At 57.9% G+C, this 45,864-nt stretch carries 40 protein-coding genes, 1 pseudogene and 1 riboswitch; of the genes and pseudogenes, 15 read left to right on the top strand and 26 right to left on the bottom strand.

Going from position 1 to position 45,864, the window contains the following annotated elements; all coding sequences use genetic code 11:
• Both GSP01_RS14920 and GSP01_RS10335 read left to right on the top strand, forming a co-directional pair.
• On the top strand, positions 1–207 hold a 207-nt coding region (locus tag GSP01_RS14920; RefSeq protein ID WP_218023659.1), incomplete at its 5' end, for a hypothetical protein.
• Positions 204–1,892 (top strand): M28 family metallopeptidase, encoded by a 1,689-nt coding sequence (locus GSP01_RS10335; protein WP_141353285.1) that lies wholly within the window; start codon positions 204–206, stop codon positions 1,890–1,892. The genes GSP01_RS14920 and GSP01_RS10335, both read left to right, overlap by 4 nt.
• 21 nt (positions 1,893–1,913) lie before the next feature.
• Here GSP01_RS10335 and GSP01_RS10330 read toward each other — a convergent pair whose 3' ends face one another.
• The gene (locus GSP01_RS10330) at positions 1,914–2,825 is read right to left on the bottom strand and encodes a LysR family transcriptional regulator (RefSeq protein ID WP_141353283.1); all 912 of its coding nucleotides are present in this window, start codon (positions 2,823–2,825) and stop codon (positions 1,914–1,916) included.
• A 105-nt stretch (positions 2,826–2,930) separates the two neighbouring features.
• Between GSP01_RS10330 and GSP01_RS10325 the strand changes: the two genes are divergently transcribed.
• On the top strand, positions 2,931–3,746 hold the full coding sequence (locus tag GSP01_RS10325) for a DODA-type extradiol aromatic ring-opening family dioxygenase (protein ID WP_141353281.1): 816 nt from the start codon (positions 2,931–2,933) through the stop codon (positions 3,744–3,746).
• Positions 3,747–3,784: 38 nt separating this feature from the next.
• Entirely contained in the window at positions 3,785–4,396 is a 612-nt protein-coding gene (locus GSP01_RS10320) for a YceI family protein (RefSeq protein ID WP_141353279.1), read from the top strand.
• Positions 4,397–4,454: 58 nt separating this feature from the next.
• Here the strand turns inward: GSP01_RS10320 and GSP01_RS10315 are convergent, their stop codons facing one another.
• The 4 genes from GSP01_RS10315 to GSP01_RS10300 form a co-directional block, all read right to left on the bottom strand.
• Entirely contained in the window at positions 4,455–5,747 is a 1,293-nt protein-coding gene (locus GSP01_RS10315) for an MFS transporter (protein WP_141353278.1), read from the bottom strand.
• 129 nt (positions 5,748–5,876) lie between these two features.
• Positions 5,877–7,766 (bottom strand): hypothetical protein, encoded by a 1,890-nt coding sequence (locus GSP01_RS10310; protein ID WP_228123917.1) that lies wholly within the window; start codon positions 7,764–7,766, stop codon positions 5,877–5,879.
• A 333-nt stretch (positions 7,767–8,099) separates the two neighbouring features.
• The gene (locus GSP01_RS10305) at positions 8,100–9,740 is read right to left on the bottom strand and encodes an ABC-F family ATP-binding cassette domain-containing protein (RefSeq protein WP_141353274.1); all 1,641 of its coding nucleotides are present in this window, start codon (positions 9,738–9,740) and stop codon (positions 8,100–8,102) included.
• Positions 9,741–9,844: 104 nt separating this feature from the next.
• Positions 9,845–12,481 (bottom strand): M1 family metallopeptidase, encoded by a 2,637-nt coding sequence (locus GSP01_RS10300; protein ID WP_141353272.1) that lies wholly within the window; start codon positions 12,479–12,481, stop codon positions 9,845–9,847.
• Positions 12,482–12,638: 157 nt separating this feature from the next.
• Positions 12,639–12,717: riboswitch (Fluoride riboswitch) on the top strand.
• A 35-nt stretch (positions 12,718–12,752) separates the two neighbouring features.
• Here GSP01_RS10300 and GSP01_RS10295 point away from each other — a divergent pair.
• On the top strand, positions 12,753–14,093 hold the full coding sequence (locus GSP01_RS10295; protein WP_141353270.1) for a voltage-gated chloride channel family protein: 1,341 nt from the start codon (positions 12,753–12,755) through the stop codon (positions 14,091–14,093).
• 6 nt (positions 14,094–14,099) lie between these two features.
• Here GSP01_RS10295 and GSP01_RS10290 read toward each other — a convergent pair whose 3' ends face one another.
• Positions 14,100–15,473, bottom strand: coding sequence for a superinfection immunity protein (locus GSP01_RS10290; RefSeq protein WP_141353268.1), 1,374 nt, complete (start codon positions 15,471–15,473; stop codon positions 14,100–14,102).
• A 264-nt stretch (positions 15,474–15,737) separates the two neighbouring features.
• On the opposite strand from GSP01_RS10290, the gene GSP01_RS10285 reads away from it, so the two are divergent.
• On the top strand, positions 15,738–16,562 hold the full coding sequence (locus GSP01_RS10285; protein WP_255320895.1) for a DNA/RNA non-specific endonuclease: 825 nt from the start codon (positions 15,738–15,740) through the stop codon (positions 16,560–16,562).
• A 156-nt stretch (positions 16,563–16,718) separates the two neighbouring features.
• Positions 16,719–18,071, top strand: coding sequence for an inorganic phosphate transporter (locus GSP01_RS10280; RefSeq protein WP_141353264.1), 1,353 nt, complete (start codon positions 16,719–16,721; stop codon positions 18,069–18,071).
• Positions 18,072–18,158: 87 nt separating this feature from the next.
• Here GSP01_RS10280 and GSP01_RS10275 read toward each other — a convergent pair whose 3' ends face one another.
• The 3 genes from GSP01_RS10275 to GSP01_RS10265 all read right to left on the bottom strand — a co-directional run bounded on the left by GSP01_RS10275 (position 18,159) and on the right by GSP01_RS10265 (position 20,040).
• On the bottom strand, positions 18,159–19,169 hold the full coding sequence (locus GSP01_RS10275) for an MYG1 family protein (protein WP_141353263.1): 1,011 nt from the start codon (positions 19,167–19,169) through the stop codon (positions 18,159–18,161).
• Positions 19,170–19,273: 104 nt separating this feature from the next.
• A complete protein-coding gene (locus GSP01_RS10270; RefSeq protein ID WP_141353261.1) occupies positions 19,274–19,654 on the bottom strand; it encodes a VOC family protein in 381 nt (126 codons plus the stop codon).
• A gap of 53 nt (positions 19,655–19,707) precedes the next feature.
• Entirely contained in the window at positions 19,708–20,040 is a 333-nt protein-coding gene (locus tag GSP01_RS10265; protein ID WP_141353259.1) for a hypothetical protein, read from the bottom strand.
• A 173-nt stretch (positions 20,041–20,213) separates the two neighbouring features.
• On the opposite strand from GSP01_RS10265, the gene hpxZ reads away from it, so the two are divergent.
• Positions 20,214–20,615: an oxalurate catabolism protein HpxZ gene (hpxZ, locus tag GSP01_RS10260; protein WP_141353257.1), complete on the top strand. Its 402-nt coding sequence runs from the start codon at positions 20,214–20,216 to the stop codon at positions 20,613–20,615.
• A 10-nt stretch (positions 20,616–20,625) separates the two neighbouring features.
• On the opposite strand, the gene GSP01_RS10255 is transcribed toward hpxZ, so the two are convergent.
• The 4 genes from GSP01_RS10255 to GSP01_RS10240 all read right to left on the bottom strand — a co-directional run bounded on the left by GSP01_RS10255 (position 20,626) and on the right by GSP01_RS10240 (position 23,788).
• Positions 20,626–21,450, bottom strand: a complete 825-nt coding sequence (locus tag GSP01_RS10255; RefSeq protein ID WP_141353255.1) for an ABC transporter permease — start codon at positions 21,448–21,450, stop codon at positions 20,626–20,628.
• Position 21,451: 1 nt separating this feature from the next.
• Positions 21,452–22,276 carry an ABC transporter permease gene (locus GSP01_RS10250; protein WP_141353253.1) on the bottom strand — a complete coding sequence of 275 codons (825 nt, stop codon included), beginning with the start codon at positions 22,274–22,276 and terminating at the stop codon, positions 21,452–21,454.
• Complete coding sequence (locus GSP01_RS10245; RefSeq protein WP_141353251.1) at positions 22,273–23,253, bottom strand: ABC transporter ATP-binding protein; 981 nt, start codon at positions 23,251–23,253, stop codon at positions 22,273–22,275. The genes GSP01_RS10250 and GSP01_RS10245 overlap by 4 nt, the downstream gene beginning before the upstream one ends.
• Before the next feature lie 106 nt (positions 23,254–23,359).
• Positions 23,360–23,788: an Lrp/AsnC family transcriptional regulator gene (locus tag GSP01_RS10240; protein WP_141353249.1), complete on the bottom strand. Its 429-nt coding sequence runs from the start codon at positions 23,786–23,788 to the stop codon at positions 23,360–23,362.
• A 121-nt stretch (positions 23,789–23,909) separates the two neighbouring features.
• Here GSP01_RS10240 and GSP01_RS10235 point away from each other — a divergent pair, with 121 nt between their 5' ends.
• Positions 23,910–24,986 carry a saccharopine dehydrogenase family protein gene (locus GSP01_RS10235; protein ID WP_141353247.1) on the top strand — a complete coding sequence of 359 codons (1,077 nt, stop codon included), beginning with the start codon at positions 23,910–23,912 and terminating at the stop codon, positions 24,984–24,986.
• A gap of 6 nt (positions 24,987–24,992) precedes the next feature.
• On the opposite strand, the gene GSP01_RS10230 is transcribed toward GSP01_RS10235, so the two are convergent.
• Entirely contained in the window at positions 24,993–26,015 is a 1,023-nt protein-coding gene (locus tag GSP01_RS10230) for a YeiH family protein (protein ID WP_255320894.1), read from the bottom strand.
• A gap of 141 nt (positions 26,016–26,156) precedes the next feature.
• Here GSP01_RS10230 and GSP01_RS10225 point away from each other — a divergent pair, with 141 nt between their 5' ends.
• Positions 26,157–27,071 (top strand): LysR substrate-binding domain-containing protein, encoded by a 915-nt coding sequence (locus GSP01_RS10225; protein WP_141353245.1) that lies wholly within the window; start codon positions 26,157–26,159, stop codon positions 27,069–27,071.
• Positions 27,072–27,125: 54 nt separating this feature from the next.
• On the opposite strand, the gene GSP01_RS10220 is transcribed toward GSP01_RS10225, so the two are convergent.
• Positions 27,126–27,332, bottom strand: a complete 207-nt coding sequence (locus GSP01_RS10220) for a cold-shock protein (protein WP_062027513.1) — start codon at positions 27,330–27,332, stop codon at positions 27,126–27,128.
• Between the two features lie 363 nt (positions 27,333–27,695).
• Positions 27,696–27,974, bottom strand: coding sequence for an inorganic phosphate transporter (locus GSP01_RS10215; protein ID WP_141353243.1), 279 nt, complete (start codon positions 27,972–27,974; stop codon positions 27,696–27,698).
• Positions 27,975–28,050: 76 nt separating this feature from the next.
• On the opposite strand from GSP01_RS10215, the pseudogene GSP01_RS10210 reads away from it, so the two are divergent.
• From GSP01_RS10210 to GSP01_RS10205, 3 genes and pseudogenes are all read left to right on the top strand, one after another.
• Positions 28,051–28,398: pseudogene (locus GSP01_RS10210) on the top strand (IS481 family transposase); the annotation flags it as partial.
• Between the two features lie 191 nt (positions 28,399–28,589).
• Entirely contained in the window at positions 28,590–28,757 is a 168-nt protein-coding gene (locus GSP01_RS14745; protein WP_167495528.1) for a hypothetical protein, read from the top strand.
• A 223-nt stretch (positions 28,758–28,980) separates the two neighbouring features.
• A complete protein-coding gene (locus tag GSP01_RS10205; RefSeq protein WP_141353241.1) occupies positions 28,981–31,458 on the top strand; it encodes a phosphocholine-specific phospholipase C in 2,478 nt (825 codons plus the stop codon).
• A gap of 12 nt (positions 31,459–31,470) precedes the next feature.
• On the opposite strand, the gene GSP01_RS10200 is transcribed toward GSP01_RS10205, so the two are convergent.
• The 10 genes from GSP01_RS10200 to GSP01_RS10155 form a co-directional block, all read right to left on the bottom strand.
• Entirely contained in the window at positions 31,471–31,752 is a 282-nt protein-coding gene (locus GSP01_RS10200; protein WP_141353239.1) for a hypothetical protein, read from the bottom strand.
• The gene (locus GSP01_RS10195; protein WP_141353237.1) at positions 31,749–33,212 is read right to left on the bottom strand and encodes a PepSY-associated TM helix domain-containing protein; all 1,464 of its coding nucleotides are present in this window, start codon (positions 33,210–33,212) and stop codon (positions 31,749–31,751) included. The genes GSP01_RS10200 and GSP01_RS10195 overlap by 4 nt, the downstream gene beginning before the upstream one ends.
• On the bottom strand, positions 33,209–33,511 hold the full coding sequence (locus GSP01_RS10190; protein ID WP_228123918.1) for a hypothetical protein: 303 nt from the start codon (positions 33,509–33,511) through the stop codon (positions 33,209–33,211). Before GSP01_RS10190 ends, GSP01_RS10195 begins: the two co-directional genes overlap by 4 nt.
• A complete protein-coding gene (locus GSP01_RS10185) occupies positions 33,495–35,681 on the bottom strand; it encodes a TonB-dependent siderophore receptor (protein WP_141353233.1) in 2,187 nt (728 codons plus the stop codon). The genes GSP01_RS10190 and GSP01_RS10185 overlap by 17 nt, the downstream gene beginning before the upstream one ends.
• 185 nt (positions 35,682–35,866) lie before the next feature.
• Positions 35,867–36,640, bottom strand: coding sequence for an SDR family NAD(P)-dependent oxidoreductase (locus GSP01_RS10180; RefSeq protein WP_141353231.1), 774 nt, complete (start codon positions 36,638–36,640; stop codon positions 35,867–35,869).
• Between the two features lie 18 nt (positions 36,641–36,658).
• Positions 36,659–37,762: an ABC transporter ATP-binding protein gene (locus tag GSP01_RS10175; RefSeq protein ID WP_141353229.1), complete on the bottom strand. Its 1,104-nt coding sequence runs from the start codon at positions 37,760–37,762 to the stop codon at positions 36,659–36,661.
• A 53-nt stretch (positions 37,763–37,815) separates the two neighbouring features.
• Complete coding sequence (locus GSP01_RS10170) at positions 37,816–38,643, bottom strand: carbohydrate ABC transporter permease (RefSeq protein WP_141353227.1); 828 nt, start codon at positions 38,641–38,643, stop codon at positions 37,816–37,818.
• Position 38,644: 1 nt separating this feature from the next.
• Positions 38,645–39,553, bottom strand: coding sequence for a carbohydrate ABC transporter permease (locus GSP01_RS10165; protein ID WP_141353225.1), 909 nt, complete (start codon positions 39,551–39,553; stop codon positions 38,645–38,647).
• Positions 39,554–39,579: 26 nt separating this feature from the next.
• Positions 39,580–40,908, bottom strand: coding sequence for an ABC transporter substrate-binding protein (locus GSP01_RS10160; protein ID WP_141353223.1), 1,329 nt, complete (start codon positions 40,906–40,908; stop codon positions 39,580–39,582).
• A gap of 78 nt (positions 40,909–40,986) precedes the next feature.
• Complete coding sequence (locus tag GSP01_RS10155; RefSeq protein WP_141353221.1) at positions 40,987–42,630, bottom strand: FGGY-family carbohydrate kinase; 1,644 nt, start codon at positions 42,628–42,630, stop codon at positions 40,987–40,989.
• A gap of 282 nt (positions 42,631–42,912) precedes the next feature.
• On the opposite strand from GSP01_RS10155, the gene GSP01_RS10150 reads away from it, so the two are divergent.
• Entirely contained in the window at positions 42,913–43,683 is a 771-nt protein-coding gene (locus tag GSP01_RS10150; protein ID WP_141353219.1) for an SDR family oxidoreductase, read from the top strand.
• Positions 43,684–43,813: 130 nt separating this feature from the next.
• A complete protein-coding gene (locus GSP01_RS10145; protein ID WP_141353217.1) occupies positions 43,814–45,157 on the top strand; it encodes a GntT/GntP/DsdX family permease in 1,344 nt (447 codons plus the stop codon).
• Positions 45,158–45,864 lie beyond the last annotated feature (707 nt).

Genomic DNA, 45,864 nt, shown 5'->3' with positions numbered 1-45,864 from the left:
CCAGGTCACCCCTGCAGCGGCCATGAGCGGGAGCTTTCGCAAGATCTTCCGCCCTGCGTTCTGAAAATATTCGCACAGGATTATCAGCGCGATTCGATTGAAAAGGCGTCTATATTCGCCGTGATCGTGTGGACCCGGCAGAACTGCAAGACGCTGGTACGATTTTTTCTTCCCAGAACCGTAACTGAAGATATGCTCTTGCCATGATACAGAAGACATTTCCCCGACGTAGCCTCTTTCTTGCCACTGCCTTGACAGCGGTTCTTCTTGCTCCGGTCACCGGTCATGCCGATCCGACAGCCGAGATCAGCCCGTCGCGCATGTCGGAGACGATGAAGATCCTGGCGTCCGATCGTTTCGAAGGCCGTGCTCCCGGAACAGCAGGGGAGAAGGTCACGGTTCCCTGGCTGATTGAGCAGTACAAGGCTTTGGGGCTTGAGCCGGCTGGTGAAAACGGCGGATGGACGCAGACTGTCCCCATGATCCGCACCAGAACCGCTGCGAACGGTTCCATCAGTGTCCGGAGCGGCGGTAGGGCACTTCCCCTGATCCAGCTACAGGACATCTATCTCTCGACGCTGCTGCCGGAAGATCGGCTGCAGGTCAAAAATGCTCCAATGGTTTTCGTGGGCTATGGTGTGCATGCGCCAGAGCGTCACTGGGATGATTTCAAGGGCGTTGATCTGAAGGGCAAGGTCGCGGTTTTCCTCGTCAACGATCCCGATTTCGATGCGGATCCCGGTGAACCCGTCGCCGGTCGCTTCGGCGGCAAGACCATGACGTATTACGGCCGTTGGACCTACAAATACGAGGAAGCCGCTCGCCGTGGCGCCGTCGCTGCCCTGATCGTGCACGACACGGCCGCCGCGTCCTATCCCTGGAGCACGGTCGTGGCACCAGGCGGTGAGGCGTATGATGTGGAACATACTGCCACCGAAAGCCGTCCTGTCCCTGTTCAGGGGTGGCTTGAAGGCAAGGCTGCGGCTGCGCTCTTCCGCCAGGCCGGGCTGGATCTTGATGCTCTGCGGATAAAGGCTCGTTCCGAGAACTTTCATCCTGTCACGCTGAAGCGCACGACGTTCTCAGCCGATCTGCCGGTTACGGTCGATCGGCTGCAGAGCCAGAACGTACTCGCCAAGATCACAGGCGCGAAATATCCGGATGAGACCGTCATGTTCGGTGCCCACTGGGATGCTTACGGCAAAAGCACGGATGCGCAGGGGAACACTGTCATTCGACGTGGTGCGATTGACGACGGCTCGGGAATTGCAGCGCTGTTCGAAATCGCCCGTGCCTTCAAGGCTGGACCGCAGCCCCATAGGACTATCCGTTTCGCCGCCTGGACAGGCGAGGAGCGCGGTCTGCTGGGATCCGGTTGGTACGTCGCCCATCCGCTGGCACCTCTGGACAAAACGGCTGCCAATCTGACGATGGATGTGCTCCAGATGGCGGGGCCTGCGCATAACGCGTTTATCATCGGGGCGGGCCAGGATACGCTTCAGGAGCAGTTCGCGGCCGCAGTCGCCCTTCAGGGGCGCACGGCCCAGCCGGAAGCGATGCCCGAGCGTGGCGCATTCTACCGCGCGGATCATTTGCCTTTCGCTCGCGCTGGCGTGCCGGTTCTTGCTGTCATGGATATGGCCGGCAAGTTCGATCTTCTGAAAGGCGGGACGGAAGCAGGCGGCAAATGGCTGACGGCCTATATGGCTTGTTACCATCAGGCCTGTGACGCCTGGAGCCCTGACTGGGATGTGCGTGGTGCCGCGCAGGACGTTTGGGCTGTGTGGAAAGTCGGGCATGATGTGGCCTTTTCCCATGACTGGCCACAATGGAAGGTCGGTTCAGAATTCGCCGCCATCCGCGAGAAAACTGCTCCGGCAACGGTTCAGTAAGGGACGCTTTTTCTGGTTTCGTTAGATCGTCCAGGGCGGAACCGGGCTATAGTGTTTAACCAGGAAATCGATCATCGCCCGGATTTTGAGCGGGACATGAGGCGTTGGAGCATAGACGGCGTGGAGTTCCGGCCCCGTCATGACGGGGACATCAAGCGGCAGCGGAACCAGCCGACCTGATTTCAGATCATCCGAAACGATGAATGTCGGCTGGTAAATGATGCCTTGTCCGGCTAAGGCAGCTTCGCGCAGGATATCACCGTTATTGGCATGCATGGGACCCCTCACCGGAACCGTGCGCTCCCCCTTCGTACCAAAACTCCAGCGTGCACTGCTGATTTCATCGCCCAGCGTATAGCCCAGACAACGGTGGTTCTGAAGTTCGGCGACAGTTTGCGGTGTGCCACACTCTTCCAGATAAGATGGTGCCGCGCAGACTACGAAATTGACCTGGGCCAGCCGACGCGACCGCAGCGCGCTTGATGGCATCCGCCCTATACGCAGCGTCAGATCCCATCCTTCGGTAATTGGATCAATCCTCCGGTCATCGAGCCCCAGTTCGACCGTGACGAGGGGATAGCGGCGGCTGAATTCTGGCAGGATAGGCCCTACATGGCGGATAGCGAAGGAGACCGGTGCATTCAGGCGCAGGAGCCCGCGTGGCTCTTGGTTTTCTGCCGAGACTTCCTGTTCCATCTCTTCCAGATCCGTCAGGATTTTCTGACTGCGAATGAAAAAGAGGCGCCCCGGCTCCGTCAGAGACAGCCTGCGCGTGCTGCGATGAAACAGTGAGATCCCCAACCGGCTTTCCAGAGCGGCAATATGTTTCGTGATCATCGTCTGTGACAGACCCAGCGAGCGCGCGGCTCCTGAAAAGCTGCCCTGAGCTACGACCTTTGCAAAAACCTGCATGCCTGTGAAGCGATCAAGCATTTACCTCACACTCCTGGTATCAGATCCTATCCTGAATCAGGGAATTATTCTTTTTGGGTGAGGGTGGCAAGATCAGCCCCGTCGCAAGGAACGGAGGTACTTACGATGAGTCTGAAAGATCAGAATACTATGCGGCAGCCCGCTCTTTTCCTGCCTCATGGAGGTGGCCCGTGCTTCTTTATGGAGTGGGGGACGACATGGGATCACATGGCAGCCTATCTCCGTTCTGTAGGGCCGTCCCTGCCGCGTCGTCCGGATGCCATTGTGGTTATGTCCGGCCATTGGGAGACGTCGGATATGGTCGTCGGATCAGCAGCCCATCCGTCGCTGATCTATGATTATTCCGGCTTTCCGCCTCACACCTATCAGCTTGAATATCCCGTACCCGGAGCCCCGAGCATCGCGGGGAAAATCCGTGATCTCGTGCGTAACAACGGCATGGCCTGTACGGAAAATGCCACACGGGGACTGGATCACGGTGTCTTCATTCCCTTCATGCTCGCATTTCCCGATGCGGATATTCCGGTTGTGGAGATTTCTTTGCCAGGGGCACTGGATGCTGCAGGTGTTCTGAAGCTCGGAGAGATGCTGGCGCCTTTGCGGGACGAAAACATCCTGATCGTGGGCACGGGCATGACTTATCACAACATGCGCTATCTTATGCGCTCCGGCGCCGTATCCGACGCCAGATCCGTCGCGTTCGACACCTGGCTTCAGCAGGCGGTCGAGGCTCCGCCCGCTCGTCGCACACAGAGCCTGCTGGATTGGGAGCAGGCCCCGTTTGCGCGGGAGTGTCACCCTCAGCCGGAACATCTCCTGCCGTTGATGTTCGCTGCGGGAGCCGCGGGAACCGATGCAGGTTATCGCGATTATAGCGATATCGTCATGGGGAAGGCCCTGTCCGGTTTTCGGTTCGGCTGATGTCCTCAACTCACTTCATCAAGAAAGATCATGACATCATGAAAGCACGTTTTTTCAAAAGCGCAGGTGCTGCGTTCGCTCTCGCAATCCTGTCTTCTACAGCTTATGCCGCCAACCCTGCGGATGTGCAGTCCGGCGCCTATACTGTCGAGACCAGCCATACGCAGATCGGTTTCTCCGTGCTGCATTTCGGCTTCACCTATTATTCCGGCCAGTTCTCCGGCGTCACCGGCGCGCTTCAGCTTGATACGACCCATCCGGACGCCTCGCACCTGAACGTGACCATCCCGGTTTCCAGCATTTCAACCACCAGCGCAGTTCTGACAGGCGAACTTAAGAACAGTGAATGGTTCGATGTTGCGAAATATCCGGATGCGACCTTCGTCTCTACGCAGGTCCGCCGCACGAGCAAGGATGAGGCCCTGGTGACTGGCAACCTGACGCTTCATGGTGTCACCCATCCGGAGGTCCTGCATGTCCATTTCGTAGGTGCCGGCATTAACCCGATGGACAAGGCATATACAGTCGGTTTTCAGGCTGAAGCGACAATCCATCGCAGTGATTTTGGCGTAAAGAAATATGTCCCCTATGTCGGTGACGACGTGAAGCTGACGATTGCCGGGGCGTTTGAGAAGACTGCCGCGAAATAACGCGCTTAAAAAAAACGGCCCACGAGAGTGAGCCGTTTTTTTACACTGTCCGGAAAAATCAGGACGTCTTGCGGACTTTCCATCCGGTTTCCTTGAGTAGGAAGCCAAGCAAGATGGCTATTCCGATACCGATGACCAGTGGCAGGAAGGCGGTATGGAACTGTTCCATCGTCTCCGGCGCATCCTTGCCCATCAGGGTGGAAACGAGCGGCGACATGATGCCTGTCGTTCCGAACACGAGGAAGTTCATGACGCCGGCAGCCGTTCCCTTGACCTCGGGCGGATTGACTTCCTTCATTGAGGAGAATGGGATCATGGCCGCACCGGACGCAATACCCATGATCAGCGCCACGGAGTAATGCGGCATAACGCCGACCGGTACGTAAAGTGCGCAGAGCGACGCTGCCAGCAGAACCAGAGCACCGCCGATCAGGACGGGCTTGCGACGGCCGATCTTGTCGGAAATCCAGCCCAGAAGCGGGCAGCCGATTACCCAGCCGATGGGAACCATCGAGACATCCGTGGCCGCAAAGCCCATCGTGGTGTGCTCGCCCTTGCTCAGCATCAGTGCACCCCAGCCCAGAGCGCCGATCGTGGTCGGTACGAAGAGCAGGCCGCCAGCAAGGCCGGCAATCCAGCTCTGCGGATTGGAGAAGATGATCTTGAAAGGACGCAGCAGGTTGGCCATCGAAAAATCGCCATGGTGCTGGGCACTGTCACCCGTATCGCGCGGCATGACAAAAAAGATTGCCACGGCTAGCAGGAGTCCGATGACACCAAATCCCAACCAGACGGACTGCCAGGGAATATGGAACGACCCATGCGGATCGATCAGGATGCGCGTTGGCTTGGAGCCAAAGGCAGCCCCGGCCATGCCCATGCATTGCGTCAGACCAACAAAAAGCGCCAGAGTCCGAGCCGGAAGATAACGCGCGGCAACGTAGGACGCGCCGACGAACGCGCAAATAGCGCCGATACCCTGAATGATGTAACCACCAATACCGGCAACGAGGCTACCCTGGCCGAAGATCAGGCAACCCACGCCCGTGATGGCAATGAACATTGGCATGATGGCATGGGCGCCATAGCGGTCCAGTAGCACGCCCACGGCAAGGGCCATTAGCGCGTAGACGATGTAATAGGACGCAATCATCAGACCGAGATGACTGTTGCCCCAGGCTCGTGTCAGCTCATCCTGCATGATGCCGGGGGCGGAACGAATGGCATACTGATAGAAATAAAACAGCGCGCATAGAAACCACGACAGCACATAGAGCGGCTGAAGTTTCTGCGGTTGCGTCGGGGACGGATTCAGAGGCTTGGGCGGCGCCTGAGTTGTTGTGCCAGACATAAAATTCTCCAGAGTGTCATAGTTGGCCTGTCAGACCGGAAACCATGATTGTGAGGGCGCGGAATTATTGAAAAAATTCTGTTTACGATTGGAAATGCTTGTCAGGTAATGTGAATATTTCACCAGGTGTTATTGCTGGAAGGGGTAGTAACGGAAGGTCACATACACCGTGTGTCCGTAAGTCGTAGGGTCGACGGCATGGTCCGCGCCGTCATTACCCTTGAAGGCAAACTTCCGGATATAGGTGTACTGAAGCCCACCCATGACACTGCCGTAATGCCCGTCCATAAAGTGCCACCAGCCGCCCGTCGTCAGGGAAGCCAGCGTTCTCGTCTGGGCGGAGCACGTTCCGAATTCGTATTCACAGCCGGACAGGTTCAGGTCTGTCGCGCCATAGCCATGCTGGATGCCATCGGCACCCAGATAGGTGCGACGTCCCGCGCTCTCCACACCGCCATAGGTATAAAGCAGTACGGAGCGTGCTGGATGTCCAACCAGCCCGAGCGCCCCCATGATTTCCGGGATCGGAGTGAGATTACCGTTGCTGTCGAAGGTCGTATCGGGAATGAGGCTGGGTCCGTAACGCCCGATACCCTGACCAGCGAGTACGTTTCCGGTCAGCTGAAGCTTGTCCGTTCCAAGCGGAACGGTCATGCCTGCCCCCACACCACCGCCGAACTGCGTGCTTTTGTGAGTATGGTTCTCGCCAGCTGGCTGAACCAGTCCACGGAACCAGCGGGCAAGGCCGAAGACCTCGTAATGCCCGAATGACGTATCAACCGCCGTCTTGAGGACGATGTCGGGAGCTGGATTGTATGTGTACTGCGTGTTCGGGTTCAGCAGAACGCCGCCGCTATTGGCGTAATAGACCCGCGGCCCGGCCAGACGCCCATAACTGGCCGGGAGGGTTCCTCCGGAGCTGAGTGTATCGGAGAAACCGACCGTCGCCTGTGGGTCCTCGATCGATAGCGCGATCCAGTATTTCTTGTCCCAGTCCTTGGCGATCCGGATCTGTGGGACACGGGTAAAGGTAATGCCCGGGATCTGGTTGTTATCCGTCACTGCCGGGAGCTGTTCCTGACGGGGAATGACACCCTTGGCATAATTCGTTGTCAGGCTCCAGGCTTGGCCCATGAGGACGTGCAGCCCCCAGTCTTTCTGTGTGAACGTGAAATATCCCTGTCGCAGCCGGGGGGTATAACCGTTGACCTGCACACTGTTGGTCGTCCCGCCAGAGCCGCCGAAATCGCTTTCAATATAAGCTTGAAGACGCACGGACTTGGTTGGGTTAGCTTCCAGAAGGGTGGAGAAACGCGAAAGCTGTGCCGAAAAGCGTTCCTCGCTCAGTCCGTGATTAGGACTGTTGGCATACGGGAAATTGTTCCATGCCGTCGCAGGGCCACTGGTCATGTTTGAACTTCTCCAGATATTGGAGAAATCGATGAACCCGCCCAGCCTGACCGTCAGATTGCCAATCTGGAAGACCGGTGGAAGATGATCCACTTCCGTCTGCGTAATGGCGAGCGGGCTGGACGATGTCAGGTCGATGGATGTCCGGTGTGCTTCATTGTGCTGATTGCCTAGCCACTGGAACAGCGGTGGCGGTGTCTGGTGGGTTGGCGTAACGTTTGGGGTTGAAGGGAACGTTGCAGCGCCTGTCGTGACGCTGTCCGGGGCGAAGCCTGATGTTGAAACCGGCATGATCCCGGTGCCGGGGCGGGGAAAGCTGCTGGCCGGAGAAGACGGCGATGTTGTCGCGCGGGCGGTTTCGATTTTGGGGATCTCGCTCTTTATTGGCACCCTACGTGCGACGGACATTTTCGGGGCGTTCGGGCGGGCTGCATGGGAGGCCGATCCTGCATGACGACGTTGCTCGATGGCCTGAAGGCGACCTTCGAGCATGCGCATCTCTGCTTTGATCGCGGCCAGTTCCTGGTCGTCGGCGCTCTGGGCAAAGGCAGGAAGGGGGGAGCCAATGAAGAAGACAGCGCCCAGGAGAAGTCTGTACCGTTTGGGCAAGTCATTTCCCGTGATTTTCAGGCCACCGAGAGGAGACACACTTTTCCCTTCCTAAAATCCGTCCAAGGAATTCCATCAGTTACCTGACCGCCATGCCGATGGGCATTCCCCGTCAGGAGAGACTTACGCGTTCACGGAAGTTTGGAAATTGACATATCTCAAAAATAACGAAAATTACACATTATTTATGGATTAGAATAAAATCTTACCACGTTTCGTGGGGGTGTATTTGCTATTCTGTCGTGGATATTTAACAATTTTTATATTGGAGTCAGGATATCGAGGAGGGGTAATTCAAGGGCGGCCCTCCTCAATAATGATTTTCGTATTTTCTTATTTGGCCTTCTTTTTCTTACCCTTGGAACGCTTCTCCTTTGCCGCGCTCTGGGATGGGGCGGATGTTCCGCCCTTTGCACGGTCGATCACGAAGCGGGCGTAATCGTCCATATCGCCGTCGAAGGGAACGATCTGGTTGTCTGCGGCGAGCCAGAGACGGTCTGCGACCAGTTCCATCAGCGAACGGTCATGAGTGATGAGAATGACCGCGCCTTCGTAACTGTTCAGGGCGTCCAGCAGGGCGCGGCGGCTGTCGATGTCCAGATGGTTGGTTGGTTCGTCGAGTATCAGCAGATGCGGGGCAGCCATGGCGACCATATTCAGGAGCAGACGCGCGCGCTCGCCACCGGATAGGGCCTCGACCTTGGTGCCCTGTTTTTCGAAATGGATGCCAAACTGTGCCAGACGGGAGCGATGTGACTGATCGCTGTCTGTCGGACGGGCTTCGCGCATGATGTCGAGTGGGGTCTGCTCGGGATCGAGCGCCTCGATCTGGTGCTGGTGGAACCAGCCAACCTCAATGCGGGGAGAGCGCGAGACTTCGCCGGAGCGGACTTCAAGGGCACCTGCGATCATTTTCGCGAAGGTGGACTTACCGGCGCCGTTAACGCCGAGCAGACCGATACGGTCATCCACGTCGAGCCTGAGGTTCAGATCACGCAGGATGGCCGGATCATCGCCATAGCCGACCTCGACGTTTTCCAGCCGGATCAGGGGCGGGGCGAGGGGGCGGGCCGGTGAGGGGAGCAGGAATGGCGAGACCGAAGCCTCGATCGTGGTCTCGATCGGTGTCAATTTTGCAAGGCGCTTGACGCGGCTCTGGGCCTGGGCGGCTTTGGCGGCCGAGGCTTTGAAGCGGTCCACGAAAGACTGCAGATGGGCGCGCTCGGCTTCCTGCTTGGCGCGTGTGGCGCTTTGCAGGCGAATCTTCTCGGCGCGCTGACGCTCGAAATCGTCATAGCCGCCTGTATAAAGTTCCAGCTTCCCTTCCGTGACGTGCAGTGTGAAATCGACGGAATTATTTAGCAGTTCGCGGTCATGGCTGATGATGAGCGCGGAATGGGGATAGCGGGCGAGGCGCGCTTCCAGCCACAGGGCGCCTTCGAGATCGAGATAGTTCGTCGGCTCATCGAGCAGTAGCAGGTCAGGCTCTGCAAACAGTGCGGCCGCAAGGGCCACACGCATGCGCCAGCCGCCGGAGAACTCAGCCATCGGGCGATCGAGGTCGGCCGTGGAGAAGCCCAGACCATTAAGAATTTCTGCGGCGCGGGAGGGGGCGCTGTCGGCGTCGATTTCGATCAGGCGCATCCAGATATCGCCCATTCGCTCCGGATCGGCGGTCTCCAGCTCGGCCATGAGGGCAGCGCGTTCGGTATCGGCTGCGAGGATTGTGTCGATCAGGCTGATGGGAGTGGCGGGGTGTTCCTGATCCACGGTTGCCACACGGGCGGCGCGGGGGATGACGATCTCACCGGAATCCGGCTGAAGCTCGCCCTTGATCAGTTTGAAAAGCGTGGACTTCCCGACGCCGTTCCGACCGACCAGAGACACCTTGGACGGGTTGGGCAGGTTGGCGCTTGCACGATTGAAGAACTGTCGTCCCCAGGCGTTGAAGACAAGGTTTTCGATCTGAAGCATGGGTTAGGATGGTCCGGTGGCGGGTAAAACAGGAGAGCCACGTCTATAGCAGTTTTACCGCTCCGGACAGGGACGAGGCGGATCTTTTCCGCCTCGTTGGAGTGTTAGTGGGTGCGAGTGGCGAGCCAGTCGTGGATCTGGCTCTGGGCCGCCTGAACGGCTTCTTTGCGGGCTGAAACGGCATTGACCGCATGGGCCGTGGCGATTTTCGCACCGGTTGTCTTTGTGGAAGACGGGTCTTTTTGAAGTTCGGCCAGAATGTCCGGGTTATTGGAATGGGCGGCAATGGCGGGCAGGAACCCGTCCTGTGACCAGGGCGCAAGATGTGTGCGGATCTCGGCCTCATGCTGACGTACGAGTTTCCAGACAAGATCCAGATTTTCGCTGGCAGAGGCGATGGACGACAGTGCCATGGAAATACGGCCGTTCGGAATGGCGCCGCTATAGGCTAGTTCCACATTGCGACGGATCAGGTCCGGGTCGGAAGCATTGGCGATGGCCTGGAAGAGGCGGAGCTTGAGTTCGGTCGCCTGCGTATCGCGAACTTTCTTGGCCATAATCTCCCAGGTCGCGGCATCGGCATGTTTCATCGCAAGGGCCGAGACCGTACCGACCAGATCGGGACGCAGGGAGGCCGGGTTCTTCAGCCAGATTGCAAAACGGCGTTTGGCTTCGGCCAGTACGGCCGGATCATTGAAGGTGCCGAGTGCCGAGATAACGGATGGGCGCAGCATCGTGTCCAGAACGCTCTCATGCGGTTTCTGGTCCCAGCCCAGACGCTTCAGGACCGGGGCAAGGCGGCTGCGGGCATAGGCCTGGAACGCAGGGCGATCCGGGCTGCCGATTTCATAGAAATCGAGTGTTTCCAGCTTGCTGATGATTTCCTCAAGCGTGGCAATGTCGGTCTCATGAGCGGCGGTCAGGCGGTCTACGAGGTCAAAATATGAGGATAGCGCGCCATGCCCGGCCCGGAATTGCGCGAACTGGTCACCAAGAATGTTGGCACGATCCACGGGAGTAAATTTTGAGATCGATGCGGCGATCGGGGCGAAGGCCACATCGTCATAATGCACGCGGTAATATCCGCTTTCGCCCAGATCGAGCTTGAGGGGCGCATTGCAGCGGGGCAGGGTGAAGGTAGCGGGTTCTGCACCAAGTACCAGCTTCTTGGTCGTAAGACCGGGGCCGCCGGCGACAACCGGAATGTTCCAGGTCAGAGCCTTTGCATTCGGGTCATGGATCGTAAAGCGGCTCTGCGTCAGGGTGTAGGTCGTCTGGCCGTTCTTGCAGACGGCGGCGACATTGACCTGTGGAATACCGGGCTGTTCGGTGAAGCTGCGGGCGACCTTGCCGACATCCTGTCCGGACGTGGTGGAGAGCGCGTTCCACAGATCCTGACTGGTCGCATTGCCGAAAGCATGGGCTTTCATGTAGGCGCGCATACCATCACGGAAATGGTCTTCGCCAAGCCAGCCTTCCATCATACGGATGACCAGTTCGCCCTTACCGTAGCTGATGCCGTCAAATGCGGAATTGGCTTCGCTCACATTGTGGATGACCTGCTGGATCGGATGGGTCGTGGACAGGGCGTCCGTTGCCATCGTGGCTTCGCGGGTCTCGTGCTGACGCGGCCAGATGTCCCACTCCGGGTTCATCTTGTCGGTCGCCTTGATTTCCATCCAGGAGGCAAAGCCTTCGTTCAGCCAGATATTGTCCCACCAGCCCATGGTCACCAGATCACCCGACCACTGATGTGCCATTTCATGTGCGACAACTTCATAGATCAGTTCGCGGGTGCGGGGTGTGCTGTTCTTCGGATCAAACAGCAGGACGTTGTCGATATAAGTCAGCGCCCCCCAGTTCTCCATCGCGCCGGCCTGATAGTTTCCGGGGATGGCGAGCATGTCCATTTTCGGCAGTGGATACTTAATTCCGAAATAGTCGTTGTAATAGGGCAGGATTTTTTCGGCGGCCCCAAGTGCGTAAGTGCCCTGCTGTTCAAGACCGGTAGGGGCAAAAACGCGCAGGGGGGTTCCGTCCGCCTTGCCGTCGACAGATGCCATATCACCTGCCACCAGTGCGAGCAGGTAGCTCGACATGCGTGGGGTGGGGCTGAAGGAGACGCGCTTGGTCTTTTCGTCCTGTTGCGTCGTGCCGATGATCGGCATGTTGCTCACGGCGGCATAGTCGAACGGCAACGTGACGTTGAGCTGATAGGTCGCCTTGAAGGCAGGTTCGTCCCAGCCCGGGAACATCCGGCGTGCGTCGGCGACTTCGAACTGCGTGACGAGCATCCGCTTTGGCTTGCCTGCCGGGTCGGTGTAGTCGTCAACATAGATGCCGTTTGGCGTTTTCAGGATGGGGCCGGAATACTTGATGGCCAGCGTGTGGACGCCGGCCGGAACCGGAGCCGGGAAGTGCAGAGTGACGGTTTCGGCGGCATCATCCTGACGGATCTCGGCCTTCTGTGAGTTGTCCAGAAGGGCACTGGCCAGTTTGAGGCCGGCCTGATTGAGCGTGATATCCGCAGTCGGGCTCTGCACTTCAATCCGGATGATCTCGTCGCCCTGAAGCGTCAGATGATCCATGTCGGTTGTCAGGTCGATGATGTAGTCCGTCGGCACGACGGTTTTGGGAAGCTGACCCGGTGTTGTGGCGAAGGAAAACGTGCCTTCAGCATGGGCCGGGAGTGCGAGGGGCAGGCCTGCAAGCAACGTTGTGAGGACCAGAAGACGGCGCATGAAATGCAGTTCCTTGAAACGGTTGAATGATGGGAAACGGAATGGGCCGTTCGTTTTTTGTTACAGAGACGGTGGCATAGCGTCGTCATGCGGAAAAGTGTCTCTCCCTAAAAACCTTGTCATCTCTTGACAGGTTGGGGCTTTCACGGCTTTTTCTGAGGCAGAAGGCAATGGATTCTGCCTGACCGTTCCTGGTCGAACCGCTTCATCCGGAAGCTGATGATTCCTGTCCCTCGTCCCTTTCGGGCAAGACAGGAGAGCTGCGTCCGTTATGAGTAAACTTCAGAATCAGCCCCGTTTTCCCGGCATATTCAGCCTTGTTCGCCTGAGCGCGGTGCTTGTTGCGCTGTCGGTCTGTATCGGCAGTGCCTGTGCCCTGTTCCTATGGCTTTTGGAACGCGCCACGTCGCTGCGGATCGAGCATCCGGCTATGTTGTTCGGCCTTCCGTTGGCGGGCGTGGTGGTCGGGCTGTGTTACTTTTGGTTAGGCCGGGATGTTGAGGCCGGGGCGAACCTGATCGTGGATGAAATCCATGAGCCGGGTGCGGGCGTTCAACTGCGGATGGCGCCGTTCGTGCTGATCGCCACGGTGGTGAGTCATCTGTTTGGCGCGTCTGTGGGACGGGAAGGGACGGCGATACAGGTCGGCGGAAGTCTGGCGAGCGCCACGGCCAGATTATTCAGACTGCGGCCTCCGGAAACCTGTGCTTTGTTGATATGCGGCATTGCGGCGGGGTTTGGAGCCGTTTTCGGGACACCCATCGCGGGAGCCGTGTTCGCTCTTGAAGTCCTGGCACTCGGGCGGCTGGACTACCGTTTTCTTCTCCCTACAGCGATATCATCGATTATTGCGGACTGGGCCTGTCGCGCCTGGGGCATCCATCATGCCTCCTATCCGCTGGTGTTTCAGGGGACGCTGAATTCTGATGGCTCCGTCTCGCATGTGGACATTATGCTTGTCGTTCGGGTTGCCATTGCCGCAGTGGCGTTCGGACTACTGAGCCGGGTATTTGCCGAGAGTGTGCATCGTCTGGCTGCTTTTATGAAAAAGCTCTGCAAGACGCCGTGGCTGCGTCCGGCGATTGGCGGTATTCTGACCATTCTTCTGGTGATGATTGTGGGAAACCGGGATTATCTGGGGTTGGGCGTGCTGCCTGCGGAGACAGGTGGGGCATCGATCGTTAGTTTTTTCGGGTCGACGATCTATCCATGGTCCTGGTTCTGGAAGCTGGTTTTTACTGTCACGGTTCTGGCGACCGGGTTCAAGGGTGGTGAAGTTACGCCGCTGTTCTTTATCGGGGCCGCGTCGGGAAACATTCTCGCGTTTCTACTGCATGTTCCGGTGGATCTGCTGGCGGCTGTCGGGTTCGTATCGGTCTTTGCGGGGGCAGCGAACACGCCTCTGGCCTGTACGCTAATGGGGGTAGAACTCTTCGGGGCTGGGGATATTGTCTATTTCGCGACTGGATGTTTCGTGGCCTATGCCTGTTCGGGGCATACCGGGATCTATCTGTCTCAGCGGGTCGGAATAGCCAAGAGCGCGCCTTGGAACCGGCTCTGCGGTATGACATTGCGCGAGGCGCGGATGCCACAGCCTCCTGCTCGGGACTGATGAACCTTACCGTGTCCGGATGGGTTCGTTGAGCGCCATGACCAGCGCCGCAATCCACCCGATAATGGTCCAGCCCAGAAGCACGGTTATTATCGCGATCCAGTGCTGGCGGATCGTATTGCGGCGGTAGGCGATCAGGACCGGAACAAGATAGAGCGCCAGTCCCGGAACGCCGAGAACCACGAACAGGCCCTTGGATTTTGCGGGAACAGCCGAAGCGGAGAGGGTCTGGTCTCTTTCGGGTGCTTGGGCTGCGGCGGATGAGGGTGGGTTCGGGGTCTCGTGTGGCGTGGCCGTGGGGGGGGCAGACTGGAGCATCGAAGCAGGCTCATGACTGTCCGTCACGGAGGCTATCTGTTCTGGCGTGACGTATCCAGCGCGGACGAGGAATAGGGACAGGGCCTGCGGGAAGGGGAGCAGTTCCTTTTCCTTGACGGAACAGGCATGGCCGTTCTGCTTTTTAGAGGTCGGTTTGAGATCGCATGCCGACAGGCCGAAGCCGGATTCTTTCGTGGACTGTGCATGGGCTAGCATGTCGCGCCAGCCTTTCTCGAACCGGTCCATATTGGCCATGGTTGCGACTTCATAGGCGAGGAAACCATTGGGCTCGAAACGTCCGGACTTGATCCAGTTGCGCCGTCTGTCCGCCAGATCCTTCGCAAGATAGTCTCGATAGGCCGGATCGCGCGTGACGTTTTTAAGGACGCCATCGTGGTAGCGTGCGATGACGACAGGGGCTTCGGACCCGGCATGCGATGCGAAGGCATAGAGGAAGGACTGATCGGAGGTCAGGATTTCCTGTTGCCCGTTTCCGGCAACATCCACGACGTCGGGTTCTCCGTCGCCATCCATTGCTCCAAGTTCGAGATGCTGCCAACTTCTGCCGGAGCTTCCATCAGGGCTCAGATCGAATATGGATGTGAGCGAGCAGCAATGGGCACCGCCGGTATAGGCGGAGACCATGACCTGCGGGAAAGGTGATGACGCGTCCAGATGCCGTAGAGACATCTTCAGCTGCGCCATGCCGTCATCCTCGGTGCCGTAAGGCGTCAGGGGGAATGAGGCGGGGTGGGAGTGTGTGTTGCCGGGCTGACTGAGTGTCAGGAAGGCCATGCTGCACGGAGAGGCCGGGCTGGTATCGGCATCGGCCCAGACGACGGGCACGTTGCAGCGCGAGGTCCGACGGACGTCCAGGGTGGCAACGACACCCTGTGCGGACAGGGCGGCGTGGGTGTTGCTTCCCATTTCTGCCTGAGCAATCGGTACGAGAGGATGGAGTGTAGCAGACCGGGCTGGAACGCTCGTGGCAAGGAGTGCCGGAAGTATGACACCGATCAGGGTTTTCATCTTGAGGATGGTCTGTCTCCGCTTTTCTGTCATGCGGGCTCTGCTGCTCTGCCGTATCAGGCATATCCCGACTTTCCCCTGTAACGCCAATGGAGAATGCGGAGTTTTAACCGTCTGCAAGGAGCAGCGCGCCGAAACAGGTGATGCCTGTTGAAGGAAAGAAATTGGAAAATCAGTTGGTTGTGTGGGGTTCCCTGATCCACTAACACCGGAATAGTCCCGGATGATATTGCGGAACCGGGTGGCGAGGTATTATTGAATTTTCTGTCGTATCTTCCGATTTGTGCTCTTTTTGTCGTGCTTCCGGCACAGGCTGCGTCCTGTCCGGATATGTTTGCTGATGGCGTTGCCCCCCAGGAGCTGAATGAAACGCTCCGGAGCGGGACAGTTCAGTTGTGTAATACGGATTATGCGGTGCTTGCTTCAGCAGGCACGAAAGGGCCGCTGTGGTCGGCCGAGGATTTGACGGAAGAAAATCTGGAAATCGCGGATCGCACACTGCGACAGGGAGACTTTTATCCTGATCAGCGTCTCCCTGTGAGGATGCGGTCGGCTCTCGAGGATTACAGGGCTTCGGGTTACGACCGTGGGCACATGACACCCAGCGGGGACGAACCCGGTGTTCAGGCACAGCAGCAGTCCTTCCTGCTGTCGAATATCGTTCCGCAGACTGCGGAACTGAACCGGGGGCCTTGGGAAGGGGTAGAGAGCGCTGTCCGGGGATGGGCTCGGCAGGAAGGGGAAATCTTTGTCGTGACCGGGCCTGGTTATGATCCGGATCAGACCCGGACGATCGGGGCGGGGCGTATTCCGGTGCCTGCCGTGACCTGGAAAGCGATCTATGATCCGGCGGCTAACGGGATGGGGGCTTATGTGTGTCTGAACACACGCCGTCCGACCTGCAGGATTACGAGTGTGGCGCTTCTGACCGAGCTCGTGGGGGTTGATCCGTTTCCCGCGCTTCCAGCGTCCCTGAAAGAGCACGTTAGTGCCATGCCGCCGATCCGGGAAACGCCGGAAGCCCTTTCGCGACGGTCGCGTTCGCGGGAACTGCTGAAGGAATGGGGATCGAAAGCGGCCCAGAAGGCTCTCAAGGCACTTCTGAAAGCGCTCGTGCAGTAGATGATGTATACGGGGGTGCAGACAGGGTTCGGTATGTTTGTATACTTTTGGTTCTGAAGTCACTGGTGTGAATGTTTTATGAAAAATAAAAACATCATAATTAAAAATATCTGAAATGGACTAAATTGGGGTTCTGAATAACGGAATCAGAACTTCATGCTTCATTTTGACCCATCCTCGGCGACGTCGCTTTTCGCGCTGTGCCTCTGCTTTGTTTTGGTCTGCGTCTTTGAATTTGCCAATGGTTTTCATGACACGGCCAATGCTGTCGCAACTGTCATCTATACCAATTCACTCAAGCCGACCGTTGCTGTCGTCTGGTCGGGACTAATGAACCTTCTGGGTGTGATTTTGGGCGGTATTTCCGTCGCCTACGCGCTGGTGGAGCTTCTGCCGCCCGATGTTCTCTCGCCGCCAAGCGGAAACCCGGCCGTTCCGATGCTGGTCGCGCTGTTCGGAACTGCCCTGGCATGGAACCTGATGACCTGGTGGTTCGGGATTCCGAACTCATCATCGCACTGTGTCATCGGATCGTTGGTCGGCATTGCGATCGGTGATTCCTTTGTCCATGCCCGTGAACTCGGCCACAGTGTGGACTGGAGCCAGATCTGGAAGGTGCTGCGCGCGCTCGCCGTTTCACCGTTACTGGGGTTTGTCGGCGCGCTTTTGCTTTATTTCCTCATCAAATCGCTCGTGAAGATGCCGGAAATGTACAGGGCACCCACGCCCGAGCAGACGCCGAACCCGATTGTGCGGGCGGTGCTGGTCTTGACTTGCACGCTGGTCAGCTTCTCGCATGGCAGTAATGACGGTCAGAAGAGCATCGGTCTGATCATGCTGACCATCATCGGCATCATGCCCGCCGCTTTTGCTCTCAATCCGGCTTCTCCGGTCAGCATTGAGCAGATACGTGCGGACGCCCATCAGGCCCTTCCGCTGGTCACGCAGTATGATCGTTATTCCTTCAAGGGGGATGCTGTTGCTTCGATCAGCCGTCTTTCGCAGACGGAAGGCCCTGCAGAGGCTCCATCCGAACTACGTGGTGACGTCTATCAGGTTCTGTCCGGTCTGCGCTCGGTTGCGGCCAACCCGGCAGCTTCTGACGCGGACAGGAAGCTTGCATCCCATCTCGCATCCGAGTTGCGTCCGACTGTGGAATATGCGCCGGGCTGGGTGCGTTTGCTGAGCGCTCTGTGTCTTGGGATCGGGACTATGGTTGGCTACAAGCGGATTGTCCGGACGCTGGGCGAGGGCATCGGCACGACCCATCTGACGCCGGCGCAAGGCGCTGCGTCCGAGGTTGTTGGCGCGGGGTTGATCATGACGGCCGGCTATACCGGTTTGCCAGTTTCTACGACGCATATCATCACGTCGGGCGTTGCTGGAACGATGGTGGCGGCTGGCTCCGGCATCAACAAGAAGATGCTGACGAAGATCGTGATGGCGTGGTTGTTGACACTGCCGGTGACGGTCTGTGTTGCGGCGGCAATCTTCTACGTTCTGGCCTGATAGGCGGAACTCTTTGACTGGAGCCTGATTGCTCCAGTCCTGACCGGGAAAGGGACGCGATATTGCTATCGTGTCCCTCTTTTTGTTTCAGACCCCGGCGATCTGCAGAGCCAGCTGTGCCATACGGACTGCGCCGTCGCGGCTGCCTGCACCGCAGATGAAGCGGGCAGGATGGGCAAACACGGCATCGGAAACGCCGGAGACTGCGGCCAATTTTTCTCGCTCCAGTCCGCCCCAGGCTTCGGGAAGGGAGACGCGCTGCCCGAAATCCCCGCGCACGGGCGGAACAGCCTTGACGTTCCACTGCTCCGGACCAGCGGGAGAGACGACGTAAACGACGGGCAGGTCATGCTCAAAAATAACCTTTTCGGTCGGCATGCCGGTTCCCATGACGAGGATGCGCTTGTCTTCGGCATTTTCATAAGCCGCCAGAACGCGGTCGGTTGCCTTGAAGCTGGCGCGGACGCGGTCCACGACATTCGTCAGATGTGATGCAACGGCGGTGGCGGCGGTGGCGAAGCCGAGGGATTCTCGGGCGCGGGCTTCCTGGCGTCCGTAGAGTTCGGCCGTATCCCAGGGCGGGCTACAGGCGGAGACGATATCCGCCAGAGAGAGCTTGCCCATCTTGACCACGCCATTGTCATCCTGATCGATTGGCAGGATCAGAGACTTATCGAGGCTCTGCCAGATCAGATCCACTGTTGCGTCATCAACCGGGGTCTTGAGGATGTTGCGGATGGCGGCACGACCGTAATCCTTCCATAGCAGACCGGCGGCGCTATAAGGCGTGCCGTCCTCGCGCAGGGGCTTGTCCTTCATGTGATGGTCGTAGCGGCCATGCGGGGGGTCATAGAGGCCGCCGACGTCGAAGACGATATCGGCCGACTTGATGACATCCGGATTGCGGGTGCGGATGAAGGTCAGGCGGTCGGTAGATTTTTCTTCGAGAACGCGCGCGCGCAGATCACCCTGCGGGGCGAGGGCGTAATGCAGGATGACATAGCCCATGGTCTCGTCGACGTGGAAATTGCCCGAATGGGTCAGCGCCGTGACGGGCGCTGCGCTATTTTCGAGACCAATGGGAGTATGTTCGGACATCTTGAAAACCTGCGGCAGGGAGAAGGGAATGAAGTGGCCCCTTCATGCCGCAGGGCAGCCTGGCAGACAACCTTGTCGCCGGGGTTAGTTGCTCAGGCCCCGTTTCAGGAAGCCTTGTACAGGGCGCACAGCTTGTTGCCGTCCGGATCGCGCAGATAGGCAAGATAAAGGTCGCCTATCGGGGTGTGACGGATACCTGGCGGGTTTTCGATTGCCTCGCCACCGTTCTCTACGCCGGCTTTATGCCAGGCATCGACCTGCTCGGGGCTGCTCATGGCAAAACCGATCGTCCCACCATTGGCAGGCGTTGCGGACTTGCCGTTCAGGGGCTTCGTGATGAACAGACAGCCAGCAGAATGGGCATAGGTCAGGATGCCCTTGGCATTGGGTTCGGCCGGCTCACAGCCGAGAACGCCCATTGTTGCATCATAGAATGTCTTGGAAAGGGCAATGTCGTTGCTGCCGAGCATGATATGGCTGAACATGAAACTCATTTCTCTATAATACAGGGGAAGGAGGGGCGTGCCGTTCCGAAAAATCAGTCGATATTGATATTGCGGATACCACCCGGAATGCGGGTTTTTGCATCACGCGCGACGAAGGACTGCCGGTTGGTATTATAATCTGGATTTTCCGCCATCGCCTGAAGGGTCTGGTCATCGCGTACATCCAGCGGTCTGTCATGACCGTCATTGTCCTTGCGTGCTGTGGTTGCACAGATGCCGGCAGCCGTGGCGAAGGTATGCGGATTACCACTGGCGCCGCTCAGCATCTGCTCGCGAATACATTTGCTGTCAGTATGACCGGTAACCCAGGGCGCTGCGGTGCATGAGGCAAGCAGAAGCAGGCTGGAGAGAAGGACGTAACGCATGACAAAAACCTACTCGTGACGGAGAATGGAGTAAAGCGCGGGATCAGGTTGATCCTGACAGTCCATTGGATCGTGACTTCGCGGAAGGTCAATGACTTTGATGGGTTTTCAGGGGAAGGACTTTTGGCAGCGATCTGGTATCCTTCGTTTCATTTAAATGAGTGAGAGCGACCATGACGTCATCCGGGTATCCGCTTTTGAACGATCCTGACATTCTTCGCGACATTACCTCTCTGTCCGACCGTTACGAACGGGCCCTGGGCGAGAATGAGCTGCAGGAACTGGACAAGCTGTTTTACGACGGGCCGGAAACGGTGCGTTACGGCGTAGGGGAAAATCTCTATGGCTTCGACGAGATCAAGGCGTTCCGTCGCAACAGAACAGGTGGTTCGCCGCCGCGGGAAGTCCTGCGCCGCGTTATTACCGTTATTGGCAGGGATGTGGCGACGGTGGATCTGGAGTTTCGGCGGATCGGATCGGAGCGTATCGGGCGTCAGAGCCAGACATGGTTCCGAACGCCCGAAGGATGGAAGATTATCGCTGCGCATGTCTCACTAATGGGCACGGGATCCTGAACTCCGGGCCTCAGCTTCCGCTGGAGACATATCCTGCGACTGCCCGGTTCCAGGCGAGAACCATGACGCCCAGGAAGGCGAACCCCGCCGCAGGTGAAAGCGCGCCGATCCATGTCGGCACGTCAAGCGGGTCCGGGTGGTTGAGGCTGAACAGTGTCGGGTAATAGCAGACGGCGGCGAGCGGAAGGACAAAGGTGATGAAACGCCGGAGCCAGCGTCCGAACATGGTCAGCGGGTACTGGCCGGCCTCCACGCCGCCATAGGTCAGAACGTTCACGACCTCCAGTCCTTCAACGGTAATGAAGCACAGAGCGGCCTGTCCGATCAGGACGCCGAGGAACATGGCCGCCCCGCCTGCGATGGCCCAGGGCAGGACCAGAGTGGCGGTCCACTGGACATGTGGGGCGAGCCACAGGCCCGCCGCGAGTACGAACAGCCCCTGAAGGAAGCGTCCGATCGGGCGCAGGCGCAGTTCGTGCCCTAGAAGCAGCAGCAGCGTCGAGCGCGGGCGCAGGAGGAGGCGGTCGAAGCTTCCGGTCCGGACATATTCACCACCAAAGACCTCGAAGCCGCGCCCCAGGGTTTCGGCGATGGCAAAAGCCACGTTCACCAGACCGTACAGGACGGCGACGGTTCCGATATCCCATCCTGCGATGCTGCCGAAGCGATGGAACAGGCTCCAGATGCCGAAGAAGCTGAGGAGTGTTGTGACGAAATTGCCGATGGCTTGAATGATAAAGGTGCCGGGGTAGCGGAGCTGCGCCACGATCGAAGCCCCGGCCATGCGTCGATACAGGCCTGGGTCACTGAGTGTGCGGGAGGGGGATTGCATCATGTCAGGCACCCTGCACCTCCAGCCGGTTCACGGTCTGACGCATCCACAGACGTCCAAGAAATGTCAGGGCCGTCAGCCAGAAAATCTGAAGGCCCAGACCCGTTGTAACACCACCGGGAATGGGTGTTCCGAGATAGATGCGGATTGGGATGTCGGTAATGCCGGCGAATGGCTGTGCCAGCAGGAAAGGCCGGATCCAGTCGGGATAGAGCGGCAGCGGAAGTAGCATCCCGGATAACAGGACGGCGAGCGGCGTTCCAACGGCATAGCTCCCCAGAGGCGAAAGGGTACGGGCCGTGAGGATATTCCACCACATGACGATGGTTGCGGAGAGTAGAGCACCGAGTGTGATGGAAAGAAGGGCCAGAGCCGCGGAGATCAGGCTTGCGGGGCCGGCCAGGCTCCACGCGCCGAGCCCGACAAGCATCGCGAGAGGACCGGCGACGCAGGCTAGCAGGACAGCGCGGGGGACGGCATTGCCCAGCAGTCTTGCTAGGCTGGCAGAGAGCCACCAGTTCCACATATCGACTGGGCGCATGAGATCATAGACGATGGCTCCTGTCCGGGCGGCGTCGCCGATGGCGGGCAGGCAGCCGAGCGGTAGAAGTGTGAAGAGTGACTGCTGGATCCAGGTGTAGGTCATGGCCTGCCGCAGCGAGAGCGGAGCCTGCACGTCCGGAGCGGCATGGTACACTGACGCATAGGCCATCAGGGTAACGGCGCCGAACCACATCTGTGCGACTAGTCCGGCGACGACCGCGATGCGGTATCGTAGCCCGATCTTCCATTGCAGACCGAAGGCCGTGAGATACGGGCGCAGGCTCATGCGGCGTGATCCGCATAGAAACGTGTGATGATTTCGTCGATCGAGGGGCGGCTGATCCGTAGGTCGTCGAGGCCGGGGAGATGGCCGATATGGGCGACGAGGGCCGGTGCGGGGATCTGGCGCGGATCGAAAGTAATGGTGAGGCTGTGGAGCTCACGCGCGGTTTCGTGGGCGCCGGCGGGAAGCGTCAGTGCAGGCGGCGTGTCATGAAAATCGAGTTCCAAAATACGCTCGGAGAGGGTCGTGGTGCGAAGATCTTCGAACGGGCTGTCTGCGAGGATGCGGCCGTGACCGATGACGATTACTCGTTCAGCGAGCGCTTCGATGTCGTGCATGTCATGGGTCGTCAGCAGGACGGTGGTGCCCCGGTCCCGGCAAAGTTCATGCACGAAGGCCCGGACGGCGAGCTTTGAGGGGGCGTCCAGACCAATCGTGGGTTCATCGAGAATGAGGATGTCCGGATCATGGATGAGAGAGGCCGCGATTTCGGCACGCATTCTCTGCCCAAGGGAAAGCTGGCGGACGGATTGGTCCATGATTTCGCCCAGGTCGAGCGCGTCGGCCAGACGGGCGCGGTTGCGGGCAAAACGCTCCGGTTCCACGCCGTAAATGTCGCGCAGCAAGGCGAGGCCTTCGGAGACTGAAAGATCCCACCAGAGCTGGGTCCGCTGCCCGAATACGACGCCGATCCGAGCTACATGGGCGATGCGGTTCGTCCAGGGTACCAGCCCGTTGACCTGCACCTCTCCCGACGTAGGGCGTAGGATGCCGGAGAGGATCTTGATCGCCGTCGATTTTCCCGCGCCGTTCGGACCGATGAAGCCTGCGATCTGGCCTTTCGGAACTGAAAAGGAAATTCCGTCCAGCGCGACGATATCGCGGGTTTTTCCCCGCCAGCTGCCTCCTTCACGGATCCGGTAGGTTTTGCGGAGGCTGCTGACCGTAATGGCGTCGGAACGGGAGGGGGGCGTCTGCATCAGGGCTCCGTCATGAGCGGTAAACATCTGTTTTGTAGAGAGTGGACAGCGGTCAATATTGAAAGCAAGCCGTTTCTTAAGGGGAGCGAGGTGTCAGGCTGTTGGCTCAGTGCCCTTTGCGAAAGCGCGTCGAGAGGATGATGGCGGAGACAGTCCGCTCTACGCCTTCCATCTGTCCGATATCGTCGATGGCGCGGTTGATGTTTTCGGTCGTGGCGGCCCCCAGCAGGGCAATCAGGTCCGAGGCACCGCTGACCGCATGCAGTTCCCGCAGTTCGGGCAATGTTTTCAGATCCCGCTCCACTTTTTGCCGGTGGCGGGGGGTGAGCACGATCGAGACATGGGCGCGCACCAGATCCTCGTCCGGATTTTCGAGAAGCGTGTAGCCCCGGATCCGTCCCTGCCGCTCCAGACGTTCTATGCGCCCCTGCAGAGTCGTGCGGGAAATCCCTAGCCTGCGGGCCAGCGCGGCTGTGGGGGTGCGTGCATTGCGACGCAGGATATCGAGAAGAGCTTGATCGATCGGATCCGTCATTCTGACTGTTATAGACGGCAAACTGCCGTTTGGAATGTCTTTTTGCCGTCACGCTGCCGCTTGAGATCCGTCGGCTCAGACCCAGATCCTGTCTGTAACACTTCCGGAACAGGATATGATCATGAAGCAGGTTACGGTTGCAGGTGCGGGCAAGATCGGTTCAGCCATTGCGGAGCTTCTTCATTACGGCGGCTATCGTGTGACGCTGCTTGACTGTCACGCGGAGTATCTCAACAGCCTCAAACTGCCTGAAGGGATTGCCCGCAAAACAGCCGATATCGCGCTGGGGCTTGATCCGGAGCTGCTCAAAGGACAGTTCGCCGTTCTCTCCGCGCTTCCCTTTCATTTGACGCGGACTGTCGCGCGGGCTGCCGCCACGGCGGGCGTGCATTATCTGGACTTGACCGAGGATGTGGCGTCTACCCGTGATGTCAAGGCGTTGGCCGAGGGCGCTGCACATGCGTTCATTCCGCAATGCGGTCTGGCGCCGGGCTTTGTTTCGATTGCCGCGCATGATCTGGCCGGGCATTTCGACGAGATCGATACGATCCGGTTACGTGTCGGAGCACTGCCGCGTTTTCCGTCCAATGCGCTGGGATATAACCTGACCTGGAGCACGGAAGGCCTCATCAACGAATATATCGAACCCTGTGAGGCTATCGTAGATGGGAAGCGTATTCTCGTTCCCGCGCTTGAGGGCATGGAAAGTCTGGGCATCGATGGCGTTCTTTATGAGGCTTTCAACACGTCGGGCGGTCTTGGATCGTTGTGTGAAACCTATGACGGCCGGGTCCGGGAACTTAATTATCGCACCATGCGATATCCGGGCCATCGCGATATCATGAAGGTTCTCCTGTCCGATTTGCGGCTGTCGGAACGGCGGCAGATCCTTCAGGATATCCTGACCCGTGCCATTCCCGGAACGGCTCAGGACCTGGTGGTGCTGTCGGTTATTGTGACGGGACTACGTAACGGTCGGCTGCAACAGGAAACACTGGCCCGGACCATTCACGCGCAGGAGTTCATGGGCGGCTACCGGACTGCGATTCAGCTCACGACGGCGGGATCCATCTGCGCGGTTCTGGACCTGCTCGCGGAGGGGAAGATTCCGTCGGCAGGCTTTGTCCGTCAGGAAGATATTCCGCTGTCCGCCTATCTGTCGAACCGCTACGGGCGGGTCTATCAGTCGCAGGGCTGAATTGCCTCATGTGCAGTTCAGTATTCGGACCAGCAGGATGCTGGCACCCAGAAGACCGGCCAGGGACATCGCGACTGTCAGGACCAGCGGTCGTCCCGCCCGGAAGACGGAGCGGATATCGATCCCCAGACCCAGTGCGGCCATGGCCAAAATGGTCAGCAATGTGGCGGTCTGGTTGAGGGGAGCGATGCAGGCTTCGGGAATGACGCCAAGGGACCGGACGATGATCATCGCCATGAAGCCTGCGATATACCATGGGACGAGACGGAACAGTTTTTGAGCTTTGCCCGTTCTGGAAGGTTTCAGCGGCTGCATCCGGTCGTTTTTGCGATGAACCGTCAGTGACAGGACGGCGCAGACCGGACCTAGCATGAGAACGCGCATCAGCTTGACGAGCGTTCCGACATGCAGGGCGGTAGGCCCGAACGGCGCGGCTGCTGCCATGACCTGCGGAACCGCATAGACCGTCAACCCCGCGACGGCACCATTGGCGATCCCGGACATGTTCAGGAAGGGAAGCAGGACAGGCAGTCCCAGAACGACCGCCAGACCACCTGCTGTCGTGAAGGCGATTGTCGCGCCGACATCCTCATCTGAGGCCTGAATGGCAGGGGCTGCGGCCATGATTGCGGAATTGCCGCAGATGGAATCGCCACAGGCCACGAGCAGGGTCTGATTTCGAGATAGACCATTCATCCGTCCGGCCCAGTATGTGAAGATCATGCTGAAGATCACCATCCCCAGAACGGTGAGCAGGATTTCAGGTCCGGTAGACCAGACGGCCTGAAGGCTGAAAGTTGCGCCCAGAAGGACGATCGCAATGTTGAGGAGTGTTTTCGAGCAGAATCTGATCCCGCAAGTGAAGGTGTCTGCGGGTTTGTGGACGGACCGCAGGATGACGCCCAGGATGAGCGCGATATTCAGGGTCTCCAGAAAGGCTTTACCAGCCAGGATCCGTTCCATGTGCTCGAGACCAAAAGCCGCAAGTTCAATACCGATGCACAGGGCCGTTCCCGGAAAGCGGGACACGTGGCCTCCCGCAGGCGCTAGGGTCTTCACAATATGCTCTCCTTGATCGTGAAGATTTACGGAGAGAACAATCGATCAATCCAACGCATAAATTTCATGATTCCAATCAGAAAAATCGATTGATTGTGCTATCCATCGTGCATGACCCTAGATCAGCTCCGTCTCTTCATCGCTGTTGCCGAACGCGAACACGTCACTGTTGCGAGCCGGGCGATGAACGTTACCCAGTCTGCGGTCTCGGCAGCTATTGCAGCTCTGGAAGAGCGTTATGGGGTCAGGCTTTTTGATCGGGTGGGACGGGGCATCCGTCTGAGCGAGGCGGGACATCTGTTTCTGCCGGAGGCCCGTGCGGTCGTCGCGCAGGCGGTTGCGGCAGAAAACGTTCTGGATGAAATCAGCGGGTTGAAGCGCGGAACGCTTCGTGCTGTGGCCAGCCAGACCATCGCTGCTTACTGGATCCCTTCCATTCTGGTCGCGTTCCGCAAAAAATATCCGCAGATCACGGTCGAACTGGCCGTCAGCAATACCGAAGAAGCCGCCAAGAAAGTCCGGGAAGGCGAGGTTGAACTGGGGATCGTGGAAGCAATTATCGATGATCCAGCGCTCGCGCAGTGGCCGCTTGGAAAAGACCACCTGACCATTGTGCAGGCGGGCGCCAGGGTACCTGAACATGCTGACGGGAAATGGCTGCGCAAACAGGTCTGGGTGATGCGGGAGCCGGGATCGGGGACGCGGGCCACGCTGGAGCACTATCTCCGGTGTCTTGGGGTCGCGGCGGATGAGCTGAATGTCAGTCTGGTCCTGCCATCGAACGAGAGTGTACGCACCGCTGTCGAGGCAGGGGCGGGGGTTGCTGCGCTGTCATCGCTGGTGGTTGCTCCGGCGCTGCTTGCGGGAACGCTTCATGCGGCGTCAGAGGTGCCGGAGAGTCGTTTTTTCTATGGGTTGAGGCATAAGGAACGTTACAGAAGCCCCGCCGCCGATGCGTTTGTGGAGATGATCGATCTCGCGAAAAGGGGGTACGGGCCGCAGCCGAAAAGCCGGTGCCAGACATGAAAAAAGCCGCCCTTGCGGGCGGCTTCCTGCACATCGGAATGTACATCAAGGCAATTAGATTGCCTTGATGCTCACTGCCGACGTTTTGCCGTTGCGGCCTGCTTCGAGCTCGTAAGAGACATGCTGACCTTCGTTGAGGGTGTGCATTCCGGCGCGCTCGAGTTCAGAGATGTGAACGAACGCATCCTGACCACCGTTGTCAGGCTGGATGAAACCAAAGCCCTTGGTGGAGTTAAACCATTTTACGGTGCCTGTTGCCATAACGAGGCTCCTTTTTAACAATAGCAGTCGTGCACAAGATACGCACGAAATCATAACTCTTAAGGGGAACAAATGACGCAACATGCGCCGAAAACCCACTTAGGAGCACCTGCCGATATTAGGTAGACGTTAACTCGAGCGTGGATGCAAGAAAAAATTCTTCGACAGAGCATTATAATTGTAACCAGAATTCAATCTTTTTATTAAAAGAGCTATAAATTTTTCCAGAATTCAGAGCGGTAAGACAGTATGTTTGCAAGAAAGTTATGCCTTAACTTTTACGGGAAAGGAGAATTATCGTTTCGATATTGTAGGTAATTCTTTCTTTAAGAGATTTTTGGGCTTTAAAATCCCGCTTGAAGATTACCGATCGTGTGAAGCTAACGAGCGTTTTGTGGGCTGTCCTGGGATCCGCTCTGCGGGCATAATCGTCACGATGTTGTAGGCCACTGCGCCAGTGGAGAGTGCGACGCCGAAGCAGTTCCAGAAACCGGACCAAATGACGGCCATGAGTGGCGGCAGGCTGCGGGTATAGATGACGGTTGCAACAGTATTTTCTGTATCGTGGGAGCTGTTAACCAACTTAAAAGCCAGCACGATGAAGAAAAGCGCGACATACAGGGGCTTGTTTCCTCCACTCATGTCGGGGCGCGGGATCTGATTGTCTAGTCCCGTGGTTTGATGATTTGGTATTTTCACGAGAGTGGAAGGAAGCATTATGGGGCAGAGACGTCATGGGAGCGCCACGACCACACACGCCGTGCGAGCAGCAATACAGCGATCGCAGGCTTCGCTCGCGACGCTGAGCGAGGAGTTCGGGATCAACCCGAAAACAGTTGCAAAATGGCGAAAGCGTCAAACGGTTGAGGATCAGAAGACAGGTCCTAAAGAGCCGCGCTCAACGGTTCTCTCTGAGACGGACGAAGCGATGATCGTAACTTTTCGCCGGCATACGTTGCTGCCGCTGGATGACTGTCTTTATGCCCTGCAGGCCGGTATCCCCCATCTGACACGCTCCGCCCTGCATCGCTGCTTTCAGCGTCATGAGATCTCACGGCCGGCCGAAGGCCTGGTTGCCGCTCGAGCGGTCCACTCTGGCCATTATCGGGTATGAACTCATGACCGTTGTTCGTTCAGATAGGGATTCTGCGAAACTCAAACGGCTCAACCGCCATTCGGGATCTGAAATCATAAGCAGCAACTGAATGCGGGGAGTACCGTTCTATGTAATCTGACATTTTTCGAAAGACAGTCCGCATGCGTAAATCAATTTTGGTTCTGCTGGCTTTTTCGGTCTCCTGCGTGACCCTGACAGCGTGTGAGCATCACCGGACATTCGGAGAAAAGGTCCGTGATACAGTAGATCCGCCGAAAGGACCGGTCGAACGTGCAGGTCGTTCCGTCGATCGCGCACTGGGCAACTGAGGACTGCCGAGCATCGGTTTCCGTGTGTTTGGAGAAAATGATCAATGAACGGGCGTATGGTTTGCAAAGCGACCTGCGCCCGTTCATCGTTATTCGGTCAGGTTACGTTTTCATGAAGTTTCGGGATTGCGGGATGAATTCGGGGCAGGAGACGATTATTCATCCGGGGCTATTTCTCTAGTCTGTCGCATTACGCGGCTTCAGGTCCCAGGCAACGGTTGATATGTCCACTCGCAGAACCTTCCTTAAATATGCCCTGTTCGGTGGTGCCGCAGTCGCAACTGAAGGGCTTCCGGCCGCCATTCGTCGCGCTTATGCCATCGCGCCCGAGCCGGGTACGACATATTTGAATGCCGAGCATGTCGTTATCCTCATGCAGGAAAACCGCTCTTTTGATCATATGTTCGGAACGCTGGCTGGTGTTCGCGGCTTCAACGACAGGCGTGCAATCCGTCAGAAGAACGGCAGTTCCGTTTTTGTGCAGTCCGGCAAGAGCGGGGAAACTTATGCACCGTGGCGTCTGAACATTCACGACACGAAGGTCACGTGGATGGGCTCGATCCCGCATTCTCGGGACAGTCAGGTCGATGCCTGGAACGGGGGGCATCATGACCGGTGGATTGATGTCAAGCGACCTCACAAGAAGGAATACAGGCAGTATCCGCTGACGATGGGATATTACACCCGCGAGGATCTGCCGTTCTATTACGCTTTGGCCGATGCATTTACGGTCTGTGACCAGAACTATTGTGGCGTCATGTCCAGCACGACGCCCAACCGCCTCGTCTTCTGGACCGGAACCGTGCGGGACCAGCAGAATACCGCGTCAGCCGTTTATATGCGGAACCCGGAAATCCTCGAAGGTGGTATGACTTGGACGACCTTTCCGGAGCGGCTGGAGAAGGTCGGGGTGTCATGGAAATTCTACCAGAATGAACTGAGCCAGACGGGCGGCATGTCTCCGGCGGAGCGTTCCTGGCTGTCCAATTTCGGCTGTAACGTGTTGGAGTGTTTCGATAGCTTCAATGTCAGTTCCAATCCGGGCTTCGGGGAATGGATTGAAGAGCGGATCCGGGAATGTTCAGAGCATATCAATCGGCTTGAAAACCTTGAGATGCTGGTATCCGGAGAGCGGAGTGAGCAGCTTGTTGAGGCGAAGGCTTTGATGGAGGTTCTGAAAAAGCGTCAGAAATCTGCGAAGGGATTTGAAAAGCTGACGCCCGAGGAGCGTGCGCTTTTCACGAAGGCTTTCGTGGTCAACAATGCTGATCCCGATTACCGCAGCCTTGAGGAACTTGCCTTCGTGGGTGATCCGGATGCGAAGGGGATGAAGGCGCCGAAGGGAGATGTGCTGTACCAGTTCCGCAAGGATGTCCGGACAGGCCAGCTTCCGGCGGTTTCCTGGATGGCGGCACCGGAGCATTTCTCGGACCACCCGATATCGGCCTGGTACGGAGCCTGGTATGTGTCGGAAGTCATGAACATCCTGACCGAAAATCCCGAGGTCTGGAAGAAGACCATTTTTATTCTGACCTATGATGAAAATGATGGGTATTTCGATCACGGTTGTTCCTATGCGGCCCCTGATCCGGAGCGTCCGGAAACGGGCCGTTCTTCCGCTTCGATCGGGGCGGACGGTCTGGAATATACGACTGCTGAGGATGAGGTTCGCCGGGGCGTTCCCGAGCGGATCGCACGCAGCGGCCCGATCGGGCTCGGTTTCCGGGTGCCGATGGTTGTAGCGTCTCCGTGGAGCCGGGGTGGACTGGTTAATTCACAGCTCTTCGACCATAGCTCGACACTGCGGTTTCTGGAGCACTTTGTTGAGAAGAAGTTCGGCACGCCTGTCCGGGAAACAAATATTTCCCCGTGGCGTCGAGCCATCTGCGGCGATCTGACATCCTGTTTTCATCCTCATGACGAGGTTGCACCGTCCCTGAACTATCTGGACCGGAACACGCATCTGAAGGTTATCGAGGATGCACGAAACCGTCCGTTGCCGGGTGGTTTCCGCTCGCTGTCTGCGGATGAGATCGCCGTATTGAAAGATCAGCCGGATCTGTTGCGGCAAACCGTGCGTCAGGAAAGCGGAACACGTCCGGCCTGTGCGCTGCCTTATGAGCTTTACTGTGACGGCGGCATTGATGTGGAGCATGGGCAGGTGAGCCTGACGTTGGGAGCCGGGCAGAGTTTTCATGGGGAACGGGCGGCAGGTGCGCCATTCAATGTCTATGATTATCGCAATGACGGTCGCGATATGCAGGCTGGAACCTATGCCGTGGCAGCAGGAGACCGGATGGATGTGACGTTGCCGGGCGTGGATGGACTGTATGATGTCGCAGTTCATGCGCCTAACGGGTTCTATCGGGCTTACCGAGGGCATGCTGATCGGGTCGCGCTTCGTTCAGCCTGTCGTTATGATATTGGCGTCAAGGGACAAGGGCCAGGGATCGTCCTTACCATGACCAATGCTGGCAAGGTGCCGCTGACGGTTCAGTATCGTATCGGAGATGCTGGCCCCTTGCGGACTGTGGTCCTCAAAGCTCAAGGGTATCAGAAGATCCGGCTGGACCTGTCAGCCAGCCATCAGTGGTATGACGTGACGCTTACGTCTCCGGAAGATCCGGATTTCAGGCATGTTCTGGGCGGCCGTATGGAAACGGGGAAGATCACGCTTACCGATCCGGCGATGGCGGGGTGAGCACCTTCCGGATCATGGTCGGACGAGGCTTTCTCTGAAGGAGCAGGCGAGTGTCGCGATCATGATTTCGGGGCCGGCAAGCAGGATCCATTCAATCATGTTCAGGATAACGGTCCCGTCGCTGAGAGTCTGAAGCGCGAGGCTGAGGAGCAGAACCACAGCGGCGCATGATTTCAGGATGCGCCGCTGTGGTTCTGTCAGGCGGTCATGCCAGAAGATCCGGTTTCCGCGATGAGAGGCGGCGACGAACATCAGCATGGCGGACTGTCCACACAGAGCGGAAATCCAGTTCATGCCAGGAGCCCGGTTTTGCGTATCCTGTGATACGTCGCAAAAGCGAAAGATGCTGACAGGAGAAGGGCTGTCAGCCCGACGCCCGCGATGGTGCTGCCGTGCCACGGCAGGCTGAGCGCTGCGATCAGAAAGCATGCTGCGGCGTTGCTGCCCAGCAGCTCCGCCCATGTCCGCTCCGGGTTGCGGAATAGTGTGTAGGCCAGCGTGATCCCCCAGACGATGAATACGGTTATCACTTCATATCCGGCGCGGTGGGGCATCGTGGCTGATAGAAGGCGGTTGGCGATGAAAAAAGATGCAAAGGCGAGGGGTGTGCCCATCAGGACCCCCACATTCAGGCGGGCGACGATCCGGTGTCCTGAATGATGCGGGCGACGCAGGCGCTTGAGCGTCCATAGATGCATGCCGCTACCGATTACTGCTGCGAGCGCCAGTCCGGACAGGAAATAGAGCCAGCGTGTGATCCAGGGAGCAAAACGTGCGACATGCAGTCCGTACAGGAACGTATAGGCCCGGATGACAGGGCGTTTTTCGATATGTTCCCTGAGGATATGACCTGATGGACCATCGAAGGTGATGATCTGTGAGGACGTGCTAATGGTACGACTGTTGCCCGCGATTACAGTGACGAGCGACGCCTGATCGGCCGGGTTGAAAACGTAAATCTGTTCCAGACCTGTGCCACCGAAACGCCTGTCAGCCTCCTGCAGCATGGGCAGGATCGGCGCGAGATGGCCGGCACGGCCGCTTGCAGGTCGGGAATAGAGTGCGGGATTGAGTTCCATGTAGGAGGCGGTGACATCGCTCCGGTAGAGGGCCTGCGTGCTCCACGGAAGGAGCAGTGTTCCGAGGGTGACGGCGCCTGTGGAGGAGATCATCAGATGGAAAGGCAGTGCCGCGACACCCATCAGGTTGTGCATGTCCAGCCAGCTTCTCTGCCCGCGTGAGGGACGGAAGGTAAAGAAGTCCGCAAAAATGCGGCGATGGATGATAATGCCGGTGACCAGTCCGACGACGAGGGCCAATGCAGCAAGAGCTGCAACCAGCCGTCCCCAAGGATAGGGAAGCTGAAGTTCGAAATGGAAGCGGTAGAAGAACTCACCGCCCAGCGTGTCCCGGATGCCATCGGGGCTGCCTGTTGCGGGATCAAGGGCGCGCTGGATGTAGTCGCCTTTTGTGTCCGGCCACAGGGCTGTTGCAAAGGAGCAGAGATCGGTGGCGCTGCCGACATACCAGGCGCTGGCGGTGGATGCGTTGTGGCTTAGCCAGTCCAGAGCATGGGCGTCTGTCACGAGGGGATCGGACGCAGGCCCGGAAATTTCAGGTCGGGCCCAGAGGCTGATTTCCTGCCGGAAGACGCTCAGGGCACCGGACAAGGCGATGGCGAACAGTACCCAGCCCGTGACGAGACCTAGTGTCGTGTGCACTACGGCCATGGAGGCACGGAACGTTCCTTTCATGGGCGCCAGCCGCCGAGAAGGGCCAGAGCGCTCAGAAGGCAGGTCGCAGGGATCAGAAGGGTCAGTAGCCGTTCGATACGGGCGATTGCGACGGATGCCATGAAAATGACGGGCCAGAGGATTAGGCCGACAAAGATCCCGGCCATGGCGTTGTCTGCTCGGGACAGGGGAAGCCAAAATGCAAGGCAGATACCGCCTAGCGCGGACAGGGCGTAACCGAACGGCAACGCTACGACAAGGCGCAGGGCGATGTCGTAGCGTCGGGGGCTTCCGGGTTGTGGTTTACCAGTTGAAGCCAATATTGGCCTGCGCGTTGCGGCGCTCTCCGTAATAGCAGAATTCCTGACCGTAAGAGGCGTAACTCAGGCAGTTGGCGATGAAATTCTTGTCAAAGAGGTTGCGGACGCTCGCGCCTACATTCCAGCCATGCAGACTATGGGAAAGATTGGACAGGTCGTAGCGTATCGACGCATCGAATACGGCATATTGCGGCACCCAGACACTCCCGTAAGACGCTTCACCACCATAGGATTTATTGGAATAGCGCATGCCGCCGCCGAAGCCGAGGCCCTTCGCGGGACCGGACGGCATCGTATAGAAGGCGAACAGTGAGGCATTGCCCTTGCCTGACTGGATGAGCGGCTTGCCGGTTGAGTCGTCGTGTACTTTCTGGATGCTGACGGCGGCTGTCAGCACAAGATTGTGGAACGGCTCTGCATGGGCCTCGAACTCGAAGCCGTCCGAATGGACCAGCCCGCTTTCGGCGCTGTAGCCAGTATTGCCGACAGCAACGAGCACGTTGGTCTGTTCGATATGAAAGCCCGCAGCCGTCAGAAGCAGGGATGTGCCCGGAAGCTGGTATTTCAGGCCGCCTTCAAGCTGCTTGCCAAGCGACGGATTGGCCTGACGCACGGTCTTTCCGCCATCGGTCGAGACGCTGCCGGACTGTGGCTGGAAAGAGGTGGAGTAGCTGATATAGGGAGCTAGGCCGAAATCGAAATGATACAGACCTGAGGCACGCCAGGTAATTTGGCTCGGGCTCTGGTTGGTCGTCGTATTGTACATGTTGTCGACTTGATGGGAGCGGTACCAGTCATTACGGATACTGCCTGTCAGGATCAGGTGACGCCAGTGGATTTCGTCCTGTCCGTAGATGCCGGCCTGATGGGAGTCGGTGTTGTAGTTCACCCAGGGAGATGGGGTGGGAATGACCATCTGGGAATTCGGATGAAAGACGTTCAGGCTGGGAGCTGAGCCGTAGTATCCGACTTCCGAGGCGCTCTGCTGCATATAGTCGAAACCGAACATCATAGTGTGACGCAGCGGTCCAGTGCGGACTTTGCCCTTGAACTGGCTGTCAAATGCCAGGTTGTGTGTGTGTTCGTTGGTGGCGATGGCCGAACGGGCCAATGTGTCATCTGAAACGTAATAGCCGCTGTCATAGACGCTGCGATACTGGGTCTTGATGTCATCGTAACGACCGCGCGTGCTGAAGCTCCAGTCGCTGTTGAAGCGATGATTGAAGATATAGGTGACGGAGCCATGACGACGGTTGTATTTTTCGAACGATGAGTCGCCGTCGTAGAAATTGCGTGGCAGATAGCCGAACGAGGCCGGTTTAAGCGACCCGACGAGCGGGACACCGCCATAAGTGCCGTTTTCCGGATCATACTGGTAATTTCCCAGGATCGTCAGCGTCGTGGGGCCGTCGCCACCAAACGTGAAAGACGGGCTGATGGAGAAGCGCCGACTTCCGGTACGCGCGAGCTGGCTATGCTGGCCGTTGATGGTACCATTGAGGCGATATCGGACGAAGCCGTTATCCGTCACATAGCCGCCAACATCGGCATCCACACGGTACAGGTCGAACATACCACCGGTCGCATTGACGCTCCCGTAAGAGCGCTGATCCGTGGCGAGCTTGCTGGACAGTGCGACGAGGCCGCCGGGGCTGGACTGGCCGTAAAGGGCTGATGCTGGGCCCTTGAGGATTTCGATGCGGTCCAGACGGGAGGTGTCAGTCTGGGCCACGGCATAGCCGGTCGGGCTGTCCTGAAGCTTCAGGCCGTCGAGGAATGTGGGAACGGTAAATCCGCGCAGGGCGAACTGGTCATAACGTGTTCCCACACCGCCTCCACGAAGATCGGCAGTAATGCCTGCGGTATAGCGCACAGCCTGATTGAGGTTCAGGACGTTGCGGATATCCATTTCGTTGCGCGTGATGACCGTGACCGACTGGGCGGTTGCGATCAGAGGCGTGTCCGACTTGGTCGCGGAGGAAGCGAGGGTCGAGGCCCTGCGTGCGTGGACTTCAAGTTTTTCAACCGTTTTGGTCTGTGGTCCGGCTGTGCTGATTTTTTTCGTCCCCGAGCGTGGCGGTTCAGGAAGGACATTCTGGTCGGCTGCGAAGACTTCTCCACTCATGACGAGGGAGAGGGGTATCGCGTAAAGAATCCTGTTGCGGTGCATACCCGACCTCAATGACTGTACGTGCTGACACGTGATCAGAGGTTGGTATCGATATTGCGAATTAGTTGCAAGTAGAGTTGGAGGAAAATGAAACTTTAAAAGACTTTCTCACTAAGCGACTGATTGTTACACTCTTTTTCTGTGAAGATATCCGGGCGCAAAGACAGCGCCCGGACTGTCCTAGCTTACCAGACCGTGAAGCCTGCATCCACATTCACGATGGCGCCGGTCATCAGGCTGGCCGCGTCAGACGCAAGAAACTGTACGACGGAAGCGACTTCGTCTGGTTGGCCCACACGGCCCATCGGGGTTCCGGCGATCCAGGCGTCGTAGAGTTCAGGCTTTTCCATACCGAAGCGGGTGAGCGTCGTTTCGATATAGGTGGGAGCAACGGCGTTGGCGCGGATGCCATGAGGAGCCCATTCTGCTGCCAACGAACGGATATACTGGTGAACACCTGCCTTTGACGCATTATAGGCAGCCTGTTGCTGGGGGCGGTTTACGATCAGGCCGGACATGGAGCCGATCGCGACGATGACGCCCTTTTTCTGCTCAAGCATGATGCGTCCTGCGGCCTGGCAGGAGCGGAACATCCCGTTCAGGTTGATATCCACTTGCTTGAGCCACTGGCCATCCGTCATGTCCTCAGCCTTGACTTCGGAAATACAGATGCCGGCGCAGGCGACCAGGATATCCAGGCGGCCTTCCTGCTCATGAACGCTGCGGACGGCGTTCTGCACACTGTCCGTCTTCGTGACGTCCATGACGACGCTGCTGACATCATGGCCTTCCATGCGTAAGTCTTCCACGGCTTCTTTTGCCATGGTTTCGTCGAGATCGGCGATGATGACGCGCGCGCCAGCCTCGGCTAGTGCGGTGACGCAGGCCAGGCCGATGTTCTGTGCACCACCGGTGACGATGGCGACGCGGTTATCGAGACGGAGTTTCTCCATGTACATGATGTGTGGTTCCTAAAATCAGGCAGCGAGTGGGTGGCGGTGGCAGGCTTCGAAGGCCAAACCGTCAGGGGCAAAAAGGTGACAGTTGCGCGGGGGCAGGGTCAGGCTGATAGGGCTATTTACATCCGTGAGAACGGCACCATCCGTCTGGACGACGATGATTTCCCCGTCTGGCATGCGGACATGAACAAGCGTGATGGCGCCGAGGCGCTCGATGACTTCCACAACGCCGCTGTTGGGGCCTGAAGATGCCAGTTCGACGTGTTCGGGGCGGATGCCGACCGTCACTTTGGTTCCGGGCAGAAGGCCCGGGGATGTGACGGGGACGTAGAGGGTCGATCCATCCCGGAGTTGCACGCTCGATCCGGCGGCGTCTCCGCCCTGGAAAATGGCCGAGAAGAAGTTCATGGGCGGGGAGCCGATGAAGCGGGCCACGAACAGGTTACGCGGGTGATGGTACAGTTCGAGCGGGGAGCCGATCTGTTCGACCACGCCTTTCTGCAGGACGACGATCTTGTCGGCCATGGTCATGGCTTCGACCTGGTCGTGCGTCACATAGATCGTGGTGGCGCCGAGTTTGCGGTGCAAGGCTGAGAGTTCCACGCGCATCTGGCCGCGCAGGGCGGCATCGAGGTTGGAGAGCGGTTCGTCGAACAGGAACACTTTCGGATTGCGCACAATGGCGCGCCCGATGGCGACACGCTGACGCTGACCGCCGGAAAGCTGTCCGGGCTTGTGGTTCAGATAGGGTTCGAGCTGGAGCGTGCGGGCGACATTCTCGATTTTTGCGCGCCGTTCCGCTTCCGGCATGCCGGACAGCTTCAGGCCGAATTCCATGTTTTTGTAAACGTTCATGTGCGGGTAGAGCGCATAGGACTGAAAGACCATAGCCAGACCGCGCTTGCCGGGTTCCACGTCGTTCACGCGCTGCCCGTCAATGAGCAGATCGCCGGAGGTGATATCTTCCAGCCCTGCGATCATGCGCAGGAGCGTGGACTTTCCGCAGCCCGACGGGCCGACAAAGACCACGAATTCGTGCTCTTCGATCGACAGGGAAATGCCCTTGATGATTTCTTCCGTAAGATACGTCTTACGGAGATTTTTGAGTTCGACAGTCGCCATGGGTCAGGCTCCGTTCGTGTAGAAAGAGTGAAGGGAGTGAGCCGGGATCAGAGTCATTTGACGGCTCCGAAGGTCAGGCCGCGGACGAGCTGTTTCTGGCTGATCCAGCCGAAAACGAGGATCGGGGCGACGGCAAGGGTGGAGGCGGCGGACAGTTTTCCGAAGAACAGGCCTTCTGGCGACGAGAACGACGCGATGAAGGCTGTCAGCGGGGCCGCGTGCGAGGACGTCAGGTTCAGGGACCAGAATGCCTCGTTCCAGCACAGGATAAGCGACAGCAGGGCTGTAGACGCGATGCCGGGCAGGGCAAGCGGCAGGAGCACCATCGTCATTTCCTGCCAGCGTGTGGCGCCGTCCATCCGGCCGGCTTCCAGGATGGGGGCCGGGACTTCGCGGAAGAACGTGTAGAGCATCCACACGATGATCGGCAGGTTCGTGAGCATGTCCACGATTGCAAGGCCCGTGCAGGTGTCGAGCAGATGCGTGTTGCGGGCCAGAATGTAGATCGGCACCAGAACGCCCACGGGGGGTAGCATCCGGGTCGAGAGCATCCAGAGCAAAGTCCCGCGGGTGCGCTTTGAAGGCATGAACGCCATCGAATAGGCAGCGGGAACAGCCAGTGCGATGGCGATGGCTGTCGCTGCGACCGAGACGGTCACGGTATTCAGCGCGAAGTGCCAGTAATTGGCGCGTTCGAACACCTCGGCATAGCTGCTCAGTGTGGGCATGAAGAACAGCTTCGGCGGCGTAGAGATGGCCTGCACTTCGCTTTTAAAGCTTGTGAGGATCATCCAGAAAATCGGGAAGAACAGCCAGAGCGCTATTCCCCATCCAAGAATGGTTACGCCAATGCGGGTGCTGGTTTTTGCCTTGAGCGCCATGTTAGGCCTCCAGATTGCGGGCTACGGCGCGCACCAGAAAAATTGCGACGATATTGGCGATGACGATTGCGACCACGCCACCCGCTGAAGCACCGCCCACGTCGAACTGAAGCAGGGCGCGGGAATAGATCAGGTAGGCGAGATTGGTAGAGGCCACGCCGGGTCCGCCCGCCGTAGTGACGGAGATTTCGGCAAAGATCGTCAGCAGGTAGATCGTCTCGATCATGACCACGACGCTGATGGCGCGGCCCAGATGCGGCAGAATGATGTAGCGGAAACGCGCGATCGGCCCCGCGCCATCCATGCGGGCGGCTTCACGCTGCTCGCCGTCCAGAGACTGCACGGCCGTCAGCAGGATGAGAACAGCGAAGGGCAGCCATTCCCAGGCGACGATCATCATGACGGTCATGAGCGGAAACCGCGCCAGCCAGTCGATCGGCGTCAGGCCCACAGCCCGCATCATGGCGGAATAGACGCCATAGATCGGGTGCAGCATCAGGTTCTTCCACAACAGCGCGGAAACCGTCGGCATGATGAAGAATGGCGAAATGACCATGATGCGGGCGATGCCGCGTCCGAAGAATTCCTGATCGTACAAAACAGCCAGCAGTGTTGCACCACCAATGCTGATCACCAGAACGCCCGCGACGAGCACGAGTGTGTTCAGCAAAGCGTGCAGGAAATCGGGGTCGGTCAGTAGGTACCAGTAATTGTCGATCCCCGCGAAGCCGTGCAGCGTGGGATCGACGAGGTTATAGTTCTGTAGCGAGTACCACAGCGTCATGATGAGGGGGACGATCGACCAGACCAGAAGAATCAGGACGGACGGAGAGAGGAGCAGGAAGCCTGTTCTCTTCGTGGTCCGGGCTGTCGCCCCTGCGGGCGGGCTGTGTTCGAGAACGGCCTGCATGGTATCTTGACCTTGATCTGGTGGCGTTATCGCGCGCGGCCGGACTGGCGGAGCGCGCGGGTGACCGAAGCCTGAGCGGATGTCAGCGCGTGATCGACCGTCATCTGGTCGGACAGGGTTGCTGCAACCGTCTGGCCGACCTGAGTGCCGATGGACTGGAATTCCGGGATCGCGACGAACTGGGCGCCTGTGTAGGGGCGGGGCTGTGCGGTCGGACCATTGGGATCAGCGGTCTTGATGGCGTTCAGGACGAAAGAGGCGAAAGGGGCGGCCTTAAGATATTCGGGCGCTGCATAGGTCGAGGCGCGTGTTCCCGGAGGGGCTAAGACCCAGCCCTTCCGAGCGGCGACCAGCTTCACATAATCCTTGGATGTGGCCCATGTGATGAAGGTCTGGGCATCGGCGCTCTGATGGGAACTGACGGGCACGGCGAGGCTCCAGCTCCACAGCCAGGTCGGTCCTTTGCCGTAGGGGCCTTTGGGAGCGGGAGCAAAGCCGACCTTGTCCGCAACCTGTGACTGTTTGGGGTCAAACAGCAGGCCGCCTGCGACCGTGGAGTCAATCCAGATCCCGCAATGACCGCTGGCGAACAGAGCCAGGTTTTCGTTGAAGCCATTGGACGTCGCACCCGGAGGACCATCCGCCTTGAGGGCGGAGACGTACCAGTTCAGAGTTGCTTTCCAGGCGTCGGATGTCAGGGTTGGCTTCCATGACACATCGAACCACTGCGCCCCGAATGTGTTGGCGAGCGAGGAAATATACGCCATGTTTTCGCCCCAGCCGGGCTTGCCGCGCAGACAGATGCCATAGATCTGATTGGGCTTGTCCGTGATCTTGTCTGCGAACTGGCGAACCTGATCATAAGTCGGCTGTTCGGGCATTGTCAGCCCAGCTTTCTGGAACAGGTCCTTGCGGTAATAGGTCATGACGCTTTCGGCGTAGAACGGCAGGGCATAGAGCTTGTCGTTTGCCGTCAGGCTGTCGCGGACCGAGGGCAGAATGTCGTTTACGTCATAGGTGGCGTCCGGCTTGATTTCGGTGAGCCAACCCTGTTTGGCCCAGATCGGCACTTCGTAATTGCCGATGGTGACGACATCGAACTGGCCGGTTTTCATGGCGATGTCGGTCGTGACGCGCTGACGCAGGACGTTTTCTTCAAGCGTGACCCAGTTCAGGTGAATGTCGGGATGGGCTTTTTCGAATTCCGTCGAAAGCTGCCGCATAACGATCATGTCGCCATTGTTGACGGTGGCGATCGTCAGGGTTCCGGCGGCTTCAGCACTGGAGAGGGCGGAGCCCGTGAGTAGAAGCGCGAGAGTGCAGATGGCTGTGCGTGTGTCTTTGAGACGGAACATGGAAATCGGCCTCTGGAAAGGGATGATACTGTGTTTCGGCAGGGCAGGAATGGCAGAACGGGTCGTACGGCTGTGCCGTCAGGCGGTGTTCTTTTCCAGAATGTCATGCATCTGCTGACGCCAGATGAGCTGTTGCGAGAGCATGTCGTGCGTAATGCTGCACTTGGCGGCGTGATACGCAGCGAGGCGCGGGTCGGGGACGATCTCGTCTCCTGCATGGCTCATCTGTGCCATGGCCTGTCGTAGATCGGTGTATGTTCCGCTCGCGACCGCCCCTAGGATGGCGGCGCCTAGCAGGACGGAGTCCGGCTCCGCGGGGAGCAGGATACGGCAACCGGTAGCGTTGGCATGTTCGCGCAGAAAGACCGGATTTTTGGTGCTGCCGCCGGTCGCGAGAATGGTGTCGATCCGGTAGCCCTGCGCGTTAAGAGCCTCGATAATGTCTTTCGTGCCGTAAGCGAGGCCTTGCAAGGTGGCGAGGTATAGCCGTGCCAGATCGTCGACCGTATCAGACAATTGTAGGCCACTGATCATGCCGGTCAGGTCAGGATCGGCATGGGGAGAGCGGTTTCCGTGGAAGTCTGGCAACACGTGCAGGGCGGCGGTGATCGTTCCCGGCAGGCTTTGGCGTTCCAGAGCTTCGATCCGTGCGTTAAGCAGGGCGTAGACGCTGGTTCCTGTGTCTTTAGCTTCCTGCTTGAGCACAGAGCCAAAGGTATGGCTGGAAATGACGAAGTCGATCAGCGCGCCCGTAGCGGACTGTCCTGCTTCATTCAGCCACATCTTAGGGACCATGGCGTTCCAGTAGGGGCCCCAGACCCCAGGCACGAAGAGCGCATCTTTCGATACGGCCATATGACAGCTCGATGTTCCGCAGATTAGCGATATTGAGCGCTCAAGTTGAGCGTCCGAGAGGGAATCTTCGGTGTTTAACCCGAACAGACCGATGCCTCCGGCATGGGCGTCAATGGCGGAAACGCCAACAGGGATACCGGCTGACAGTCCCATTTCCGCCGCCGCTTTAGCGTTCAAGTTTCCATCAACAAGAGCGCCGAGGGGGCGAATATCGTTCCCGATGCGCCTGAAGCTCTCGCGTGTGAGGTCTTCAAGTCCAATGGACTGAAAATATCCTTCGTCCCAGCGGTTTTCATGGGCGAGATAAGTCCATTTACAGGCTGTCGAACAGGCCGATCGTGACAGCGAACCGGTGGCGCGCCATGTCAAGAAATCGGGAAGATCGAAAAAATGAGCCGCCTGCTCATAGATTTGTGGAAGATGGCGCTTCAGCCAGAGCAGTTTTGGCGTTTCCATTTCGGGGGAAATCGTACCGCCAACATAACGTAGCACCTCCTGGCCGCTGCCGTTGATTTCGCGCGTTTCTTCAATGGCGCGGTGGTCCGCCCAGAGAATGATATCCTGTCCCGGTGCGCCGCCGGGATCTATTGAGAGACCCTGACCATTGCCGCCAACGACGACCAGAGAACAGGTTGCATCGAAGCCTATGCCAATGACTTGTCCGGGTTCATCAAGCATTTCCAGAGCACTGCGGGTCGCTTCGCAGACGGCGGTCCAGATATCCTGTGAGGATTGCTGGGCGTAACCGGGACGCGGGGCCCATGTCTGGATTGGCCGGACGGATGAGGCTTTCTTAAGTCCTTCAAGCGTGAAGAGACCCGCCCGGGCACTGCCTGTTCCAACATCAATTCCCAGAACCAGATCCATAGAATCACACCCAGATATTGAAAAGCACAGACGGGACACAAGAAGAGACATGCCCGTCGTCTGCCTAACGTTTGTCTGTGACAGAATATCACACTTAAAAATCACAAATTATCGTTATATATGTTACATATAACCTTTATGCTGTCCAGAAGAGGGTGGGGAATTTTTCTGACAAAAGTTCATTGCCCGTCTGAGAGCACGCGATGCGCACGCGGACTTGTGGATCCATGACGGGTTCAGGCTGCTAGGAAGAATAGAACCGTGACTTTAAGGCTGACAGATATGTCCCATCCCGATCTTTTTTCTCTCTCCGGTGCGCGCGCCCTTGTGACGGGGGCGTCACGGGGCATTGGTCTGACGCTGGCAAAAGGGCTTGCGCATTACGGGGCCGAGGTTGTCTTGAATGGCCGAAATACTGAGAGTCTCGACTCTGCCCAGTCCGGGTTCGAGGCGGAAGGATTGAGAGCCAGAACGGCTGTTTTCGATGTGACGGATCAGGATGCGGTGATTGATGGCGTGGCAGCGATCGAGCGTGACATGGGAGCGATCGATATCCTGATCAATAACGCCGGGATACAGCGCCGTGCGCCTCTGGAGGAATTTCAGCGTAAGGACTGGGATGATCTGATTTCAACTAATGTTAATGCAGTTTTCTTTGTCGGCCAGGCGGTGGCACGACATATGATTCCGCGCGGACAGGGCAAGATCGTCAATATTTGTTCCGTCCAGAGTGAACTCGCCCGCCCAGGAATTGCGCCCTATACGGCGACTAAGGGAGCGGTCAAAAACCTGACAAAAGGCATGGCGACGGACTGGGGCAGACACGGACTTCAGATCAACGGACTGGCGCCGGGATATTTTGCGACGGAAATGACCGAAAGGCTCGTGGCGGACGAAGAATTCACGGACTGGCTGTGCAAACGGACGCCGGCAGGACGATGGGGACAGGTCGAGGAACTGGTCGGGGCAGCAGTATTTCTGTCTTCCAGGGCTTCAAGCTTCGTTAACGGACAGGTGCTGATGGTTGATGGCGGGATAACTGTATCACTGTAGTCTTTCTACGGATGACTCCGTTTCAATTTATCAGAACTGTGTTAGGGGCATTGTCTGTCCGGTTTGTGCTGGAATGGTTTTCGATAAGATGGCTTCTTGTATTAGGATGCCACAGGAAAGTTGACATTTGATGAACTCCATCTTTGCCATCTCGCTTGCGACCGCGGCTATTGTGTCGGTTATCATTCTGATCGCCCGGTTCCGGATCAATCCGTTCATCGTCCTTTTTTCCGTCTCGATTCTGCTGGCCCTCGTTGCAGGTATGCCGGCTGACAGGGTTGTGGGGTCGTTCGAGGCGGGGGCAGGGCACGTGCTGGGGCATGTCGGAACCGTTATCGCGCTTGGCACCATGCTTGGGAAAATGCTGGCGGAGTCCGGTGGCGCCGATCGTATTGTCCTGACGATCTCGACCCTTTCGGGCCGTCGGCATGTTGACTGGGCCATGATGCTGATCGGCCTTTTGGTCGGGCTTCCCGTATTTTTCGAAGTCGGCTTTGTGCTTCTGATTCCGCTGGCGTTTGTTTTGGCAGATCGGACGCAGACGCCTTTACTACGTGTCGCGCTTCCCATGGGGGCAGCGCTGTCCATCACGCATGCCCTTATCCCTCCGCATCCGGCTGCGCTTCTGGCACTGAGCGCCTATCATGCCGATATTGGGAAAACCATTCTGCTTGGTATTGCGATTGGAACGCCGATTGCGGTGATTGCCGGGCCAGTCTTCGGGCGGTTCGCTTCAGCAAGAGTGATTCCCGAAGGGGTCAATCCGCTGGCCAAGCAATTTGTGAACAGTAAGCCGCCAGGAAATCTCCCAGGCTTTGGCATCACGGTCTTCACAGTGCTCTCTCCAGTTATCCTGATGCTGGCCGGTTCGATGGCAGACCGGGTTGCTGCGCCTCATACGACCTTCAATAATATTCTACATTTTGTTGGTAATACGGATATCGCGCTTCTGCTGGCGACGGTTCTGTCGTTTTATGTTTTGGGTCACGCACGGGGTTTTTCGCGAGAGACCGTTCTGCGATTTACGAATGAGTGTCTGGGGCCGACCGCCCTGATCATGCTTCTCGTAGGGGCGGGGGGAGGTTTCGGGCATGTTCTCGTTGATAGCGGAGTTTCACGATCCATCACGGATACGGCACTTGGCGCTCACGTCCCTCTGCTGGTTTTGGCCTGGATGCTCGCTGCGATTGTGCGTGTTGCCTGTGGTTCTTCAACCGTTGCGATGGCAACAGCATCAGGGATCGTCGCCCCCATTCTTGCGCGCTCAACAGGTGTGTCGGCCGAGTTAATGGTTCTGGTAACGGGAGCAGGCTCGGTTGCTTTTGGCCCAATGAACGACGCAGGTTTCTGGCAGCTAAAGGAATATCTAGGCCTGACGGTTCCGCAGACCCTCAAGACGTGGTCGGTTCTCGAAACATTAATTGCAGTCTGCGGCCTCGTGTTTTGCATGATTGCTTCGATATTTGTTCATTAAGCTTCTCCATCGATCCGAGTGGTGGGCGTAACAGGGATCGAACCTGTGACTCCTGCCATGTCAAAGGGGTGTAAAAATAAGAGTTTTCTGCTGAGTATAGATAGTGAAGTGGACTAAATCCACGCAAGTTGCACATCACGCTCGTTGGTCGCCCAGCTTTAAACACCAAGCAGACAATCTGTAAGGATCTCTTACAGGTTTAATCGTTAAAGGATCCTGGATAGTTCAGCGGTCAAGAAATCCTGGATGACTGAACCATTGGGAAATTCCCAAGAGTTGCGAGACACTTCTCTCTCATTCCACGCAGTGTCAATCATATGCCTGAGAGTAGTGGCATGAGAATGATGGATCCGGCGATCAGTTCTTTGAGCACGCCGGCACCTGATTGCGCAGTCCGATAAATTTTCTATCCCGTAGATAGTTTGCGGTTGAGGATACGCACTGATTTCTTCCGCGAGAGTCTGTTGCTCAGGGGGCGAGTACGCCATGAGGGGTGGGCAGAGCGCATAGCGGACTGACCTTGAGCCGATGAGAGCAAAGGTCAGGAAGATCCACCTCATGCCGATCTCTCCATCAAGCCGCGCCAGAATGGCATCTTCAGTTGTAGGTTTTTCTGCCTCGGCCACGGGCCATGGCCTTCGTCTATTGTGTCACCACATTCACACTCGCGGTTCCAGCCTAGGATCAGGCCCCATTGATTTGATTGT

The organism is Gluconobacter sphaericus NBRC 12467, assembly GCF_006539125.1.
In the GTDB taxonomy this organism is placed as follows: domain Bacteria; phylum Pseudomonadota; class Alphaproteobacteria; order Acetobacterales; family Acetobacteraceae; genus Gluconobacter; species Gluconobacter sphaericus.
The sequence above is the reverse complement of the archived record's forward strand: the minus strand, read 5'-3'. Positions and strand labels throughout refer to the sequence as shown.

What these genes read in the sequence shown, in the direction of transcription:
- GSP01_RS10335 (WP_141353285.1), top strand. Translation starts at nt 204, where the DNA reads ATGATACAGAAGACATTTCCCCGACGTAGCCTCTTTCTTGCCACTGCC.
- GSP01_RS10330 (WP_141353283.1), bottom strand. Translation starts at nt 2,825, where the DNA reads ATGCTTGATCGCTTCACAGGCATGCAGGTTTTTGCAAAGGTCGTAGCT.
- GSP01_RS10325 (WP_141353281.1), top strand. Translation starts at nt 2,931, where the DNA reads ATGAGTCTGAAAGATCAGAATACTATGCGGCAGCCCGCTCTTTTCCTG.
- GSP01_RS10320 (WP_141353279.1), top strand. Translation starts at nt 3,785, where the DNA reads ATGAAAGCACGTTTTTTCAAAAGCGCAGGTGCTGCGTTCGCTCTCGCA.
- GSP01_RS10315 (WP_141353278.1), bottom strand. Translation starts at nt 5,747, where the DNA reads ATGTCTGGCACAACAACTCAGGCGCCGCCCAAGCCTCTGAATCCGTCC.
- GSP01_RS10305 (WP_141353274.1), bottom strand. Translation starts at nt 9,740, where the DNA reads ATGCTTCAGATCGAAAACCTTGTCTTCAACGCCTGGGGACGACAGTTC.
- GSP01_RS10300 (WP_141353272.1), bottom strand. Translation starts at nt 12,481, where the DNA reads ATGCGCCGTCTTCTGGTCCTCACAACGTTGCTTGCAGGCCTGCCCCTC.
- GSP01_RS10295 (WP_141353270.1), top strand. Translation starts at nt 12,753, where the DNA reads ATGAGTAAACTTCAGAATCAGCCCCGTTTTCCCGGCATATTCAGCCTT.
- GSP01_RS10290 (WP_141353268.1), bottom strand. Translation starts at nt 15,473, where the DNA reads ATGACAGAAAAGCGGAGACAGACCATCCTCAAGATGAAAACCCTGATC.
- GSP01_RS10280 (WP_141353264.1), top strand. Translation starts at nt 16,719, where the DNA reads ATGCTTCATTTTGACCCATCCTCGGCGACGTCGCTTTTCGCGCTGTGC.
- GSP01_RS10275 (WP_141353263.1), bottom strand. Translation starts at nt 19,169, where the DNA reads ATGTCCGAACATACTCCCATTGGTCTCGAAAATAGCGCAGCGCCCGTC.
- GSP01_RS10270 (WP_141353261.1), bottom strand. Translation starts at nt 19,654, where the DNA reads ATGTTCAGCCATATCATGCTCGGCAGCAACGACATTGCCCTTTCCAAG.
- GSP01_RS10265 (WP_141353259.1), bottom strand. Translation starts at nt 20,040, where the DNA reads ATGCGTTACGTCCTTCTCTCCAGCCTGCTTCTGCTTGCCTCATGCACC.
- hpxZ (WP_141353257.1), top strand. Translation starts at nt 20,214, where the DNA reads ATGACGTCATCCGGGTATCCGCTTTTGAACGATCCTGACATTCTTCGC.
- GSP01_RS10255 (WP_141353255.1), bottom strand. Translation starts at nt 21,450, where the DNA reads ATGATGCAATCCCCCTCCCGCACACTCAGTGACCCAGGCCTGTATCGA.
- GSP01_RS10250 (WP_141353253.1), bottom strand. Translation starts at nt 22,276, where the DNA reads ATGAGCCTGCGCCCGTATCTCACGGCCTTCGGTCTGCAATGGAAGATC.
- GSP01_RS10245 (WP_141353251.1), bottom strand. Translation starts at nt 23,253, where the DNA reads ATGCAGACGCCCCCCTCCCGTTCCGACGCCATTACGGTCAGCAGCCTC.
- GSP01_RS10240 (WP_141353249.1), bottom strand. Translation starts at nt 23,788, where the DNA reads ATGACGGATCCGATCGATCAAGCTCTTCTCGATATCCTGCGTCGCAAT.
- GSP01_RS10235 (WP_141353247.1), top strand. Translation starts at nt 23,910, where the DNA reads ATGAAGCAGGTTACGGTTGCAGGTGCGGGCAAGATCGGTTCAGCCATT.
- GSP01_RS10225 (WP_141353245.1), top strand. Translation starts at nt 26,157, where the DNA reads ATGACCCTAGATCAGCTCCGTCTCTTCATCGCTGTTGCCGAACGCGAA.
- GSP01_RS10220 (WP_062027513.1), bottom strand. Translation starts at nt 27,332, where the DNA reads ATGGCAACAGGCACCGTAAAATGGTTTAACTCCACCAAGGGCTTTGGT.
- GSP01_RS10215 (WP_141353243.1), bottom strand. Translation starts at nt 27,974, where the DNA reads ATGAGTGGAGGAAACAAGCCCCTGTATGTCGCGCTTTTCTTCATCGTG.
- GSP01_RS14745 (WP_167495528.1), top strand. Translation starts at nt 28,590, where the DNA reads ATGCGTAAATCAATTTTGGTTCTGCTGGCTTTTTCGGTCTCCTGCGTG.
- GSP01_RS10205 (WP_141353241.1), top strand. Translation starts at nt 28,981, where the DNA reads ATGTCCACTCGCAGAACCTTCCTTAAATATGCCCTGTTCGGTGGTGCC.
- GSP01_RS10200 (WP_141353239.1), bottom strand. Translation starts at nt 31,752, where the DNA reads ATGAACTGGATTTCCGCTCTGTGTGGACAGTCCGCCATGCTGATGTTC.
- GSP01_RS10195 (WP_141353237.1), bottom strand. Translation starts at nt 33,212, where the DNA reads ATGAAAGGAACGTTCCGTGCCTCCATGGCCGTAGTGCACACGACACTA.
- GSP01_RS10185 (WP_141353233.1), bottom strand. Translation starts at nt 35,681, where the DNA reads ATGCACCGCAACAGGATTCTTTACGCGATACCCCTCTCCCTCGTCATG.
- GSP01_RS10180 (WP_141353231.1), bottom strand. Translation starts at nt 36,640, where the DNA reads ATGTACATGGAGAAACTCCGTCTCGATAACCGCGTCGCCATCGTCACC.
- GSP01_RS10175 (WP_141353229.1), bottom strand. Translation starts at nt 37,762, where the DNA reads ATGGCGACTGTCGAACTCAAAAATCTCCGTAAGACGTATCTTACGGAA.
- GSP01_RS10170 (WP_141353227.1), bottom strand. Translation starts at nt 38,643, where the DNA reads ATGGCGCTCAAGGCAAAAACCAGCACCCGCATTGGCGTAACCATTCTT.
- GSP01_RS10165 (WP_141353225.1), bottom strand. Translation starts at nt 39,553, where the DNA reads ATGCAGGCCGTTCTCGAACACAGCCCGCCCGCAGGGGCGACAGCCCGG.
- GSP01_RS10160 (WP_141353223.1), bottom strand. Translation starts at nt 40,908, where the DNA reads ATGTTCCGTCTCAAAGACACACGCACAGCCATCTGCACTCTCGCGCTT.
- GSP01_RS10155 (WP_141353221.1), bottom strand. Translation starts at nt 42,630, where the DNA reads ATGGATCTGGTTCTGGGAATTGATGTTGGAACAGGCAGTGCCCGGGCG.
- GSP01_RS10150 (WP_141353219.1), top strand. Translation starts at nt 42,913, where the DNA reads ATGTCCCATCCCGATCTTTTTTCTCTCTCCGGTGCGCGCGCCCTTGTG.
- GSP01_RS10145 (WP_141353217.1), top strand. Translation starts at nt 43,814, where the DNA reads ATGAACTCCATCTTTGCCATCTCGCTTGCGACCGCGGCTATTGTGTCG.